Here is a 55,442-nt window from a genome sequence, read left to right on the forward strand (position 1 = left end):
CCGTGCGCAGCAAGATGTGCTCGGCATCCCAGTCCATCGGGGTCCGCCGGTGCGTCCGTGACCGGGTTTCGATGTCGTGCCACGGGCCCATCACCAGTGCTTCGCGCACGATCAGCCAGCCGGTATGCGTCTGCCAGGTGGTCTCCAGGATGAGGCTGCCTGGCAGATAGCGGCGGGCCGCGGGAACCGACACCCCGTAGGGGCCCAACCGGAAATGCCCGGCCCCGCGGTCCAAGATGGCCCCGAACACGCTGGGGGAGTCCGGTCGAGGCACGCACAACCACTCGACGGCGCCCGCCGACGAGATCAGGCAGGTGTTCTCGCAGTCGGAGAGGAAGCCGTAATCCGCGATCGGCGGGAACGGGTTGCGCAGCGCAGCCGGCGAGGCATAGGGCACCGGGGCGGTCACGGACAACGGCGCGGGCGCCTGGACGCGCACGGCGTCGGTGTTCTCACCGGCTGGCTGGGCTTGGAGGACCATCTGGACATCATCGAACGCCGACCCGGTTGCCGTCTACTTATGCCCTGATCCGTGGCTTTGCTGTTACCGCGGCAAAGACCGGTAGACGGCCACCGCCTACGCTGGAGCAATGCAGGGAGTGCTGAGCTGGTGGGACGGCGTCGAACTGTGGTTGTCCGGGCTGGGTTTCGTCGTTCAGACCATCATCGTGATGCCCGTGGTTCTGCTGCTGGCGTACGTCATAGCGGTGGTGATCGATGCACTCCTCGGCAATGGCATGCGACTGGTGCGCCGGGTGCGCCACGCTGACCGGCGGCAGGAGTGAGCGGGATGCCACGATCACGCGTCACGCTCGCCCTGGTAGTCCTGCTGGTCTTGATCATCGTGCTGTGGCTGGTCAACCGCTGATACCTCCGCTGGTCGTCCACCGGAACTCTGTTAAGCTTCGCGCCATGCATTCGGCGACCGGTTACGGCGAGGGCCACATCTTGGCCCTCATTGCCGTCGGTACCTTGGCCGTTGCTGATATTGCTTGTTGTCGCTGACACCCTTACCCGTCCGCGGTCTGGTGTCGGTGATGGTCGTTGACATTTCGTTGTCCAACATCGCCATTCCGTTGCGACGGGGCTCAATTCGCCCGTAACCCGCAATGAGAAAGGCAAGCAATGCCCAAGATTCATCTTCCCGGTCGCCGGTGGAGTACCGCTCTTGCGCTGGCGACGACCGCAACGATGCTCGCCGCCTGCGGCGGCGGGACCAGCGACGTTCCCGGTGGCGGCAACCAGCCGAAGGCCGACACCACCCTCACTCTGGTCGCGTACGCCGTGCCTGAGCCCGGCTGGAGCAAGATCATCCCGGCCTTCGCCGCCACTCCGGAGGGCAAGGGCGTCGCAGTGACGACGTCCTACGGCGCCTCAGGTGACCAGTCGCGTGGCGTGGTGGAAGGCAAGCCGGCCGACATCGTGAACTTCTCCGTCGAGCCCGATGTCACCCGCCTGGTCAAGGCCAACAAGGTGGCCGCCGACTGGAACAAGTCCACCACCCAGGGCATCCCGTTCGGTTCGGTCGTTTCTCTGGTCGTACGCAAGGGCAACCCGAAGAACATCAAGGACTGGGACGACCTGTTGCAGCCCGGCATCGAGGTGGTCACACCCAGCCCGCTGAGTTCGGGGTCGGCGAAGTGGAACCTGTTGGCGCCCTACGCCGCCAAGAGCAATGGCGGCCAGGACGAGCAGGCCGGTCTCGACTTCGTCACCAAGCTGGTGACCGAGCATGTCAAGACCCGGCCGGGTTCGGGCCGGGAGGCCACCGACGTCTTCCTGCAGGGCACCGGAGACGTGCTGATCAGCTACGAGAACGAGGCGATCAACACCGAGCGGCAGGGCAAGCCCGTCGAGCACATCATCCCGCCGCAGACGTTCAAGATCGAGAACCCGGTGGCGGTGGTGACCACCAGTGCCCACCTGGACAAGGCGACCGCGCTGAACAACTACCTGTTCACCCCGGAGGGCCAGAAGATCTGGGCGCAGGCCGGTTTCCGTCCTGTCGATCCGTCGGTGGCTGCTGATTTCGCCACCGACTTCCCGACGCCGCAGAAACTCTGGACGATCGCCGATCTCGGTGGCTGGAGCAAGGTGGATCCCGCACTGTTTGACAAAGACAATGGCACCATTACGAAGATCTACAAGCAGGCCACTGGATGACAGCAGCTATCGAGCCAAATCCTCAAGCGATCCGGCCCGAGCTCACCCCGAGTGAGCCGGGCGGGCCGTCCGGCTTCCTGGCCCGCAGGCACGGGACCACCAGCCTGCGGGTCGGTGCCGCGTCGATCTGGCTGAGCGTCGTCGTCCTACTGCCGCTGGCCGCGATCGTCTGGCAGTCGGCCAAGGGCGGCTGGCACGCATTCTGGGTGACCGTCACCTCCAACGCCGCGCTGGAGTCGTTCAAGGTGACGCTCACGATTTCGATCGGCGTCACCGTCGTCAACGCGGTGTTCGGGCTCCTGGTCGCGTGGGTGCTCACCCGCGATGACTTCCCGGGTAAGCGGCTGGTCGACGCTGTGATCGACCTGCCGTTCGCGTTGCCCACGATCGTCGCGAGCCTGGTCATGCTCGCGCTCTACGGGCCCAACAGCCCGGTCGACCTGCACCTACAACACACCAAATGGGGTGTGGGCGTTGCCCTTCTGTTCGTAACGCTGCCGTTCGTGGTGCGTTCGGTTCAGCCCGTGCTCCTCGAACTCGACCGCGAGGTCGAGGAGGCCGCCGCGTCGCTTGGCGCGACGAACTTCGTCATCTTCACCAAGGTCATACTGCCCGCGTTGCTGCCGTCGCTGCTGTCCGGCGCCGGTCTGGCGTTCTCGCGCGCGATCGGCGAGTTCGGCTCGGTGGTCCTGATCGGTGGAGCGGTACCGGGGGAGACCGAGGTCTCCTCGCAGTGGATCCGCACGCTGATCGAAAACGACGACCGGACCGGTGCGGCCGCCATTTCGATTGTGTTGCTGGTGGTCTCGTTCATCGTCTTGTTCATCCTGCGCGCCGTCGGTTCACGCGCCGCCAAGCGGGAGGAGCTGTCGGCATGATCCTGTCTCCACTGGTGCGCTTCCTGACGCGCTACATCGCGCTGGCCTACATCTTGGTGTTGGTACTGGTGCCCGTCGGCCTGATCCTGTGGCGCACCTTCGCGCCCGGCTTCGGTGCGTTCGTCGAAAACATCACCACGCCCGCAGCGATTTCGGCATTGCAGCTGTCGCTGCTGGTGGTGGCGATCGTGGTTCCACTCAACGTGATCTTTGGCGTACCGACCGCGCTGGTGCTGGCACGCAACAAGTTCCGCGGCAAGTCGGCGTTGCAAGCCGTCATCGACCTGCCGTTCGCCGTGTCGCCGGTGGTCGTCGGCGTGGCGCTGATCCTGTTATGGGGCAGTGCCGGACTGTTCGGGTTCGTCGAGAACAGCATCGGCCTGAAGATCATCTTCGGTCTCCCCGGCATCGTGCTGGCCAGCATCTTCGTCACCGTTCCGTTCGTGATCCGCGAGGTCGAGCCCGTTCTGCACGAGCTCGGCACCGATCAGGAGCAGGCCGCGGCCACCCTGGGATCCAGCTGGTGGCAGACGTTCTGGCGGATCACTCTGCCGTCGATCCGGTGGGGTCTGACCTACGGCATCGTGCTCACGGTCGCTCGCACCCTCGGTGAATACGGTGCGGTGATCATGGTGTCCTCCAACCTGCCCGGCACGTCACAAACCCTGACCCTGCTGGTCTCCGACCGCTACAGCCGTGGTGCCGAGTACGGCGCCTACGCCGTCTCGACACTCTTGATGGCCGTCGCGGTACTGGTCCTGGTCGTCCAGGTGATCCTGGATGCCCGGCGGGCCAAGGCGAGCGAGTAATCCCACTAGGAGAACGACTCTCATGACCAACGCCATCACCGTCACCGGCGCGAACAAGAGGTATGGCGATTTTGCCGCACTCGACAACGTCGATTTCGTGGTGCCTGCCGGGTCGCTGACCGCACTGCTGGGCCCCAGTGGATCGGGAAAATCGACGCTGCTGCGTGCCATCGCCGGACTGGACCAACCCGACACCGGCACCATCACGATCAACGGGCGTGATGTCACCAACGTGCCCCCGCAGCGACGCGGAATCGGATTCGTGTTCCAGCACTATGCCGCGTTCAAGCATCTGACCGTGCGCGACAACGTCGCGTTCGGACTCAAGATCCGCAAGAAGCCGAAGGCCGAGGTCAAGGCAAAGGTCGACGAGCTGCTCGAGGTGGTCGGACTCGCCGGCTTCCAAACCCGGTATCCCAACCAGCTTTCCGGTGGTCAGCGTCAGCGGATGGCGCTGGCCCGCGCGCTGGCCGTCGACCCCGAGGTGCTCCTGCTCGACGAGCCGTTCGGCGCGCTGGATGCCAAGGTCCGCGACGATCTGCGGACCTGGCTGCGGCGCCTGCACGACGAGGTGCATGTCACGACCGTGCTCGTGACCCACGACCAGGCCGAGGCGCTGGACGTCGCCGACCGGATCGCTGTGCTCAACAAGGGCCGCATCGAGCAGGTCGGCTCACCGACCGACGTCTACGACAGCCCGGCCAACGCGTTTGTCATGTCGTTCCTCGGCACGGTGTCGTCGCTCAACGGAATCCTGGTGCGCCCGCACGATATTCGGGTCGGCCGCAATCCGGAGATGGCCATCGCGGCGGGGGACGGCACAGCCGAGTCCACCGGAGTCACCCGTGCCACGATCGACCGGGTCGTGTATCTGGGCTTCGAGGTGCGCGTCGAATTGACCAGCGCCACCAACGGTGCCCCGTTCACCGCGCAGATCACCCGAGGCGACGCCGAGGCGCTGGGGCTGAAAGAGGGCGACACCGTCTACGTGCGAGCCACCCGGGTCCCGCCGATCGCCGGCGAGGTTCAGGTCGCGGCCAGTTAGGCTGCGACCCGGTTCGCCACCGCGACATCGAACCGGTCCAGGACCGTCTCGGCAACCAGTCGGTGCGCGCCCAGCGGGGCGACCATGGACAGGCCTGCGGCATCGGCGATCGCGGCCACCCGGTCGGTGATGCGGCCGGCCGCAATGAACCACGGCGCCACCACGATCCGCCGCGCACCGCGTTCGCGCAGCATTTCGATTCCGTCCTGTACCGACGGCTGGGGACCGGTGGCGTAGGCGACCTGCACTCCCGACCACCGGGTGCCGCGGCCCAACCTGTCGGCGAGCGCCGCGGTGCGGTCATTGGCGGCGGTACGGGAGGATCCCACCGCCACCACCAGCACGCCGAGTCCGCGCTCGAATTGATGAATCTGGTGCTCCGCCAAGCGTTCCCGCATGACAGCCAGCAGGCGCGGATCTTCGCCGAGCGTCTCGGCCTGGATCACGTCGGCGCCGGTTTCGGCGATCATCGCCGGGATGTCGACCCGGGCGTGGTAGGCACTCGCCAACAGCAGCGGGGCGACGACCGCCGGGCCGTCGAGTGTCCGTAGCACGTCAGTGAGGTTCGGGGCGTGTTTCTCGCAGAACGCAACCCGTACCTCAAGCTCGGGCCGCCGCGCCCGGATACGCTCGGCCACCGCGTACGTGGTCACCGCGGAGCGCGGATCGGCGCTGCCGTGCGCGGTGAGGATGAGCGTCACGAAACGTGAAGCCCGCATTCGGTTTTCGCCAGGCCCTGCCAGCGTCCGCTACGCGGGTCGGCGCCCTCGACCGGCTTGGCCGTGCACGGCGCGCAGCCGATCGACGGATAACCTTCCTCGACAAGCGGGTTCACCAGCACGCCGTTGGCCTGAATGTAGGCGTCCATGTCCTCATCGCTCCACGCGGCCAGCGGGTTGATCTTCACCAGCTTGAAGCCTTCGTCGAAGCTGATGAGCGGCGCGTTGGCGCGAGTGGGTGCCTCGACCCGCCGGATGCCGGTGACCCAGGCGGCGTATCCGCCTAGCGCCTTGCGCAACGGCACCACCTTGCGGAGCCGGCAGCATTCGCCCGGGTTGCTGGCGAACAGGTCCTTGCCCAGCAGCTGATCCTGCTCGGTCACGCTGTGCTCCGGGGTGACGTTCACGACGTGGATGTCGTACACCGCCTCGACCGCGTCGCGGGTACCGATCGTCTCGGCGAAGTGGTAGCCCGTGTCGAGGAACAGCACGTCCACGCCGGGGCGCACCTTCGAGGCCATATCGACCAGCACCGCGTCCTGCATGTTGGAGGCGACGACGTAGTCACCGCCGAAGTGCTTGTCGGTCCAGGCCAGCAGCTCCACAGCACTGGCATCGGCCAGCTCGGCAGCGCCTTGTGCCGCCAGCTCGCGAAGCTCAGCTTCGGTCACTCGATCCACCCCAATGCTCATCGCAATTCCTCTTCCTCTGCCCGGACAACCCACTGGGCGAAACGCTCGCCGTCGTTTCTTTGTTTCACGAAGTTGCGCACGACCCGCTCGATGTAGTCCCCGAGCTCAGTGGAGAGCACCTTGTGCTGACGCAGTTTGCGCCCGAATCCGCTGTCCAGCCCAAGGCTGCCGCCCAGGTGAACCTGGAACCCTTCCTCGGGGCCGTCACCGTCGTCGATCATCTGACCCTTGAAGCCGATATCGGCGATCTGGATCCGCGCGCACGAGTTGGGGCAGCCGTTGATGTTGACCGTGACCGGGACGTCGAGTTGGGAGTTGATGTCCTCGAGCCGCTTCTCCAGATCGGGCACCAGGCTCTGAGCGCGCACCCGGGTCTCGGCGAAACTCAGCTTGCAGAACTCGATTCCGGTGCAGGCCATCAGGTTTCGACGCCAGTGCGACGGGGTTGACGGCAGACCCAGGGCGTCGAGACCACTACGGAGCTCGTCGAGCTTGTCGTCTGCAACGTCGAGCACGATCAGTTTCTGGTACGGCGTGAACCGGACGCGGTTGGAGCCGACCGACTCGGCCAGGTCGGCGACCTTCGTGAGAATGGTGCCCGACACACGCCCCGCGATCGGTGCCACCCCGACCGCGTTGAGCCCGTTCTTGAGCCGCTGCACACCCACGTGGTCGATCGGGCGAACGACCGGCTCGGGTGCGGGCCCGTCCACCAGGGGCCGCTTCAGGTACTCGGTTTCGAGGACTTCACGAAATTTCTCGACGCCCCAGTCCTTGATCAGGAACTTCAGCCGCGCCTTAGCGCGCAACCGCCGGTAGCCGTAGTCGCGGAACACACTGACCACGGCCTCCCAAACGTCGGGCACCTCGTCGAGCGGCACCCACGCGCCGACGCGCTGTCCGAGCATCGGATTGGTGGACAGACCGCCGCCGACCCACAGATCGAAACCGGGACCGCGCTCGGGGTGGTTGACCCCGATGAAGGCGACGTCGTTGACCTCGTGCACCACGTCCTGCAGGCCGCTGATGGCGGTCTTGAACTTGCGGGGGAGGTTCGAGTACTCCGGCTTGCCGATGTAGCGCTTGACGATCTCGTTGATCGCGGGCGTGCCGTCGATGACCTCCTCGAGCGACTCGCCCGCCAGCGGAGAGCCAAGCACAACGCGTGGGCAGTCGCCGCACGCCTCGGTGGTCTGCAGACCCACTTCATCGAGGCGGCGCCAGATCTCCGGCATGTCCTCGACCCGGATCCAGTGGTACTGCACGTTCTCGCGGTCGCTGATATCGGCGGTATCACGGGCGAACTCCGTCGAAATGCCGCCGAGGGTACGCAGCGCGGCGGTAGTCAGAGCACCACCATCGCTGCGCACCCGCAGCATGAAGAACTCGTCTTCGAGCATGTCGGTGTTCTCGTCACCGGTCCAGGTGCCGTCATAGCCCGGCTTGCGCTGCGTGTACAGGCCCCACCAGCGCATGCGGCCGCGCAGGTCGGTCTTGTCGATGCTGGCGAAGCCCTGCTTGGCGTAGATGTTCTCGATGCGATCGCGGACGTTGAGCGCGTCGTCTTCCTTCTTGAACTGCTCGTTGGGGTTCAGCGGCTCGCGGTCGCCGAGCGCCCACTGGCCCTCACTGCGCGACTTGGGCGCCTTTGTCGGCTGACTCATGAAATGTGCTCCTCGATGTCAAGGAGCTGGCGTTCGAATCGCGCGAATCCACCGGTGAGCTGTTTTCCGGCGGCGCAGATCCGGTCGGCCAGCTGAGGTACAGGTGGGCGGGTCTACGGCGTCAAGCCAGACAACAACAGGTACAGACGCGCTTGAAATCCACATGCCGCCGAGCCACCAGTGCCACACGGCGCAGGTTCTGGGGGGCGGACATGCGAGCCATTGTGCCACGAACGGCGTCGATAGCTCTAACCGGGCCAAATTTTGGCTCGCGGTGAGCAAAAGTCGGCTCTGCGACACTGGAGCGATGTCGGTCCGTCCCGCCCCGGCCGCCCTACCGGAACTCGCCCTGACGCCCGGCACGGCGTTCGGCATCTATGTGCACGTGCCCTTCTGCGCCACGCGGTGCGGGTACTGCGACTTCAACACCTATACGGCCGCCGAGCTCGGCGGCGCATCGCCGAAGGGCTGGCTGACCGCGCTGCGCTCGGAACTGGAGCTGACCGCCGCCATGCTCGGGGAAGTGCCTGTCGACACGGTCTTCGTCGGCGGCGGCACCCCGTCGCTGCTCGGGGGCGAGGGCTTGACCGCGGTGCTCGACGCAATCCGCGCCAGCTTCACCGTGGCCGCGCAGGCGGAGGTCACCACCGAGGCCAACCCGGAGTCGACGTCGCCGGCGTTTTTCGCCGAGATCCGCGCCGCCGGCTACACGCGGGTGTCACTCGGCATGCAGTCGACCGCGCAACGGGTGCTGGCGGTGCTGGACCGGACCCACTCGCCGGGACGGCCCCTGCAGGCCGCTGCGGAGGCGATGGCGGCCGGCTTCGAGCACGTCAACATCGACCTCATCTACGGCACACCGGGGGAGTCCGACGACGATCTGGCGCGTTCGGTCGATGCCGCGCTGAGCACCGGCGTCGACCACATCTCGGCCTACGCCTTGGTGGTCGAGGATGGTACGGCGCTGGCCCGCCGGGTGCGCCGCGGCGAGATCGAGGAACCCGACGACGACGTGCTCGCGCACCGCTACGAAATGCTCGATCAGCGGTTGGCGGCGGCGGGGCTGAGTTGGTACGAGGTGTCCAATTGGAGTCGTCCGGGCGGTGAGTGCCTGCACAACATCGGCTACTGGAACGGTGGGCAGTGGTGGGGTGCGGGTCCCGGAGCCCACGGGTTCGTCGGTGACACTCGGTGGTGGAATGTCAAGCACCCCAACACTTATGCCGAGCTGCTGGCTGACGGGCGGCTGCCGGTGGCAGATTTCGAGCGTCTCGATGCCGAGGCCCGTCACATCGAGAACGTGCTGCTGGGAATCAGGTTGCGCACCGGGTTGCCGGTCGCCGCGCTGACCGAGTCCGAACAGTTGCGCGCGGGCCGGGCGGTGGACGACGGGCTGCTGACGCGGACCGGGGAGCGGTTGCTGCTCACCGACCGCGGCCGGCTGCTGGCCGACGCCGTGGTGCGCGACCTCCTCGACGACTGAGGGCCGGACGCGGCAAGGCCGCGGGGGAGCCTTGGGGGGTAGGCACATCCCGCGGCCTTGCCCGGCATACCTGCCGGTTAGCCCAGCGCCCACATCGGGATGCCGTTGTACCCGAACGCCTGCTGAGGCGACATGACCGGAGGTGTGGCGTGAATTCTTGCGTGGCCCTGCTTCTGGCACATGGTGGCGCCACCCCTGTCCATGCAGTCCATCGGGTTGGGCGATGCGCCTGCGCTCGGCGCGAGGCTGACGGCAAGCGCCGCGGCACCGGCGGCGACGAGCGGGGCGAGGTGGCGGAGTTTGATCGTCATTGATCGTCCTTTCTTCTTCCGGGAGAGAAACCTTGGGGGGATTAGGTTTTCGTTGACTCTGCCCGATAACTCAACTCTATGTGCTGCCGGCGAGCCAGTCACGGAGTTCATATCAGAGTCAAATCTATTGACGGCCAATTGAACTCAATCATCGGACAGCAATCCCGTTGGTCTGCAACGACAGGGCAGGGGTGGGCTCGACATGCAGAACTTGGGCACTGCCGATGTCGTAGAACAGGCCGATGACCTTCAGCCGGCCCTGCTGATGCAGATCGCGGATCAGCGGGTGACGCACCAGGGTGTCCACCTGGACGGCAACACTGACCATGCTCAGCTGGTCGGCAGTGTTGAAACCCTGATCGGCGGCCGATTGCGCGATCGGGTGCCGACCCTCGTCGAAGGCGTCCAGGGCCGGTTGGGCGTACTTCAGCCAGGACCGGAGGTGTTCCTCGCCGGGTGGGTGCTGCGCGGTGACGCCCTGTTCCCGCAGCGCGGCATGCATTGCGCCGCAGCCGGAATGACCGCAGACGACGATCGACGACACGCTCAGCCTGCCCACCGCGAAGGCGATCGCCGCTTCCACAGAATGGTCGTGCTGGTCGGCGGGCACCAGGTTGCCGACGTTGCGCACGGTGAACAGGTCACCCGGCCCGCTGCTGGTGATCGCATTGGGCACGATCCGTGCGTCGGTGCACGTGATGAACAGTGTCTCGGCCGTGTTCGTGTGCGCCAATTTCTCCATGTGCGGCCGTATTTGGGGAGCGGTTCTGCGGTGGTAGACCTCGAGGCCGTCGAGAACCGACTGGGGCGGGGTGTCGCGCCGTTCGTGGCCGTTGGTGGTCAGCGGGTCCTGCCACGAACTCCACGGCACGATGCCGAGCCGCTTGTCGATCATGCTGAAGGCGCGCTGCGGCGGCCCGTCCAGTGCGCTGCTCAGTTCGACAGAACCGACTTCCTGCACCAGAACGGTGCCGCCCGAGGCTTCGTGCTGGCGTTGCCAGTCCTCGATCACCTGGTGTGCAGCGTGGTCGATGAAATCCACCGAAATCTCCAGTGTGACGCGCACACCGGGTGGCACCGACGCCAGTGTCTTGTGCAGCTGGGGCAGCGACAGGAACGTGGCCGAGCCTTCGACGGCGACGCGCCAATCGTTGTTGTCGTCGTCATCATCGGCGGGCTGGGCATGGATCCTGGCGCGCGCCACCCGCCAGACGGTCAGCACAACCGCCAGCGCCAGCCCGAGCAGGACGCCTTCGAGCAGGTTGAGGAAGACCACCCCGGTGATCGTCACCAGATAGACCGCGATATCGCCGGTTCGGCGTGCGGTCTTGATGTGGCTGAGCTTGACCAGCTGAATGCCGATGACGATCAGCAGCCCGGCCAACGCTGCGGTCGGGATCTGCTGGGCCAACCCGGCGAACGGCAGCGCGAAGACCAGAACCCACACACCGTGCAGCATCGCCGACGCGCGGGTCTTGGCGCCGGCGGTCACATTGGCCGAGCTGCGGACGATCACACCCGTGATGGGGAGTCCGCCGACCGCACCCGAGACGACGTTGGCGGCGCCCTGCCCCACGAGTTCGCGGTTCAGATTCGACCGCGGGCCGTCCTGCATGCGGTCCACGGCAACCGCGGTGAGCAAGCTCTCGACGCTGGCGATGAGGGCGACGGTGATTACGCCCGTCGCGAACGCGCCCCAGTTGCCGTCCGGCAGGCCCGGCGGCTTCAACGCATCGAGCAGCGAACCGTTGAGCTGAATGCGCGGCACATTCATCGCGAACAGCACCGACACCGCGCTGGCGACGACGATCGCGACCAGAGGTCCGGGCACTTTGCGAATTTTCGCGGGCATCCAGCGCCAGCTCACCAGGATCCCGATCACCAGCAGCCCAACGGCCAACCCGGCGTGATCAGCGGCAAGCAGCTGACCGGGCAGTTCGGTGATGTTGCGCAAGGCCGAGCTCTCGGAGCTGCCGCCCAGCAGGACGTGGACCTGCTGAAGTGCGATCGTGACGCCGATACCGGCCAGCATGGCGTGCACCACCATCGGTGAGATCGCCAGCGCTGCTCGGCCGACCCGGCTGACCCCCAGAAGTACCTGGAGGATGCCTGCGCAGACGGTGATGGCACAGGTCACGGCCCAGCCGAATTCGGCCACCAGGCCCGCAACGATCACCGTCAGTCCGGCGGCGGGACCGCTGACCTGCAGCGGCGATCCGCCCAGCGCGCCGGCAACCACACCGCCGACGATCGCCGCGATCAGCCCCGCCAGTACCGGTGCATCGGAGGCGATGGCGATACCCAAGGACAGCGGTAAGGCCACCAGGAACACCACCAGCGAGGCCGGTAGGTCGTAGCGCAGGAGGGTGGACATCCTGCCCGGGTCTTGCGAACCCTCAAGTGGCGCAGTTGAACGCTGCAAGGCCAGACTCCTGTCTGCGTGTGCGAGATCTATTAATTGACAGTCGATTCACGAACCGCACCGCCGAGGCGGAACGAATTCACAAGCGCGACAGTAGGTGTGGTGACAGATCGCCTTCAAGGAATCCATACCGGATCCATATCTGCGGACACTCGGTGCGGCCGAGTTGTGACCGAAATGTGTCGCGTCTAACAGATGATTGCGGAATGCTCTGGCCGCGAACGCAATACGACAACGTCTTAAGCAGGACTGCGACCGGGCAAGATATGAAACAGATATGGGGTCCATGACAGATTCATGTGTTTTCACCAGAATCGAAGTATGGCTATCCCGGTCGCACCGTCGACGTCTCGTCCCCTCCGCCCCCGTCAGGCCATCCTCGGTCAGCTTCCGCGCATCTCCCGCGCCGATGGTTCGCCCATCCGCGTGCTGCTCGTCGACGACGAGCCGGCGCTGACGAATCTGGTCAAGATGGCCCTGCACTACGAGGGCTGGGAAGTGGAGACCGCGGGCGACGGCCGTGACGCCTTGTCGAAGTTCCGGGAGTTCGAGCCGGATCTGCTGGTGCTGGACATCATGCTGCCGGACACGGACGGACTGCAGATCCTCAAGATGACGAGGGAGACCGAGGGCTATACGCCGACGCTGTTCCTGACGGCGCGGGACTCGGTGATGGACCGCGTGACGGGGCTGACTGCGGGTGCCGACGACTACCTGACCAAGCCGTTCAGTCTGGAGGAGCTGGTCGCCCGGTTGCGGGGTCTTCTGCGGCGGTCCAAGGCCACCACCGCGCCCGAGGATGAGGTGCTGAAGGTGGGCGATCTGGTGCTGGACGGCCCGAGCCGTGAGGTCACCCGGGGTGACGAGCAGATCTCCCTGACCACCACCGAGTTCGAGCTGTTGCGTTACCTGATGCGCAACCCGCGCCGTGCCGTCACCCGCGCCGAGATCCTCGACCGAGTGTGGAATTACGGCTTCGGCGGCCGGTCCAGCATCGTCGACCTCTATATCTCCTATCTGCGCCGCAAGGTCGACGCCGGACGCGAACCGATGATCCATACGGTGCGCGGCGTCGGCTACATGCTGCGACCAGAGCGGTGAGGCCGTCCACCCACGGCGAGAGGCGGTGGCGTCCGCGATCGTTACGCCGGCGCCTGGTCATCTGGGTATCGGCGATCAGCAGCGTCGCGATGATCGCCATCGGCGCGGTCGCGGTGATGAGTCTGCGCGACGAGGCGATGAGTCTGGCCAACAGTCAGGTGTCCAATTCGCTTGCCGCGTTTAGCTATTCGTATGCCAAGGCCAAGCGGTACGGCGACATCGAGCAGCTGCCCGAAGACGGCAGCGGCGGCCACGGCGACCTGGATGAGTTCCCCGGCCAGGGGCCCGGCACCGTGATCGCACTGCTGCGCGACGACCGGGTGGTGTATGCCAGCGCGTTCACCGACGGTGAACCCGTCCCGGCTCCGCCGGATGCTCTGCGCGCGTTGGAGCGGATCGACTGGGGTGACGGCGACCCGCAGACCGTCGAGCTCGGCGACATGGGTTCGCACCGGGTCGGGCACAGTGACTATCCCGGTGGCGAGCGACTGGTGTCGGCGGTGTCGCTGGATCTGGCGAACAAGACCGTCGCGGGCAAAGGCCTGACCGTGGTGTTGCTGGTGGTACTCGCCGTCGCGGTGACCGGGCTGGGAACGATGATCGTGGTGAACTACGCGCTTCGCCCCCTGCGGCGCGTCGCCGACGTCGCCGGCCAGGTCGCCGCCCTCCCGCTGGATGCCACCGACTATCGGATCACCGCCCGGGTGAACCCGGCCGACACCGACCCGGCCAGTGAAATCGGCGTCGTCGGCCATACCCTCAACCGGCTGCTGACCAATGTCGATTCCGCGCTCGCCGAGATCGCGGCGTCCGGCCGGCGAACGCGCCAATTCCTCACCGACGCCAGTCACGAACTACGCACACCGCTGGCCTCGATCCTCGGCTACGCCGAACTGACCCGCCAGGACAGCGACTCGCTGCCGCCCACCACCGAGTACGCGCTGGCCCGCATCGAGGCGGAGTCCCGCCGGATGGCGTCGCTGGTGGCCGACCTGCTGCTGTTGTCGCGGCTCGACGAAGGCGGTGACCTGGAGCTCGAAGACCTCGACCTGTGCGACGTGGTGGCCGACGCCGTCAACGACGCTTCGGTGACCGCGCCGGAGCACCACTTCGTGATCGATCTGCCCGAGCATGCGATCTGGGTTCGCGGCGACCGCGCCCGACTTCACCAGTTGCTGGCAAATCTGCTCGGCAACGCCCGGGTGCACACCCCGGCGGGAGTCACCGTCAGCACATCGCTGTCCACCGGCAGCGACGGGTGGGTGGAACTCGTCGTCAGCGACGACGGACCCGGTATCCCCGAGGAGATCATGCCCAACCTGTTCGGCAGATTCGTCCGCGCCGACAAGTCGCGGTCCCGGGAGCTGGGCTGCAGTGGACTCGGTCTGGCAATCGTGCTGTCGATCGTGGAAGCGCACGGCGGCACGGTCACCGCGCGATCCCGTCCGGGCAGAACGCAATTCACGGTGCGCCTGCCTGCGGGGCGTCAGCTGGCCGAGAACTGGTCGGCTACGCCGCCGTCCATGTCGTAGACCCGTGCGTGCAGGACGGTGCGATTACGCAGCGCGGCCCGGACCGCCCGGTGCAGGCCGTCCTCGAGGTAGATCACGCCGCGCCAGCGGACCGCGTGCGGGAACAGGTCGCCGTAGAACGTCGAGTCTTCGGACAGTAGGCGGTCCAATGCCAGCACGGTCGTGGTGGTGACCAACTCGTCGAGGCGGATCTGTCGCGGCGGAATCTGCGACCAGTCGCGGTAGGAGAGGTTGTGCTCGGGGTAGGGCTTGCCGTCCCGAACGCCCTTGAAGATCATCGGGCCGTCGTCCCTGCAGACCGACCCCGCGTCACCATTCGAGCAAGGCTAGTCGCTGGTGGCCGGAACGTCAGCGGTGGGCGAACATCCGTACGCCCACGAGCCGAGCCGGTGGCACTCCGAGTGCGTGGGTGCTAAATGTGCTGTTGGTGTCCGTAAAATGGAGACGACTTGGAGGTGTACCAGATGGGAAGTGCTGACGACCGCCGATTCGAGGTGCTCCGGGCCATCGTCGCCGACTTCGTGGCGACCAAGGAACCGATCGGTTCCAAAGCCCTCGTCGACCGCCACAACCTGGGTGTATCCAGCGCAACGGTGCGCAATGACATGGCGGTACTCGAAGCGGAGGGCTACATCGCACAGCCCCATACGAGCTCGGGCCGAGTGCCCACCGAGAAGGGCTACCGCGAGTTCGTCAACCGGATCGACGACGTCAAGCCGCTGTCGGCCTCCGAGCGCCGGGCGATCCTCCAATTCCTGGAATCGGGGGTCGACCTCGACGACGTGCTGCGCCGTGCGGTGAAGCTGCTCGCCCAGCTGACCCGGCAGGTCGCGATCGTCCAATATCCGACGTTGTCCACCTCGACGGTGCGGCATCTGGAGATCGTGGCGTTGACGCCGGCCCGGCTGCTGATGGTGGTGATCACCGACTCCGGCCGGGTTGATCAGCGCATCGTTGAGCTGGGCGACACCATCGACGACCACCAGCTGTCCCAGTTGCGCGAATTGCTCGGACAAGCGCTGGAGGGCAAACGCCTGGCGGCGGCCTCGGTCGCGGTCGCCGACCTGGCTGCTCGGCTGGACGGTTCGGGCGGGCTCGGCGATGCCGTCGGCCGGTCGGCCACCGTGCTCCTCGAGTCGTTGGTGGAGCACAATGAAGAACGTCTGCTGATGGGTGGCACCGCCAACCTGACCCGCAACACCGCCGACTTCGGCGGATCGCTGCGCTCGATCCTCGAAGCCCTCGAGGAACAGGTTGTGGTGCTTCGCCTGCTGGCCGCGTCACAGGAAGCGGGTAAGGTCACGGTGCGCATCGGCCAGGAAACCGAGGCCGAGCAGATGGCCGGAACATCGGTGATCAGCACGACCTACGGCAGCTCGGGCACCGTGTACGGCGGCATGGGTGTTTTGGGACCCACCAGAATGGACTATCCGGGAACTATCGCCAACGTCGCAGCAGTTGCGATGTACATCGGCGATGTCCTAGGACACCGAGCCGGCTAGCCGGCGGGGAATTCGAAAGGTCAACAGTGGCACGGGATTACTACGGCCTGCTCGGGGTGAGCAAAGGCGCCAGCGATCAGGAGCTCAAGCGCGCCTATCGAAAGCTGGCCCGCGAATACCATCCCGACGTCAACCCCGACGAAGAGGCCCAGCACAAGTTCAAGGAGATCAGCGCCGCCTACGAGGTGCTCTCCGATCCGGAGAAGCGGCGCATCGTCGACCTGGGTGGCGACCCGCTGGAAGGCGCCGCAGCGGGAGCCAACGGCTTCAGCGGCTTCGGCGGATTGGGTGACGTCTTCGAGGCGTTCTTCGGTGGCGGTGGCGCGGCGCGCGGCCCGATCGGCCGGGTGCGGCCCGGATCGGACTCCCTGCTGCGGATGCGCCTGGATCTCTCGGAGTGCGCGACCGGGGTGACCAAGCAGGTGACCGTCGACACCGCCGTGCTGTGTGATGTGTGCCAGGGCAAGGGAACTCACGGCGACTCCACGCCTGTTGCCTGTGACACCTGCGGCGGGCGCGGCGAGGTGCAGACAGTGCAGCGTTCGCTGCTGGGTCAGGTCATGACCTCGCGGCCCTGCCCGACCTGCCGCGGCGTCGGCGAGGTCATTCCCGATCCCTGCCACCGCTGCGCCGGCGACGGGCGGGTGCGTGCGCGCCGCGACATCAGCGTGAAGATTCCGGCCGGTGTCGGCGACGGCATGCGGGTTCGGCTGGCCGCGCAGGGTGAGGTCGGCCCTGGCGGCGGCCCGGCAGGCGACCTCTACGTCGAGGTTCACGAGCAACAGCACGACATCTTCGTCCGCGACGGCGACGACCTGCATTGCACCGTGTCGGTACCGATGGTCGATGCCGCGCTCGGCACCTCGGTCACCGTCGACGGCATCCTCGACGGGCTCACCGAGATCGCCATCGCACCGGGCACCCAACCCGGTTCGGTGACCACGCTGCGCGGGCACGGGATGCCGCATCTGCGGTCCGGTGTGCGGGGTGATCTGCATGCGCACATCGAGGTGACGGTGCCCGGCAAGCTCGACGCCCGGGCCAGGGAACTGCTCGCCGAGTTCAAGACCCGCAGCCATGCCGAACCGGAGGTCAAGTCCACGCACGCCGTGGCAGGCAACAACGGCGGACTGTTCAGTCGGCTACGCGAAACATTCAGCGGCCGTTAGGCTCCGGCTTCCGTGGCCGACACACTGTTTTACGCCGACGCCATTCCGATGGTGGGGCAGCGGGCTGCCGTCGACGGCGACGAGGGCTTTCACGCCGCCACGGTCCGGCGCATCCGGCCTGGCGAGAAACTCGTCCTGTCCGACGGTGACGGCACGCTGGCCCGCTGCGAGGTGGTCGAGACCGGCAAGCGCGGATTCTCGGCGCAGGTGCTGGAGCGCTGGGCCCTTCCGCGCCCGCGTCCGGCGGTGAGCGTCGCGCAGGGCATTCCGAAGTCGGAGCGCTCAGAACTGGCGATCGAGCTGGCCACCGAGGCGGGCGCCGACGACTTCGTCGCCTGGCAGGCCGACCGGTGTGTGGCGCGCTGGGACGGTGAGCGCGCCGAGAAGGGCCTGCGCCGCTGGCGCGCGGTGGCCCGCTCGGCGGCCAGGCAGTCGCGGCGCGCCTACATCCCGTCGATCGACGGCCCGATGTCGACGAGCGCGCTGACGGGTGTGGTTGCCGAACGCGCCGCAGCCGGTGGGTTGGTGCTTGCACTGCACGAATCTGCCGACCGCCCGCTGGCCGAACTGCCGGTGGCCCAAGCGGATTCGATCATGCTGATCGTGGGCCCCGAAGGTGGGATCAGCGATGCCGAACTCGCCCGGCTGGGCGATGCGGGTGCCACGGCGGTCCGGCTCGGCCCCACGGTGCTGCGCACCACGACCGCCGCCGCGGTGGCGCTGGGCGCGCTCGGCGTGCTCACCGACCGCTGGTCGACCGGCTGAGTCAGGCCGGATCGGGCCGGGCTGCCAGGCGCGCATAGATCGACGCCGCCTCGGCGCGGTTGCTGGCGTGCAGCTTCCGAAGTACCCGCTTCACATGGGATTTCACCGTGCCGGGGGTGATCACCAGTTCATCGGCGATCTGCTGGTTGGTGCGCCCGTCGGCCATCAACCGCAGCACCTCGGCTTCGCGGCGGGTCAGCATCTCGTGCACCCGCGATTCCACTTCCGCCAGCCGCCGGCTGGCCGTGCTGCGCTCGGCGGGCTCGACTTTGCGCAGTTCCAGGTCGGCGTCCTGGAGGGCCTGGGCGGCCTGCTCGGCGGTGGCGAGCGCGTTGCGCACGTCGGCGTGCTGGCGCCGCATCCGCTCCATCAGCACGGTCCGCTCGAATGCGTAGCCGAATCCCTCGGCGAACGCCCACACGGTGTCGCGGTCGATCTCGTCGACGGTGCGCCCGGAGTACAACCGGTCGGCGTGCAGGAAGCCGATCACCCGTCCGGTCGGCATCACGGGTGCCGCGACATAGGAGTGGGTCAGCGAGAAGTCGATGATCGGGCGGTTGACCCGCGGATCGTTGCGGGCGTCGCGCACGATTTCCGGTGCGTGCCTGCGGATCATCTGCGTCTCGAGGAGCATGTGGTCCAGCGGCGGGGCGACGGACTGGGCGAACGCGACCATCTTCTCGGCGCCCTCGACGTCGTCACCGAAGTAGGCCGACTCCATCACCATCTTGCCCTCGTGCACCCGGAACAGAACCGCGCGGTCGAAGCCGCACGACTCGACGAGCTCACGCGGCGCGCGGTCGACGATCTTGGCGACCTCGTCGATGCCACGTAGTTTCGACAAGCCTTCCTGCACCCGCAACAGCGCCAGCGTCCGGCGCCGGGCGCTGTCCTCGATCAGCTGGCGCTCCAGCAGGGACAGGTCGAGCACGGCTTCCAGCGCGGCGAGCGCGTGTTCGTCGCCGAGCGCTTCGAGCGCCTCGCGGACCAAGGCGGCCTGCGCGTCGACGGTGTCGGCGACCGCCCGGACCGGGTCGTCGGTAGGTTCGACGATCCCGAGCCGGCAGGCCTCGTCGTAGCGGCGGGACACCGCACTGACCGGCGGGGCTTTGGATGCCCAGCCGGGGTGGTTGCCGTCGATCAGCGCGGTCACGGGCAGACAGTCGGTGGGAGTGGTCACAGTGAGGCGATGCTCTCACCGCGATCGAGGCGCTGGTGGCAAAACCGCTCGGTCGGGAGCGCAACTGACCTCCATCGGGAGATCGACCAGGCTCAGACGAGCAATGAGGCTGTTCGCATGACCTCGACGACGGCCTCTGCCCTGCATCTGCTCACCACCGCGGAGGGGATCGCGAACCCGTATCCGCTCTACGAGCAACTGCGCGATTCCTCGCCGGTGGCGGGCTACCGGGACTGGCCGCCGGGCACGGTGCCCGGCGCCGACGAACCGGTCACCGCGTGGGCGTTGTTCCGCTACGACCAGGTGCTCGCGGCGGCGCGGGACAGCGAGACGTTCTCGTCGCGCGACCCGATCCAGGAGGCGTCGTCTGCGCCGAGCCTGATGCTGGTCAACACCGACGCGCCCGCGCACACCGCCGAACGCAAACTGGTCAGCCAGGCATTCTCGCCGCGGCGTATCCGGCGGCTCGAGAGCTGGCTGGACGAACTGGTGCCGATCCTGCTCGTCGAGTTCGACGACCGCACCGGCGACGGCGATCGCGATGTGATGGAGTTCGCCGATGAGGTGCCCACCCGGGCGATGGTGCGCCTGCTGGGTCTTCCCGAAGGCGACCACGTGCGATTCAAGAACTGGGCTAACGCGTTCATGCTGTCGTCGACGATGACTCCCGAAGAGCGGATGGCCAGCAACTTCGAGATGGTCACGGCGTTCACCGAGCGTGTCACTGAAAAGCTTGCGCGCGTTGACGATTCACAGGACATCGAGGATGCCGAAGACCTGATATCGGCGCTGCTGCGGGCCGAACTCGACGGCCAGCGGCTCACCCCGGAGCAGGTGGTGCGGTTCTGCGTCACGCTCGTGGTCGCCGGCAGCGAGACGACGACCTATCTCATCGGAAGCGTTCTCGATGCGATGGCGCGCGAACCCGCGGTGACCGCCCGGCTACGGGCCGACCGTTCGTTGCTGAGCACGTTCATCGAGGAGGTCGCGCGGCTCACCGGGCCGAACCGGCTGTTCCGCATCGCGACCCGCGACGTCGAGATCGACGGCGCCACGATCCGCAAAGGGGAGTGGGTGGCATTGTTCTTCGGCTCGGCCAACCATGACCCGGCAGTGTTCGAAGATCCCGCGCGCCTGGACCTGGACCGGCCCAACATCCGCCAGCATCTGGCGTTCGGCCATGGCCTGCACTTCTGCCTCGGAGCGCCACTGGCCCGGCTGGAGGTGCTGTCGATCGTCAATGCGGTGCTGGACCGCTACTCGGTGATCGGCCTGTCCGAGGAACCCGCCGAGCGGCAGACCGCCAGCCTGCTCACCCATGGCTTCGTCCGTCTGCCGATGCAGCTGAGCCGATGAGCGAGACCACCAATATCGCCGTCACCCGGGCCGTTTACGCCGCGGTCCCGGCCGGTGACCTGGCGACGGCGCTGAGCCATATGGATCCGGAAGTCCGCATCACCTACTACGGCAGCGACGCCATCCCGTACGCCGGGGACTACCACGGCATCGACGCGGCAGGAGAGTTCTTCAGCACCGTGGGCGCCCACATCGAGATCGTGGCGATGGAACCGTGGCTGTTCATCGGCGACGGCGACAACCTGGCGGTCTGGGGTCACCAGAAGTTCCTGCGGACGGCGACCGGGCACACCTGGGAGTCGGAGTTCGCCCACATCATCACGCTGCGCGACGGCAAGTGGCTGCACTTCCGGGACTTCATGAACTCGGCGCTGACCCATCAGGCGTTCACCCCGACTGTGGGTTAACCAGTGGGAGGTGCGGCGCTCGGACGGTAAACTGGTGTTTCCACCTAACCGGGACCCAGGAAGCAGGCTTCGAAGACCACGTGACGCCCCGCGAGACGACCGCTGCCTCGCAAGTGCGCAGCAGCATGACTGTTCCGCCCGACCTCGTCGTGGGCCTGCTGGGTTCCGCTGACGAGAATCTGCGCGCACTCGAACGCAGCCTCTCGGCCGATGTCCATGTTCGAGGCAACACCATCTCCCTGTCCGGCGAGGCGGCCGACGTCGCGATGGCCGAACGGGTGATCTCCGAACTCATCGCGATCGTGGCCGGTGGTCAGACGCTGTCCCCGGACGCGGTGCGCCGCAGCGTCGGGATGCTGACCGGAGCCGACAACGAGTCACCGGCCGAGGTGCTGACGCTCGACATCCTGTCCCGGCGCGGAAAGACGATTCGGCCCAAAACGCTCAACCAGAAGCGCTACGTCGACGCCATCGACGCCCACACGATCGTGTTCGGTATCGGTCCCGCGGGCACCGGCAAGACCTACCTGGCCATGGCCAAGGCGGTCAATGCGCTGCAGACCAAACAGGTCACCCGGATCATCCTGACCCGGCCTGCGGTGGAAGCCGGTGAGCGCCTTGGGTTTCTGCCCGGCACGCTGACCGAGAAGATCGACCCGTACCTGCGGCCGCTCTACGACGCGCTGCACGACATGATGGATCCCGCCGCCATCCCGAACCTGCTGAGCACCGGGGTTATCGAGGTCGCGCCGCTGGCCTTCATGCGTGGCCGCTCGCTCAACGACGCGTTCATCATCCTCGACGAGGCGCAGAACACCACCGCCGAGCAGATGAAGATGTTTCTCACCCGGCTGGGGTTCGGCTCCAAGATCGTGGTCACCGGTGACATCACCCAGGTCGACCTGCCGGGCGGCGCCAAGTCCGGTCTGCGGGCGGCGATGGACGTCCTCGACGGTATCGACGACATCCATTTCGCCGAACTCACCAGCGCCGACGTGGTGCGCCACCGCCTGGTGTCGGAGATCGTCGACGCCTACGCCAAGGCCGAGCAGCCGGCGCTGATGAACCGCTCGCAACGTCGCTCGACGCGGCGCTAGGGGCATCTCACATGACCATCGAGGTATCCAACGAATCCGGCCTCGACGTTTCCGAAGAGGAACTGATCAGCGTCGCGCGCTTCGTGATTCGTCGCATGGACGTCAATCCGGCCGCTGAGCTGTCGATGGTGTTGCTGGACAGCAACGCGATGGCCGACCTGCACATGCGCTGGATGGACCTGCCCGGTCCCACCGACGTGATGAGCTTCCCGATGGACGAGCTCGAGCCCGGCGGTCGCCCGGATGCGCCCGAGCCGGGCCCGTCGATGCTCGGCGACATCGTGTTGTGCCCGCAGTTCGCCGCCGACCAGGCCAGCGCCGCCGGCCACAGCCTCGGTCAGGAACTGGCTCTGCTGACCGTGCACGGCGTGCTGCACCTGTTGGGCTACGACCACGCCGAGCCGGACGAGGAGAAGGAGATGTTCGACCTGCAACGCACCCTGCTCGAAGAGTGGGTGGCCGAGCAGGTCGAGGCATACCACCAGGATCGGCAGATCGAGAAGGACCGTCGGCTGCTCGACAAGTCACAGTTCTTCGACGAACCGTGACGGGGTGGAGTGCGCTGCTCGGTGCGATCGCGCTGATAGCGCTGGGCGGTCTGTTCGCCGCGATCGACGCCGCCATCAGTACCGTGTCGATTGCGCGGGTCGAGGAGTTGGTGCGCGACGAGCGGCCCGGCGCCCTGCGGCTGGCCAGGATCATGGCCGAGCGGCCGCGCTACATCAATCTCGTTGTGCTGCTGCGCATTGCGTGCGAGGCGGCCGCGACGGTCTTGCTGGTCGCGTTCCTGTGGGATGACCTCGGCCTGACCTGGGGTCTGGTGGCGGCGGCGGGCATCATGACGGTCGCGAGCTTCGTCGCGATGGGGGTCGGCCCGCGCACCATCGGCAGGCAGAACGCCTACACCATCGCCTTGACGTCGGCGGTCCCGCTGCAGGCGATCTCGGTTCTGCTCACTCCGATCAGCCGGCTGCTCATCGTGCTCGGCAATGCGCTGACCCCGGGACGCGGCTTCCGCAACGGGCCGTTCGCCTCCGAGATCGAGTTGCGTGAGGTGGTCGACCTGGCGCAGCAGCGCGGTGTGGTGGCCGACGACGAACGCCGAATGATCCAGTCGGTGTTCGAACTCGGCGACACCGCCGCGCGTGAGGTGATGGTGCCGCGCACCGAGATGGTGTGGATCGAGAACGACAAGTCCGCCAGCCAGGCGACGTCGTTGGCGGTGCGCAGTGGCTATTCGCGAATCCCGGTGATCGGGGAGAACGTCGACGATGTGGTCGGCGTCGTCTATCTCAAAGACCTTGTGCAGCGCACCTATTACTCGTCGGACAGCGGCCGCGGCACCAAGGTGGCTGACATCATGCGCCCGGCTGTGTTCGTCCCTGACTCCAAACCACTCGACGAGCTGTTGCGCGAGATGCAGCGCGACCGCAACCACATGGCCTTGCTGGTCGACGAGTACGGCGCCATCGCCGGCCTGGTCACCATCGAGGATGTCCTGGAGGAGATCGTCGGCGAGATCGCCGACGAGTACGACACCCGCGAGGTGGCGCCCGTCGAAGAATTGGGCGACAACAGGTTCCGGGTGTCGGCTCGGCTGCCGATCGAGGACCTCGGCGAGCTGTACGACGTCGAGTTCGAGGAGGACCTCGACGTCGACACCGTCGGCGGTCTGCTGGCCCTCGAACTCGGCCGGGTGCCGCTGCCCGGCGCCGAGGTCGTCTCACATGGGCTGCGGCTGCAGGCCGAAGGCGGCCGGGACCACAGAGGGCGGCTTCGCATCGGCACCGTGCTGGTCAGCCGGATCGAGCCGGAAGGACACGACGAGGATGACTGACGCCGCTGAGAATGAATTTCGGTCCGGTTTCGTCTGCTTCGTCGGCAGGCCCAATACCGGCAAGTCGACGCTGACCAACGCACTCGTCGGCACCAAGGTGGCGATCACCTCCAATCGACCGCAGACCACCCGGCACACCATTCGCGGCATCGTGCACCGCGCCGACTTCCAGATCGTCCTCGTCGATACCCCTGGGCTGCACCGCCCGCGCACGCTGTTGGGCAAGCGGCTCAACGACCTGGTCCGCGACACCTATTCCGAAGTGGACGTTATCGGCCTGTGCATTCCTGCCGACGAGAACATCGGACCGGGTGATCGATGGATCTACGAACAGATCCGCGACGTGGCCCCCCGCACGACCCTCGTCGTCATCGTCACCAAGATCGACAAGGTGTCCAAGGAACGGGTCGCCGAGCAGCTGATCGCCGTGCACGAATTGGTCGGCGACACTGCAGCCGAGATCGTGCCGGTGTCGGCGACGCGCGGCGACCAGGTCGACATCCTCATCGATGTGCTGGCCGGCCAGCTGCAGCCGGGCCCGGCGTTCTACCCCGACGGGGAGCTCACTGACGAGCCCGAAGAAGTGCTGATGGCCGAGCTCATTCGCGAGGCGGCGCTGGAGGGCGTGCGCGACGAGTTGCCGCACTCCCTGGCGGTGGTGATCGAGGAGATCGAGGAACGGCCCGACCGCGACGACCTCATCGATGTGCACGCCGTGCTGTACGTCGAGCGGGACAGTCAGAAGGGCATTGTGATCGGCAAGGGTGGCGCTCGGCTCAAAGAAGTCGGGACAGTGGCCCGTACGCAGATCGAGAAGCTGCTCGGCACCAAGGTGTATCTCGATCTGCGGGTCAAGATCGCCAAGAATTGGCAGCGTGACCCCAAACAGCTTGGCCGGCTTGGCTTTTAGATCTCGGTGGGTACCGGGGTGTTCCACCAGATCTCGGGTTGCTTGTTGGCCCACCCGTTGATGGCCTCCAATTCGGCCGCCAGGGAGATCAGCAGGGGCTCACTGTTGGCCGGGCCCATCAGCTGCACGCCGATCGGCAGTCCGTCAGAGGTGAATCCAGCCGGGACACTGATCGAGGGCCAGCCCAGCAGATTCCACGGGAACGTCACCGGGCAGGCCGCGATCATCGCGCGGTCGGTGCCCATCGGCCCCAGGCGGTCGAACCTGCGGGCCGGGGGAGGCGGCTGCGCGGTCGTCGGCGCGAGCACGACGTCCACGGACCGGAAGATAGCCCCGACGCGGCGGTGCAGCCTCGGTTCGCTGGCGCGGGCGCGTCGCAGCATCGACCCCGACAGCAGCCGGCCCACCCGCATGTTGGACTCGGTCCGGGGGTCGAAGGTGACGTCGCCACCGAGCCGGTCGGCCCACTCCAGCAGCCCGGCGGTGGAGCGGGGCAGGAACGTCAGCGGCAGCCGCAGGCCGTAGTTGGGGTTGCCCGCCATGACAGTGTGGCCCAGCAGGCCGAGTTGCTCGGCGATGGCGCTGAGCGCGACCCTGATCTCGGGATGCAGCCTGGCGGGAAAGAACGTGAACGGAAAGCGCGTCGACAGCGCGATCTTCAACGGTCCGGGGGCGGCCCCGACGGAGTCGGACATCCGTACCGGCGGTGGCTTGAAGGGGTCGTCGTCATGGTTGCCGGAGGCGGCGTCGAGGACGAGCGCGGCGTCGGCCACGGTGCGCGCCAGCACACCGTTGACGGTGATCCCGTTGAACGGGTCATGAACCGGCCAGGTCGAGATGCGGCCGCGCTGCGGCTTGATACCCACCAGGTGGGTCCAGGCGGCCGGCACCCGGACACTGCCTGCGCCGTCGGAACCGATGGCGGCGGCGACCAGGCCCGCAGCGACGGCGGCGGCGCTGCCACCCGACGAGCCGCCGGGAGTGTGCTTGCGCGACCAGGGGTTACGGGTGTGGCCGAAGGCGGGGCCGCTGGTGAACGGCCATTGACCCAGTTCACAGCAGTTCGTCTTGCCGACGATGACCGCGCCCGCCTCGCGCAGCCTGCGGACCACTTCGGAGTCGTGCGCCGCGGGGCGCACGGGTCCCGCGGTTCCGAAGGAGGTGGGAACGCCGGCGATGTCGACGTCGTCCTTGACCGCGATGGGGATGCCCAGCAGCGGCGCCTGCTCCCCGGCGGCCCGGCGGCGGTCGGCGTCAGCCGCCTCGGCCAGTGCGCTCTCGGTGAGCACCACCCGGAACGCGTTGAGCGTGGACTGGCTGGCGGTGATCGCGCGCAGCGACCGGCGGACCAGTTCGGCGGACGTGACCGTGCCGCTGGCCAACTGATAGAGCTGCTCACCGATGGTCGGAAACCGCGGTGGCCTGCCCAGACTCCGGTGAGCTGTCATGGCGACGTAGAGACTAACGGCGCGCGTCCGCCGTTATGTCGCAATGCGGTGGGAAACTGGTCGGATGCGGCTGTATCGGGATCGGGCGGTCGTGCTGCGCCAGCACAAGCTCGGTGAAGCCGACCGCATCGTCACCTTGCTGACCCGCGACCACGGTCTGGTCCGCGCGGTTGCCAAGGGCGTGCGCCGTACCCGCAGCAAATTCGGTTCCCGGTTGGAGCCGTTCGCTCACATCGACGTCCAGCTGCACCCCGGTCGCAACCTGGACATCGTCACCCAGGTGGTGTCGATCGACGCCTTCGCCACCGACATCGTCAGTGACTACGGTCGCTACACCAGCGCCTGTGCGGTCCTGGAGACCGCCGAGCGGCTCGCCGGGGAGGAACGCGCCCCGGCGCCGGCGCTGCACCGGCTCACGGTCGGCGCGTTGCGCGCGGTGGCCGACGGTGCACGCAGCCGCGAGCTGGTCCTGGACGCCTACCTGCTGCGGGCCATGGGCATCGCCGGCTGGGCGCCGTCACTGACCGAATGCGCCCGCTGCGCGGCACCGGGACCGCACCGCGCGTTCCACATCGCCGCTGGTGGCAGCGTCTGCATGCATTGCCGTCCGTCCGGCTCGACGACACCGCCGCAGGCGGTGCTGGATCTGATGTCCGCGCTGCACGACGGGGATTGGGAGCTTGCGGAGGCCTCGACGCCGTCGCACCGCAGCCACGCCAGCGGCTTGGTGGCTGCGCATCTGCAGTGGCATCTGGAACGCCAGCTGCGCACTTTGCCGCTGGTGGAGCGTGTCTACCGGCGGGCCGCTGACCACGGGATGGAGATGTTCAGGCAGGATGAGCCATATGGCGATGAACCGGGTGACCAGCTCGTGGCGGGGGGCTGAGCGCAGGCGGAAAGAGACCTTTCCGCAGCTGCCCCCGGCGCCCGACGACTACCCGATGTTCCCGGACACCTCTGTGTGGCCGGTCGTGTTTCCGGAGCTGCCGCCCGCGCCGGACGGCGGCCCGCGCCGGCCGCCCCAGCACACCTCCAAGGCCGTGCCGCCGGCGATTCCGGCCGCCCAGATGCCCAAGCATGTGGCCGTGGTGATGGACGGCAACGGACGCTGGGCGACGCAGCGCGGGTTGAGCCGCACCGAGGGCCACAAGATGGGCGAGGCGGTGCTCATCGACATCACCTGCGGAGCCATCGAGATCGGCATCCAGCACCTGTCGGTGTACGCGTTCTCCACCGAGAACTGGCGGCGCAGTACCGAAGAGGTGCGGTTCCTGATGGGCTTCAACCGCGAGGTGGTGCGCCGGCGCCGCGAGAATCTGGACGCGATGGGCGTCAACATGCGCTGGGTGGGGTCGCGGGCGCGGATGTGGCGCAGCGTGATCAAGGAGTTCGACATCGCCGAGAACATGACCGTCGGCAATGACGTCATCACGGTGAACTATTGCGTGAACTACGGCGGGCGGGCCGAGATCGCCGAAGCGGCAAAACAGATCGCGCGTGATGCGGTGGCCGGCCGGATCGACCCGGAACGGGTGAACGAGGCAACGATCACCGAGCATCTGCACCGGCCCGACATTCCCGACGTCGACCTGTTCATCAGGACGTCGGGGGAGCAGCGGGCGAGCAACTTCATGCTGTGGCAGGCCGCGTACGCCGAGTATGTGTTCCAGGACAAGCTGTGGCCCGATTACGACCGGCGCGATTTGTGGGCGGCATGCGAGGAGTACGCCGAGCGCAACCGGCGTTTCGGCCGGGCCTGACCATGCTGTTGGACGCACGGCTGGCCGAGGTTCTGAGCGCTGTCGTGCCGGTCGAGGTGGAACCGGACGGCGCGCTGACGGTGCGCTATGAGGGGACGTTCGCGTCGCTGCGGACGGTCACCATTGCCGAGGACATCAAGATGGTGTCGGTGACGCAGGTCCTCGGCTGGGATCTGTCGTCGACTGCCGACCTTCGCAAACGTGTTGCCGCGCAAGCGCAGTCGACGATGCTGGGGACGGTGACGTTCGTCGAGTCGGGCAAGAAGGGCGACATCATGCTGCGCTACAACTTTCCCGGCGATGGTCTGGCCGATCATGCGCTGCAGACGCTGGTGCTGATGGTGCTCGCCGGCGGGGCCGATGCCCGCCGCGCGCTCGTCGACTAGCTCAGCCGCCTCGCCGAGATCGACACCAGCGCGGGAAAGTTCGAGTAGGTCCCACGCTGACGTCGATCTCGGCGCGCGAGCTCGGCTCTGCGGGGCCCGAAGGCTCTGGGTAACACGGTTGGTGTCCGCCTCCGAGCGACAACGGTTGTCGCTCAAAGGCGGACGCAATGCATGTAGTCCACACTCGTCGACTAGCTGTTGGGTGGCTCGCCGAGATCGACACCAGCGCGGGAAAGTTCGACTAGCTCAGCTCCGGCACTGCCCGCAGGTGCCGAACAACTCGATCGTGTGGCTGACGTCCGAAAAGCCATGCTCGGCAGCCACTTCCGCGGCCCAGGCCTCGACTTCGCGACCGCTGACCTCCACCGCCGCGCCGCAACTTCGGCACACCAGGTGATGGTGATGGTCCGCGCCGGCGCAGCGCCGGTAGACCGACTCCCCGGTGTCGGTGCGCACCATGTCCACCAGATCGGCCGCCGACAGCGACTGCAGCGTCCGGTACACGGTGGTCAGTCCGATGTTCTCGCCGCGGCGGCGCAGCTCGTCGTGTAACTCCTGCGCCGAGCGGAACTCGTCGACGGTGTCGAGCAGCGCGATGATGGACGCCCGCTGACGGGTAGCACGCACCCCGCCCGCCCCCGCGCGCGGACGGGTTTCCGCTCCGGTCACGAGTGCTCCTCGCCGGCGTGGCTGATGGCGGCGACGATGATCTCGGCGAGGTGCTCGTCGACCAGTCGGTAGATCACTTCCCGTCCGGATCGCTCGCCGGCGACCACGCCGGCCGCCTTCAGGATTCGCAGGTGCTGGCTGACGAGGGGTTGCGGGACGTCGAGCGCGTCGACGAGTTCGTGCACGCACCGCCGGGACTCCCGCAATTGCAGAACGATCGCGATCCGCACCGGGGCGGCCAGCGCGCGCAACAGCTCACCGGCGCGTTCCAGAAGGGCGGCATGGTCGGTGGCGGTGGTCATGGCACACCTCCCCGTTATTGGAAACGATTTCCAGTTGGCGTCCACTTTTCCATGCACGATCACGCATGTCAAAGGCTCCGGTGAGAGGTCGCTAGGCTATGGGGCTGTTGTCCGTTCACAGAACAGGAGTGGCACCCACCGTGGCGTCCGTCATCGATTCCGTCGTCAACCTGGCCAAGCGTCGTGGCTTGGTCTATCCAGCCGGCGAGATCTACGGCGGGACCAAGTCGGCCTGGGACTACGGCCCACTGGGCGTGGAGCTCAAGGAGAACATCAAGCGCCAGTGGTGGCGGTCGGTGGTGACCGGCCGCGACGACGTCGTCGGCCTGGACAGCTCGATCATCCTGCCGCGCGAGGTGTGGGTGGCCTCCGGCCACGTCGAGGTGTTCAACGATCCGCTCATCGAGTGCCTCAACTGCCACAAACGTCATCGCCAGGATCACCTTCAAGAGGCGTACGCCGAGAAGAAGGGAATCGCGGACCCCGAGTCGGTCGCCATGACCGAGATCGTCTGCCCGGACTGCGGCACCAAGGGCCAGTGGACCGAGCCCCGCGAATTCAACATGATGCTCAAGACCTACCTCGGGCCGATCGAGTCCGAGGAGGGCATGCACTACCTGCGCCCGGAAACCGCCCAGGGCATCTTCGTCAACTTCGCCAACGTGGTGACCACCTCGCGCAAGAAGCCGCCGTTCGGTATCGGCCAGATCGGCAAGAGCTTCCGCAACGAGATCACCCCCGGCAACTTCATCTTCCGCACCCGTGAGTTCGAGCAGATGGAGATGGAGTTCTTCGTCGAGCCGGCCACCGCGCCCGAGTGGCACCAATACTGGATCGACACCCGGCTGCAGTGGTACATCGATCTGGGCATCAACCGCGACAACCTGAGGCTGTTCGAGCATCCCAAGGAGAAGCTGTCGCACTACTCGGCGGGCACCACCGACATCGAGTACAAGTTCGGCTTCCAGGGCAACCCCTGGGGTGAGCTCGAAGGCATCGCCAACCGCACCGATTTCGACCTCAAGACGCACTCGGAGCATTCCGGCACCGACCTGTCGTTCTATGACCAGGCCGCCGACACCCGCTACATCCCGTATGTCATCGAACCCGCAGCGGGACTTACCCGTTCGTTCATGGCGTTCCTGGTCGACGCCTACGCCGAGGACGAGGCGCCCAACGCCAAGGGCGGGGTGGACAAGCGCACGGTGCTGCGGTTGGACCCGCGGCTGGCGCCGGTGAAGGCGGCGGTGCTGCCGCTGTCACGGCACGCCGATCTGAGCCCGAAGGCCAAGGATCTGGCCGCGGAGTTGCGCAAGAACTGGAACATCGAGTTCGACGACGCCGGCGCGATCGGCCGCCGCTACCGCCGCCAGGACGAGATCGGCACGCCGTACTGCGTGACCGTCGACTTCGATTCCCTCGAGGATCACGCGGTGACGGTGCGCGAGCGCGACCAGATGACCCAGGAGCGGATCGGCATCGACTCGGTGGTCGACTACCTGGCCACCCGGCTTAAGGGCTAAAAGCGGCCACCGCCGCCCAGCATTCCGCCGCCGTCGGATCCGCCTGACGATCCGCCGAAGGTGGTCGACGACCATCCGCCGCCACCGCCGAAGCCGCCGCCGAATCCACCGCGCATGCCGCCGGACAGGATGTTGCCGAGGATGATGCCGCCGATGACGGCGCCCATGTTCGACGAACCGCCAACGCCGCCATAGTGATTCATGTAAGTGCGCTGCGCGGCCTGGACGTCGTTGTTGGCCAGCTGCTGGGCTTGGGCGGCCAGCATCGACGCACCGTTGGCATGTGCGATCGCCTCGGCGACGTTGGTCTTGCGTTTGGCCTGCGCGGCCTCGAGTTGACGCACCGCCTCATTGAGCCGGGTGCGAGCCTCGGGCCCGACGCTGCCGCGGCGGGTGTCGACGTAGTCCGCCACCGAACGCACCCGCGACTGGGCGGTGAACAGCGCCTGGTCGTAGGACCGGCCCAGCCGTTCGGCGTTCTCCCGTTCCTCGGCGACGCTGGCCAGCAGCCGGTCGAGATCGGCGTCGGCCTGGGTCAGCTGCGTGAACGCCCCCAACGGGTCGGCCGATCCGTTGGTCTGGGCCGCGGCCACCGCCGCGACCGCGGCGTCGCGGGCGGCGGTCAACTCGGCGGTGTTGGACAGTCCGCCCTGGGTCAGCTGGGCCACGGCCTGGTTGATGCCCTGCTGAGTGTCGGCGATCGCCGCAGGCAGGGTGGCGACCGCGCGCCGGATGTCGCCGGCCGCGCTGTCAACCGCGTCGAGCATCGAATCGGCCTGTTGCAGGGCGGCTTCCGCGCCGCGCACACAATCGACCAGTTCACTCTGCTCGCCGGCGACCGGCTTGGCCACCAGCTCGCGGGCCCGGCTGATCGAGTTGTCGGCGAAGTCGAGCCGCTCCTTGGCGGCAGCGGCGTTGCGCGCCACCGAGACCAGCGCCGACTCGGCGAATTCGGTGTGCAGCTGAGTCAACGTGCCCTCGGCGGGATCGATGCGGGCACTGACGTCGACCAGCTTCTGGGTCAGCGTGTCCAGCCGGTCGGGTGCGTTGATGACGAGGTCGCGCAGCTGATGGAACGCCTGGTTCTGGGCGTCCAACTCACGGTTGGCCCGCGCGGCGGCAACCACCACCCGGGTCAACAGATCGCGGCGTTGTGCGGGCGTCTCAGGCACCGCGTCGTCGAGCTGCTGGCGCACGTTGAACGCCTGCTGCAGGGTGGCCTTGGCGTTCTCGACGGCGCGCACGAATGGTTGCGTCTGCTGCTCGCCGAATTCCTCAGTAGCCAAGGTCAATTCGTTGGAGCTGGTACGCACCGCATTGTCGACGTCGACGACGATCGACCGGGACAGCTCGTCAAGTGCGTCGAGCGGAACCGATGCCAGGGCATTGGGATCGGTGGGGTCGACCCGCTTGGCGGCGGCCACTTCGGCCTCGTGCCGCTTGCGCCGTCGCTGCCGGCTCCACACCAGCAACACCACCACCGCCAGGACGATGACGCCGAGAATGATCACCAGCGGTAGTAGCGAGAATCCGCCGCCGCTGCTGGTCTTGGCCGCCAGACCGTCAGCCGCCGCGATCGCGGCACCGGCCCAGTCGCCGTTGTGCAGGGCGGGTTCGATCTTGTCGTGGCGCAGGTCGTCGATCTTCGCGCCGCCGGCCGCCGCGGTGGGCACCAGGAAGGCGTAGGAGCGCTGCCCGGTCGCGACCGCCAGGATCGCGTCCTGATTGCTCAGATCGCTGGCCAGGCGGGTTTCCTCGGTCCAGCCCACTGCAGTCTTGGGGGCGAAGGAGTCGACGAACACCACCCACAGCCGCACGTTCCGCTCGCGGTAGAGGCTGTCGACGGCGTTCTGCACGCTGGCCAGCTGGCCGCCGGCCAGCACTCCGGCGTTGTCGGTGACGTAGTCCGGCAGCCGGAACGGTGGCTCGGCTGTCGCGGCGGGTGCCACCAAGGTGGCGGTGGTCAGGATGGCCGCGAGCAGGCTGAACAGACGTGCGAGGCGCATGACCGTCAAATGTAGTAGGGCCGGTGCTGGCAGACTGTGCGTCGGTGACGACGAATGAGAACGGCCACTACGACGAGGCCGACCGTGAGCGGGTGGTGCACGAGCCGCCGAAGACTGCCGGTCTGCCCGGTACGTCGACGGAGCACCGCACTGACTTCGCTCGCGACCGGGCGCGCGTGCTGCACTGTGCCGCTCTTCGCAGGCTGGCCGACAAGACTCAGGTGGTCGGTCCGCGGGAGAGTGAAAACCCGCGCACCAGGCTGACGCATTCGCTGGAGGTCGCCCAGATCGGGCGGGGGATGGCGCTGCCGCTGGGCTGCGATGCCGACCTGGTGGACATGGCGGGCCTCGCGCACGACATCGGCCATCCGCCATACGGCCACAACGGGGAACGCGCGCTCGACGAGTTCGCGGCCGCCTGCGGCGGTTTCGAGGGCAATGCCCAGAATTTCCGCATCCTGACCCGTATCGAGCCGAAAGTGCTTGACGGACAAGGTCGCAGCGTCGGACTGAACCTGACCCGGGCGGGACTCGACGCCGTCACCAAGTACCCGTGGTTCCGCGAACCGGGCGTGCGCAAGTTCGGCTTCTACGAAGACGACCGGGCGCTGGCCGAGTGGGTGCGAGGTGCCGCGCCGTCGCGACGGCCGTGCCTGGAGTCCCAGGTGATGGACTGGGCGGACGACGTGGCCTACTCCGTGCACGACGTCGAAGACGGCGTGGTGTCCGGCCGCATCGACCTGCGGGTGCTGGCCGACGCCCACGCCGCAGCGGCGTTGGGCGCGCTGGGGGAGTCCAGCACGATCGCCGCCGCCGACCTGGAGGCCGCCGCCGAGCGGTTGTCTCAGCTGCCGGTGGTCGCCGGCGTCGGCAAGTACGACGGCACGCTCGGGGCATCGGTCGCACTCAAGCGGCTCACCAGTGAACTGGTCGGCCGGTTCGCCTCGGCGGCAGTGCGGCTGACCCACGAGGTCGCCGGGCCGCAGCCGCTGGTGCGCTACCAGGCCGATCTGCAGGTACCCGCGACCGTCCGGGCCGAGGTGGCGCTGCTCAAGACGCTGGCGCTGCAGTTCATCATGTCCGACCCGCGGCACCTGGAACTGCAGGCGCAGCAACGGGAACGGATCCACCGGGTGGCGAACTGGCTGCTCGACGGCGCGCCCGCGACACTGGATCCGATATTCGCCCCGGAGTTCACCGCCGCCGCTGACGACGCGGCGCGGATGCGGGTCGTCGTCGACCAGCTCGCCTCCTACACCGAAGGCCGGGTGGAGCGCATCGACGCGCACATCGCCGACGGATGCGCGTCCTAGACTGTGCCGATGACGACAGCGGTGAGCGGAGGTGGAGACCGCAAGGGCCGGATCTCCGAACGCGACATCGCCGCGATCCGTGATCAGGTCCGCATCGAGGACGTCGTCGGCGACTACGTGCAGCTGCGCCGGGCCGGTGCCGATTCGATGAAGGGCCTGTGCCCGTTCCACGACGAGAAGTCGCCGTCGTTCCACGTGCGGCCCAATCACGGGCATTTCCACTGCTTCGGCTGCGGCGAAGGCGGCGACGCCTACGCCTTCATCCAGAAGATCGAGCACGTCAGCTTCGTCGAAGCCGTCGAAATGCTGGCCGACCGCGTCGGCTACACCGTGACCTACAGCGGCGGCGGTACCAGCGTGCAGCGCGACCGCGGCAGCCGGAGCAGGCTGATCGCCGCCAACGCCGCTGCGCAGGAATTCTATGCTGCCGCACTGGAATCCGAGGAGGCCGCGCCCGCGCGGCAATACCTGACCGAGCGCAATTTCGACGCTGCGTCGGCCCGCCAGTTCGGCTGCGGGTTCGCGCCGTCGGGCTGGGATTCGCTGACCAAGCATCTGATCCGCAAGGGCTTCGAGTTCAAGGAACTCGAAGCCGCCGGGCTGTCGCGTGAGGGCAGACGCGGACCGATGGATCGCTTCCACCGCAGGCTGCTGTGGCCGATCCGCACCGCCAGCGGCGAAACTGTCGGCTTCGGCGCTCGCCGCATCTTCGCCGACGACCAGATGGAAGCCAAGTACGTCAACACCCCAGAAACGGTGCTGTACAAGAAGTCGAACGTGCTCTTCGGCATCGACCTGGCCAAGCGCGATATCGCCAAGGGACATCAGGCCGTCGTCGTCGAGGGCTACACCGACGTGATGGCGATGCATCTGGCGGGTGTGACCACCGCGGTCGCGTCCTGTGGCACCGCGTTCGGCGACGAGCACCTGTCGATGCTGCGGCGGCTGATGATGGACGACAAGTTCTTCCGCGGCGAGCTGATTTACGTCTTCGACGGCGACGCGGCAGGGCGCGCGGCCGCGCTCAAGGCGTTCGCCGGCGAGCAGAACCTGGCGGGGCAGAGCTTCGTGGCGGTGGCTGCCGACGGGATGGACCCGTGCGATCTGCGGCTGGCGCAGGGGGACGGTGCGCTGCGCGACCTGGTGGCCCGGCGGACGCCGCTGTTCGAGTTCGCGATCCGCACCGCACTGGCCGAGCACGATCTGGAATCCGCCGAGGGCCGGGTGGCGGCGTTGCGCCGCTGCGTGCCGATGGTCGCTCAGATCAAAGACCCCACGCTGCGCGACGAGTACGCCCGTCAGCTCGCCGGCTGGGTGGGCTGGGACGACGTCGCCCAGGTGATCGCCCGGGTTCGGGAGGAAGCCGGTCACAAGCCGGCCGGCCGCGATAACAAGCGCGCCGCGCCTGCCCGCACCAAGGTCACCGACGCCGGGGCCCGGCGACCCGACCCGCGCGACCCGACCCTGTGGCCGCAGCGTGAGGCGCTCAAAGCCGCTCTGCAGTATCCGGCGCTGGCCGGACCGGTGTTCGACTCGCTGACCGTGGAGAGTTTCACGCATCCCGGGTACGCCGCGGTGCGGATCGCGATCGAGGCCGCGGGCGGGACCTCGTCGGGCATCGTCGGCGCACAGTGGATCGACACCGTGCGCGAACGGGCCGGCGCTCCGCTGACCGAGGGTCTGATCACCGAGCTCGGAGTCGAGGCGATCCGGGTCGAGGAGGAAGAGGAGAAGCTGCCGCGGTACGTCGGCGGTGTGCTGGCCCGGTTGCAAGAGGTGTGGGTAGGCCGTCAGGTTGCCGAGGTCAAGTCCAAACTGCAGCGGATGTCGCCGGTGGAGCAGGGCGACGAGTACCACGCCCTGTTCGGTGACCTGGTCGCGTTGGAGGCGTATCGGCGCAGCCTGCTGGAACAAGCCAGCGGCGACGACCTCACTGCGTGAAAACTTCCATCGGGTTATGGTTAACGTGCTGCCTGTCTCCGGCGAAAGGTCAGATATGACTACCGCGAATTCTCGTGCCCGGCGTATCGCCACCTTCGGTGCGCTTGCCGTGGCTGCGGCTGCGGTGCCGGCCCTGGCGGCGCTGGAGGCCCCGGTCGCATCGGCAAATCCCGGCGGCACCTGCCTGGCCTGGTTCGGGTCGCGTGGCGACGGGCAGTGCCTGTCGTATTCGAACAACAACGTCAGCATCGGCACACCCCAGTTCGGTGTCTACGGTCCTGACGCGGGGTCGATGCCCGGTGGTGGTATCGGTGTGAGCACCGGCCCGCTGCTGCCGGGTCAGACCATCAGCATCCCGCTGGGCTAGTTTTCCGGGTCGCGAGATCGACCTGAGGGCTGTGAATTTGTGCGCTTGACGACCGTGAGGTCGATTTCGTCGTACCTACTTCTCCGACCGCTGTGGTTCCACCACGGTGGTGTTGGCGTCGATCTCGGTGAGCGTGACCATCTTGGGGTCTGGATCCGGTGACACCCGGTCGGCGAGCTTGCGGCGTCCTGCGTCGATCACGGTCTTCGTGGCGGGATTGTCGGTGATGGCGCGGTAGGTGCCGACGATTTGCTCGTAGCGCTTACGGCCCGCCTTGGTGCCCAACACATAACCCACGCCGAGCACGGCCAGATACTGGATCACTGCATTCCCTTCCTGAATCCTCGCGCCTCCATCCTGCCTGACGTACCTGTGTTGGCGCTCGCCCGCCGGTTTGGCATCCGGGGTCCCCGGTAAGCTAGAGTCACTCTCCGGTCCGCATCAGCGCGAAAGCACTCACGCGGGCTGCAGATAGTCCCCTGTAGCTCAATTGGCAGAGCTTCCGACTGTTAATCGGACGGTTCTTGGTTCGAGTCCAAGCGGGGGAGCAAGGTCATTCAATTCGTCGTTCGTCACCAGTCAAAGGCTTGGAAGACGAGCATTCCTAAACACAGCACCACGCCCAGGTAGGGGATCACCGTCGGGACGTTGAGGTAGCCGCGGTGCGAGCGCTGGCGCCGCTTGATGACGATCAATGACGCGTTCACGAGCGTGAAGATGATGAGCACCAACAGGCTGGTGAGCCGTGCCAGCGATACCAGCGGGAGCAGTGCGGTGCCGGCGATCATGACCGACACCACGACGACGGTCGCCGTCACCGGCGTCTGGTAGGAACCGTGCACGCGGGCGAACCTGCTGTGAATCCACCCTTCCTTGGCCAGTCCGTAGAGAATGCGCGAGCCCATGATGATCTGCACGATGACGCCGTTGATCGCGGCAACCATGCCGATCAGGCTGAGGAAGACCCCGTGGCCGGCGCCGCTTCGTTCGAACACCAACGTCAGCGGTGCCTCGCTGCGCGCGAGTTCACCCGGGGGCACCAAGGTCGTCGAGACGACGACAACCAACAGATACAGAACAGTCGAGAACAAGAGCGCGAAAAGGATGGCCAGAGGCATGGTTCGGCTCGGCTTTTTGGCTTCCTCAGCGACATTGACCATGTCTTCGAAGCCGATGAAGGCGTAGAAGGCCAGAAAGGCCCCGGCGAACGCCGCCGAGTCCGACCGCCGGGTCGATCGAGACCAAGCGGCCGACATCGATGTGTGTGAAGGCGTTCCGCCCGAACCAGATGACCACCACCAGACCCAAGACTTCGAGCCCGGTAAGGATTGCGGCCGTCGTGGCCGATTCGCCAATCCCTTTGATGGCGATGGCGCCGAGCACTACGAGCAGACCGATACTGCCCACGAGCGTGGGCACGGCTAGGAACGAGTTCAGATATCCGGCGAAGCCCTGGGCGAGCGCGGCCGCGGAGGCGATTCCGCCTCCAACCATTGTGAGACCGACAATGGTTGAGAGCCAGCGCTTTTCGAAAGCACGGTGGAGGTAGATGGATACGCTGGCGCTCACCGGATAGCGGCCCGCGAGCTCGGTATAAGACAGCGCGGTGACTGCGGCGACGGCCATCGCGATGAGGAAGGCAAGGGTAGTGCTGGAGCCCGCGAAACCCGCCACCTTCCCGACGAGTACGTATATTCCGGCACCGAGGATGTTGCCGAGTCCGTACAGCGTGACCAGAGGCAAGCCCAGCGTCCGCTTCAGTGTGGCGCCGTCGCCGACGGGTTCCGTCATGGCCGCATCGACGGTCGGCGCAGGATTCTGGCCGGCCGGCGGTTGCGCATCGCACCCAGTTCGACACAGCCTGGGTCATCCATCCGCGGAAGTGTATTCGGACGATCCTTCGTGGGCTGGTCGTCGGCCGCGTCTCGGGTCGCCGCCTCTCTGCACTGTTGGCCGCCGACCTGATGACTTTCTGCCCTATTCGACCTCAGTCGCGGGGGAGTCCAGGGGCCCAATCTCATTGGCGTACAGGGATCGTCGTGCGCAGGATCCGACGGGACTGGTCAGGACGGACGAACGCGTCACAGCCACAGATACAAGCCGGACAGCAGCGCCCACAGCCCCACGCAATACACCTCGAACGCCATTCGCAGAGGGATCGGGGCGTGCCGCAACTCCATGAAGTCCAGGCCCACCAGCCGCACCTTGATCGCCGCGATCGCCAGAACCGCGACCGCGACCAGTGAGCCGGTGCCGTGGTCCGCGCCAAGGATGAACGACGCCAGCGTCGCGGCCACCAGGATCAGCCAGCTCACGCCGGCCCGATTACGCATCAAATCCAGCATCAGCTCACCAGGTACAGCAGAGGGAACAGGACGATCCACAGCAGGTCGACCAGATGCCAGAAGCAGCCGCCGCCCTCGATCACCGCCAGTCGGGTCGCCGACAGTTCGGTGCGGCGCGTCTGCGTCATCATCAACGCCAGCACGAGGATGCCGATGCAGACGTGCAGCAGGTGCAGCCCGGTGAGGATGAAGTAATACAGGTAGAAGTGGTTGACGCCCGCGGTGTGCCCGTCTCGAACCAGCAAGACGTACTCGGTCACCTTCAGCGCCACGAACACCACACCGCAGCCGGCAGCGATGACCAGTGCCCGGGCGGCGATCGCACGCGCACCGGTGCCCAGTCCGCCGATCGCCGCCACCACGAACAGCGAACTGGTGAGCAGCACCAGTGTGTTGACCAAGCCGATGTTGACGTGCAGCGTCTTGCGGGCGGCGTCGAAAATCTCTGGCGCCTTTGATCTTTCGACCATGAAGGTGGCGAAGAAGGCCGCGAACACCAGCATGTCGCCGAGCAGGAAGACCCAGGTGCCCTGTTCGCCGGGGATTCGGCGGCTGGCGGTGGCGGATGCGCCCGCCGTCATGCTTGTTCGGCCAGCTGCTGCGCCTTGATTCCGCGATTGAGCACGTAGGTGGTGGTGAACATCCACACCGTCAGCGCGAGTCCGGGAATGTAGAACGCAAACACCCCGTGCCACGCCAGCGGACCGTCGTTGAATACGACGACTACGCAGCCCGGTAGCGACAGCAGCGCCACCCACAGGTTGAGGTAGCCGTACCAGCGGGGGAACGTCTGCGGTTCGGTGCTGTCGATGAACGACGCGATCGCCAGCGTGATGTTCTGCACGATGATCGTGCCGACGATGCCGATGAACATCAGCCAGAACACGTCGTTGAGCGCCTGGGTGATCTCCGGCGACCTGCTCTCCGGCCGGAACGCCGCAGCGGCCAGTACGAGGAACGGGAACAGCAGCGCGGGAACGAATATCGTCGCCGCGAACAATTGCGTCATCGACAACATGCCCCAGCGCCCCTCGACGCGGCGGATCCGCAGCACGATGGTGGCCAGGAACGGCAGGGCGATCACCGAGGTCAGCAGGCAGCCGGCGATACCGATCCGGATCCAGATCTTGTGGTCGATGAAAAAGTCGGCGACCTCCGTCGGCGACCACACCGGCGAGATCGGCGGGAACAACCGCGCCAACCCCGACATGCAGGTTCCGTACAGCAGGATCATGATCGTTCCGCACCATGCGCCGATGCGCTGCAGCGTGAGCTCCACGGCCGCGACCTTACTGGGTCACTCCCACAGTTTTGTCAAAATTGTCAAAACCGCTAGTCGAGGATGTTCTCCGGGTGCAGCATCTCTGCATACCGCAACTGTTCGGGGATCCCGAAGCCGTCGACCAGCAGTTCGGCGTGCGGCCGAAGGTCGCGGCAGCGCTGGTTGATGCCGCGCGTGACGGCCTTGGCGCGCTCGGTGGACAAGAACCGGTGCTCGATGAACCAGGCCTTGTCGTCCTCAATCACCGACAGCGCGTACAGGTCGCACACCATTCCGAGGATGTTGCGGGCTTCCTCGTCCTCACAGGCGTCGATACCGGCGACGAATGCCTCGAGCACGATCCGGTCGATGTGCGCTTTGGCCGTGTGCAGCACGTGATCCTGCACGGCATTGAAGGCGTCGAATGCCGACATCTCCTTGGACTTGCGTTGCAGCCGGCGCGCCACCGACGCCAGCAGGTACTCCTCGCGGTCCTCGAACATCTGGACCTGGGTGCCGCGGTTGAACAGGCTGCCCTCCTCCTCGTTGTCCTGACGGGAATCGAGGATGGTTTGCATGATCGTCTCGGCCGCAGTCCTTTTCAATACGCGGTCGCCGGCGAAGTTGGCGGCGAAGCGTACCCACTCCACCGGGCTCATGCCCTTGATGTCGTCGGCGTAGGCGGTCAGCAATTCCTTGGCGACCAGTTGGGTGAGCACATGATTGTCACCCTCGAAGGTAGTGAACACGTCGGTGTCCGCGCGCAGCGCGATCAGCCGGTTCTCTGCGAGATAGCCTGCGCCGCCGCATGCTTCGCGGGCTTCCTGAATAGCAGTGCTGGTGTGCCAGGTGTTGGCCGCCTTCAGCCCGGCGGCCCGGGATTCGAGCTCACGCTGCTCCTCGGCGTCGGGGTTGTCCGAGGTCTGCAGGTCGTGCAGGCGGGCGACCAACTCGTTCTGGGCGAACTGCAACGCATAGGAGCGGGCGATCAAGGGGAACAACCTGCGCTGGTGCACCAGGTAGTCCATGATCAGCACTTCGCCCTCATCGTCGGGTGCACTGAACTGCTTGCGCTGCAAGGCATATCGCACCGCGATGTCCAGCGCCACCCGGCCGGCGGCCGCTGCGCTGCCCCCGACGGTGACCCGGCCTCGGATCAGTGTGCCCAGCATCGTGAAGAAACGCCGGTTCACGTTCTCGATGGGGGAGGAATACGTGCCGTCCGCCGCGACGTCACCGTATTTGTTCAGCAGGTTGTCGCGCGGAATGCGGACGTTGTCGAACATGATCCGGCCGTTGTCGACGCCGGGCAGGCCGCCCTTGTAATGACAATCCGAGGTCGTGATGCCGGGCAGGTCGTTGCCGTCCTCGTCACGCAGGGGAACGACGAAACAGTGCACGCCGTGCGATTCGCCATTCGTGATCAACTGCGCGAAAACGGCTGACACCTTGGCGGTTTCGGCCGCACCGCCGATGTAGTCCTTGCGCGATGTCGGCGTGGGGGAGTTGATCACGAACTCCTGCGTCGCCGGATCGTAGGTGGCGGTGGTCTCCAAAGCCTGGACATCACTGCCGTGCCCGGTCTCGGTCATGCCGAAGCAGCCCATCAGGTCCAGGTCGATGATGCGCTGGACGTAGGCCTTGTGGTGACGCTCGGTGCCCAGGTTCTCTACGGCGCCGCCGAACAAGCCCCACTGCACGCCTGCCTTGACCATCAGTGACAGGTCGGACATTGCGAGCATCTCGATGCGGGTGACGGCGGCGCCCACATCGCCGTTGCCGCCGTGCTCCTTGCGGAAGCCGTCTTCAGCGGCGCCCTTGGCCGCCATGATCTTCATCTGCTCAGCCACCTTCGCGCGAGCGATGACGGTGTTGGGCGTGTAGTGCGGCCGGAAGACTTCCGTGGAAAGTTCGTCTCGCACGGCGTTCTTGACGTCTCGCCAACGGCCGTCGAGCGCGTTCCGGAGGTGCTCCGCAGTGGTGGTCATGGCATGAAGGTATCCCCGCAGCGCATTTGGCAAACGCGGATGTGGCAAACACAGGCCAACCTCAGTGAAAGTGACTCGACGGGCTGGCGTTCAATGGCGCACATGGCCGCGTCCGAGGGGACCCCCGCTCCGGGACACCTGCCTCACGACATCGATCACTCCCATCCCGACGTCACCGGAGGCTGGCTGCGTGCGGCGACCTTCGGGGCGATGGACGGATTGGTCTCCAACAGCGCGCTGATCGCCGGTGTCGCAGCCGGCGCCGGGGCGCACACCGTGGTGCTCAGCGGCGTCGCCGGATTGCTCGCGGGTGCATTCTCGATGGCGCTGGGCGAATATACGTCCGTCACGACCGCCAACGAGCAGATCGATTCCCAGGTACGCATCGAACGGCGCTCGTTCGAGCGGCATCCGCACGCCGAACGGGACGAACTCGTCTCGATGTTGATGGACATGGGGATGTCCGAGGCCACCGCCCGTCAGGCCACCGAGGAAATCCATCGCGACGAGGACCAAGCTGTGCACTTCCACCTGTCGCAGGAGCTCGGCGTCGACCCGCGGGAGAAGCCGTCCCCGGTGATCGCCGCGGTCTCGTCCTTCGTGATGTTCGCACTCGGCGCCATCGTCCCGCTGCTGCCGTACCTGTTCGGTTCCGAGAAGCTGTGGCTCGGTCTGGTGTGCAGCGGAGTTGGGTTATTGGTGGCCGGCGCAGTGGCCGCGAAGTTCACCAAGGGCTCGATGTGGCTCGGCGCCGGTCGGCAGTTGGCGTTCGGTGCCATCGCGATCGCGGCCACCTACGCGGTCGGAAATCTCGTCGACGCGGCCTTGTGAGCAATACGCTGACGCGGTGATTCGTAGCGTCGGGAAGCTCGGCCCGCTGAAGGTGTCGGGTCTCGTGTGGTGGCAGATGCGCTGGGATCTGCTTGCGATCATCGTGGTGGCCGGGATCCTGATCCCCATTCCCGACCCCACCCAGATCGACTACGCCTCGGCGGTGTTGTCGGTGTTGGGTATCGGCGCTTCGGTGTTCATCGGCTTCCGTAACACCACCGCCTACAACCGGTGGTGGGAGGCCCGAACGCTGTGGGGCAACGTCATCATCAACTCCCGTGCCACCGACAACACGCTGTGTTCGGTGGACTCCGGATCCCCGGAAATGGCGGATGTCCTGAGCCGGATGCGTCGCCGCCAGGTGCGCTATGCCTGGCAGCTCGCCGCCGACCTCCGCAAGATTCCCGCCCTGCCGGGCGTCGCCGATCTCACGCCGGAAGATCCCACCGACATCGGTGCCACCGAGTTGCTGACGCGCCAGGCGGTCGACATCCAAACCCTTTCAGCGAGCGGACATATCGACAACCAGGCTCGCGTCATGCTGATGAGTGTCAACACCGCACTGGTGACCGCCCAAAGCGGGCTGGAACGTATCCGAAACGAACCGATTCCGCTGCAGTACGAGGTCTTCGTCCGCGGGCTGGCCTGGTTCTTCGCGATCATGGCGTTCAGCAGGCTCGACGGATCCTCACATCCCTATGCCGGGGTGATCATCGGGCTGTTGTTGATGGCGGTTTTCATCGGCGCCGAGCGCCTCGGGCACTTCATCGAGCAGCCCATGCAGAACGGAGTCTTCGACATCGCGATGTACCGGTTCTGTGGCGTCATCACCGGCGACCTGTTGGGCAGGAACCATCCGCTGGCTCAGCCACGGGAAAGCGCGAAGGCCACCATCTGGATGTGAGCACGCACGGCGTTGAGCGCCAACAGTTCAGCTGTCGCTGCCGATGGTCACCGCGGTTGCCTGCTCGGTCATCTCCTCGACGCCGTCCTCTTCTGTGTCAATCCCACTCAGGTGGCGGGCGGTCAGCGCCAGCACTCCGGCGCCGAGCAGCACCGCACCGGCGCCGACCCAGAACGGCAGGTGCACGCTGATCCGCTCGCCGAGGACACCGGCCAGCCATGGTGCGACGGCGGCGCCGCCGAAGCGCATGAAGCTGTAGGCCGCCGAGGCGACGCCGCGTTCGACCGGTGCGGCCTTCATGACGGTTTCGGTGATCAGCGTGTTGTTGATGCCGATGAACAGGCCGGCGATGACCACACAGGTGGCCAGGATGGTCTTGTTGTCGGTACCGACGGCCATCACCACCAGAAGCGCCGAGAAACACAACAGATTCAGCAGCAGCCCCCGGACGGTACCGAAGCGGTGCTGCAACCGGGGCGCCACCACCACCGAGGTGAAAGCCAGGCACAGACCCCAGCCGAAGAAGATCAGCCCGATCTCGTGGGCGTTCATGTCGAGGGGGAACGGCGTGAACGCCAGCAGCGTGAAGAAGCCGAAGTTGTAGAGCAGCGCGGTCACCGCGACACCGAGCAGGCCCCGGTGACGCAGCGCGCGGAACGGGTCGGCCAGCGTCGTCATCCGCTGAGGGCGCGGTGTCTCGGGCAGCAGCACCGCCGTCACCACCAGGGCGATGGCCATCAGCGCTGACACGCCGAAAAATGGTCCACGCCAAGAAATTCCACCCAGCACTCCACCGACCAGCGGGCCGACCGCGATGCCGAGCCCCAGCGCGGCTTCGTAGAGGATGATCGCCTGGGCCACCGAGCCGCGTGCGGAGTTGACAATGGTGGCCAGTGCGGTCGCGATGAACAGCGCATTGCCCAGCCCCCAGAGCGCGCGCCAGCCGACGATGCCCATGACGGTGTCGCTCATCCCGGCGAGCCCGGCGCCGGCGATGATGACCACCAGGCCGAGCAGCAGCGTGCGCTTCGGGCCGATGCGGCTCGACACCACACCGGTGACCAGCATGGCCACACCCATGACGGCCATGTAGCTGGTGAACAGCAGCGACACCTGCGACGGTGTGGCGTTGAGATTGTCGGCGATCGGTTTCAGGATCGGATCGACGAGCCCGATGCCCATGAACGCGACGACGGATGCGAACGCAACGGCCCAGACGGCCTTGGGTTGACGCCACATGAGTGGCTCACTCCTAACTACTTCGGTGACGTGTCGAGGTCGCCGAGCAGGCGATGCAATGCTCCGACGGCGGTCGACAGAATTTCGCGGTCCTCGTTCGAGAGTCGCTCGATGCGCGGATCGATCACCGCGGCGCGGTCGGCGCGGACCTGGGCCAGCATCGTCTTGCCCTCGGGGGTGATGCGGATGCGGACTGCACGCGCATCGTCGGGGTCGGGGGTGCGGGCCACCAGGCCGGCGTCTTCGAGACGCCGTACCTGCGTGGTCATCGTCGGCTGCGAGCAGTGGTCGAGTTCGGCCAGATCGGAGATGCGGGCCTCGCCCTGGTCGTCGATTGTGCTGAGCAGCCGGGCTTGCGCCCACGGCAGCGGCAGCCGGATCCGCTGGGTGGCCAGCCGGTTGAGCCGCGCGACGACGGTGAGCAGCTCAGAACCCAAGCCCGGGTGCGACGTGGAAGCCGCGCCGGGGCGCTCTTGGGTAGGCGTCGGACTCATACCGACCATATTTACATAGAAATACTATGTTGTCGCCCAGCTGCCTGGTGTCATTTCTCACAGCTTTCCCACAGGTGGCCCTGGCCGCGGCAGGCCGAACCCCCGAGCAGCCCGCCGCGGCTGGCAGAATCAGGTGATGACCGCGACGAGACCGGAGGCGCCTGCGCAGCCCTCCCGACCGTCGCTCGATCGCCGTCGAACCGGCTCGCTGTCTCCCGTCGAGATGGCCCAAGCCTCGGTGATGGCCGCGCTGGCCGCCGCGATGGCGATCATTTCCGTCGTCGTGCCCTTTGCCGGTGGACTCTCGCTTCTCACCACCGTGCCGATGGGACTGCTCGGTTACCGCTACCGCCTGCGGGTGTTGCTCGCGTCGACGGTTGCGGCGAGCGTCGTGGCCTTCCTCATCGCCGGTATCAGCGGGCTCATGGTGGTGGTCAACTGCGCCTACGTCGGTGGGCTGGCCGGCATCATGAAGCGCCGCGGACGCGGCACCCCGACCGTCATCGCGGTGGGCCTGGTGGCCGGTGTGGTGTTCGGTCTCTTCATCATCGCCGCGTTGACCGTGCTGGTTCGGCTGCGCACGCTGACGTTCTCGGCGATGACCGCCAACTTCGACGGTGTGGTCTCGGTGATGTCGCGCTTCGAGCCGTTCCGGCCTGCCGCCGAGGATGCGCGGCACATGTTCGGCGTCGCCCTGGAGTACTGGCCGGCGCTGTTGATGGTCTACGCGATGTTCTCGATCATGGTCGTCACACTGGTCGGGTGGTGGGCGCTGTCGCGGGTGTTGGACCGCTTGCGCGGCATTCCCGATGTGCACAAGCTCGAGCCGCCCGACGAGTCCGGTCCGGTCGCACCGGTTCCGGTCCGTCTGATCGACGCCGGGTTCCGGTATCCCAACGCTGCGCGGGACGCGCTGCGCCCCGTGAGCTTGTCGGTCGACGTCGGCGAGCACGTGGCGATCACCGGCGCCAACGGCTCCGGCAAGACCACGCTGATGCTGCTGCTGGCCGGGCGGAACCCCACCTCCGGCACGATCGAGCGGCCGGGCGCGATCGGGCTGGGTAAGCCGGGGGGCACCGCCGTGATCTTGCAGCACCCCGAAAGTCAGGTCCTGGGAACGCGAGTCGCCGACGACGTGGTGTTCGGCCTGCCGCCGGGGACGCACACGGATATCGCGGCGCTGCTCGACGAAGTCGGCCTGGCGGGCATGGAAGAGCGGGACACCGGCGGATTGTCCGGCGGTGAGCTGCAGCGGCTTGCGGTCGCCGCCGCGCTGGCCCGCACGCCGTCGATGCTGATCGCCGACGAGGTCACCAGCATGGTGGATCAGCGCGGTCGCGAAGCATTGCTGAGCGTGCTGTCCGGCCTGACCGAACGCCACCGGATGGCGCTGGTGGCGATCACCCACTACAACAACGAAGCCGACACTGCCGACCGGATCGTCAATCTCACCGAGTCGCTGGACAACACCGACATGGTCGAAACCACCGCCGCGCCAACGGCGACGGTCAGTGCTGCGCCGCGCGCCGCCGAACCGGTGTTGCAACTCGAACATGTCAGCCACGAATACGCCGCGGGCACACCGTGGGCCAAGCCCGCGCTGACCGATGTCAACTTCACCGTCCACGAGGGCGACGGCCTTCTCATCCACGGTGGCAACGGTTCCGGCAAGTCGACCCTCGCCTGGATCATGGCGGGCCTGACCACGCCGACGTCCGGCGCGTGCCTGGTGCGCGGGCGCCCCGCCCCGGAGTGCGTCGGCGAGGTGGCCATCGCTTTCCAGGCCGCCCGGCTGCAGCTGATGCGCAGTCGAGTGGATCTGGAAGTTGCGTCCGCGGCCGGCTTTTCAGTCCACGACACTGCCAGGGTGCGCGCCGCGCTGGCCAAGGTCGGCCTGGACGCCTCGCTGGCCGGGCGTCGCATCGACCAGCTCTCCGGCGGACAGATGCGCCGGGTGGTGATCGCCGGCCTGCTGGCCCGCTCGCCGCAGGCTCTGATTCTCGATGAGCCGTTGGCCGGTCTCGACGCGGCCAGCCAGCGTGGATTGCTGCGGCTGCTGAGCGATCTGCGCCGCAACAGCGGACTGACCGTCGTGGTGATCTCGCACGATTTCGTCGGGCTCGAGGAGCTGTGCCCGCGCACCCTGCATCTGCGCGACGGTGTGCTCACCACCGCGCCGACCGCGGAGGAAGTATCGTGACGACCGCCCGTCAGCCCCGCCCGGTGGTGCTGCTGCGTCCGGTGCCGGGCACGTCACCGATCCACGAGCTGTGGGCCGGCACCAAACTGGTTGTGGTCCTCGGCTTCTCGGCACTATTGGCGTTCTATCCGGATTGGGTGCCGATCGCTCTGGTCGCGATCCTCATCGGCACCGCGATCCGGATGGCCCGCATCCCGCGCGGTGTGCTCCCGTCGGTACCCAAATGGCTGTGGTTCTTACTGCTGCTCGGCGCCGTGACCGCGACGCTGGGTGGTGGAACGCCGGTACTGCACCTGGCGTCCCACGCCTTCGAACTCGGCGGGCTGCTGAAGTTCGTGCGCATCACCGTGGTGGCGATCGTGCTGCTGGCCCTGGGGATGATGGTGTCGTGGACGACGAACGTCGCCGATATCGCGCCCGCGGTGGCGCGGCTGGGTAGGCCGCTGAAATTCTTTCGCATCCCGGTTGACGACTGGGCGGTGGCGCTTGCCTTGTCCCTGCGGGCTTTTCCCATGTTGCTCGACGAGTTCCGGTTGCTGTACGCCGCGCGACGGCTGCGGCCGCGTCCGGTGCTGACCAGTCGCCGCGCTCGGCGCCGGCGGTGGGCCATCGAGATGGTCGACCTGATGTCGGCGGGTGTCACGGTGGCTCTTCGGCGTGCTGACGAGATGGGTGATGCGATCACCGCGCGCGGCGGGACCGGCACGATCTCGGCGGCGCCGTCGGGGCCCAAGCGCGCCGACTGGGTGGTCTTGGCGATCTGCGCGCTGGTGTGTGTGGTGTCCGTCGGCCTGCAGGTGACGGTGCTCGCCGGGATCTAACGCGCGGCCGCGGCGTTGGCGGCCCGCTCCGCCGCAGGCAACGCCTCATCGACCGGCGTTCGGCCCAGGAACATTTCGTCGAAGTGCGGCTTGATCGCCTGATATCCCGCCGCGAAGCCAGGGCCGCCGGGTGCGGGGATCCGCGGCCCGTCGAGCACCCGGAAGAACGGCGTCACATCGACGCCTTTCGCCGACCAGTAGTCGAAGTACACCTGCCGGGCAGGCAGCACTGCCGGGATGGCGGCGCCGTGGCGGCCGAGGTAGGAATTGCCGCGATCGCTGCCCAGCCAGGCCAGCACCTCGCGCACCGCGTCGGGGTGGCGGCTGGCCGGATTGCCAGCGGCGACAATGCCGTTGGTCACGCTGACCCGGCCCGCCGGGCCGGCCGGCAGCAGCGCAACGCCCCAGCGGAACCTCGCCTGCTCGGCGACCTGTGCCAGGTTGTAGGTGCCTGACTGGAACAGCGCCATCCGTCCGGATAGAAACTGGTTGCGGGAGAAGTCGCCGTTGTCGTTGGTGTCGGATGCGGGCGGGGCGACCCGGTCGGTGTTGATCAGCCCGACGACGTAGCGGAACGCGGTCGCGGCCTGCGGGTTGTCGAAGGCGAATCGGTCCCCATCGGAGAAGACCCCGCCCGCCGAGCCGATGTAATTCAAGTAGATGGCCTGTAAGTCGTTGGCGGCGTTGTACGCCCACTGCTTGCCGTGGGTCAGGCGCTGCAGCATGGGCCGCAGGGTGTCGATGCTCGGGTCGGGATCCCAGCGCAGCGTGTCCAACGCGGCGGGGTCGATGCCGTCGGCGGCCAGCAGGTCGGCGTTGTAGTACAGGGCGATTCCGGCGTCGGTCAGTTGCGGCACGCCCCACAACGAACCCTCCCGGGTGAACTGCGCGATCACCGACGGGTCCCAGTGCGGGCTCGGCGCGACCGACATCAACCGGTGGTTGTAGGCGTATTCGGCGAAGTTCGCGTTGTTGAGCCAGAAGATGTCATCGGCGCCGCCGCCTGCGACGTCGGTGCGCAAGGTGGTGAAGTAACTGGCGTAGGGGACGACGTTTGTGCGCACCTCGATGCCCGGATGGGTTCGGCTGAACTCGGTGAACGACTCGGCATAGGCGGCCGCCACCTGCGGATCCCACACCCGCACGGTGACCACGGTCGTGCCCGACGGTTCGCTTGTGCGGCCCAGCGCCAGGGCCGCAGAAACCAGTACCACCGCGACCGCGATCAGCCCGGCCAGCATCCGGGTGGAGAACCGTGGCGGCCAGCTCATTTCAGTCCCGTCACGACGATCGAGCGGACGATCTGGCGCTCGAACACCAGGAACAATGCGATCAGCGGGACGATCGCCACCGTCGTCGCTGCCATCACCAGCGTCCACTGTGCGTTGTACTGGGTCTGCAGACCCGCGGTCGCGACGGTCAGCACCCGCCAGGTGCCACCGCTGGTGATGACCAGCGGCCACATGAACGAATTCCATTGACTGACAACGGTGATCAGGGTCAATGTCACCAGGATCGGCTTGCTGGCCGGCAACACCACGTGCACCAGCACATCAAGGGTGTTGGCGCCGTCCAGCCGGGCGGCGTTGACCAGGTCGGTGGGGATGCCGCGAAAGTACTCGCGCAGCAGGAATATCGCGTAGGGGGAGCCGAAGACGAACGGCAACACCAACGCCCAGAACGTGTTCCGCAAGCCCAGCTCAGCCATCATCAGATACAGCGGCACCACGGTCACCGTGCCGGGGACCATCAGCGTCGCGATGTAGATCCAGAACATGGCGTCGCGGCCGGTGAACTCCAGGCGGGCGAACGCATACCCCGCCAGGACCGAGAACGTGAGTTGCGCCAGTGTGATGATCGCCGTCATCAGCGCTGTCACCGCCAGCGCCCGGCCGAATCCGGCGTCACCGAGCGCGGCGTAGTTGGCCAGCGTCGGCGGACTCGGCAGCGACAGCGGAGTGCCGGTGGCGAACTGCTGCGCCGAGGTGAACGACGTCAACAAACCCAGCCCGAACGGGGCCAGGGTGATCAGCGCACCGGCCAGCAGACCCAGGTAGATCAGCGCGTTACGTGAGGTCATAGCTGATCCGCCGGCGGAAGTAGAGGTGCTGGACGATCGTCGCACCGACCAGGATGACGAACAGCACCAGCGCCATCACCGCTGCCCGCCCGATCGCGGCGGCGCCGAACGCTTCGGCATAGATTCGGTGCGCCACCAGATCGGTGCGCCCGGCGGGCCCACCGCCGGTCAGCGCGTACACGGTGTCGAACACCTGCGCCGCGCTGACGATGCCGGTCACCGAGACGAAGAACAGCGTGGGGCGCAGCATCGGCAGCGTGATGTGCCAGAACCGCTGCCAGCTCGTCGCGCCGTCGAGACGGGCCGCGGCGTGGATCTGCGGCGGAATCGCCAGGATCCCGGCCAGGAAGAACAGTGTCACGTAGCCGACGTTCATCCACACCGTCACCGCGGAGACCACCGGCAACGCCAGCCCGGGATCGGTCAGCCACTCCACGCGGCGCGCCAACAGCGTGCTCACCGCGCCGTCGGTCGGCGCCAGGATCCAATGCCACAGCACCGCGACCGCCAGCGGCGAGCACACCCACGGCACCACGTACACGGTGCGGAACACGCCGCTACCCGGCAGCTCGCGGGACAACAGCGCCGCGGCGAACAGACCCAGAAGGATCTGCGCCGGAACCACGATCGCGATGAACGCCAGCGTCACCAGCAGGGAGTTACCGAAGCCGGGGTCGGAGAGCACCGAACGCCAATTGTCCAGTCCTACATAGCGGATGGGGCCCAGCAGATCCCACCGATGCAGGCTCAGCCAGACCACCACCAGCATGGGCAGTAGCAAGAAGCAGACGACCCCGAACAGGCTCGGCCCGAGCAGCGCGTACCCCAACAGGGCGGAACGTGCGCGCCGAGCCATCACGTTACGGTAGAGCACGTGAGTCCCCGTGACGTTGACGCCGACTTTCTGGCCCTGCCGCGCCATGCGCTCGCCGACGCTGCCCTGTCGGCGGCACGTGCCGCCGGCGCCAGCTACGCGGATCTGCGGATCCATGCGATCACCAGCGAGGTGGTGCAGCTGCGCGACGGCGAGCTGCAGAGCGCGGTCACCGATCGCGAGATCGGCCTGGCAGTCCGGGTGATCGTGGACGGCACCTGGGGGTTCGCCTCGCACGCCGAGCTGGCTCCCGAGGTCGCCGCCGACACGGCGCGCCGCGCGGTGCAGGTCGCCACCGCGCTGGCGCTGCTGAACGCCGAGCGCATCGAGTTGGCGGCCGAACCGGTCTACAGCGACGTGACGTGGGTGTCGACCTACGGGATCGACCCGTTCACCGTGCCGACCGCCGACAAGATCGGCCTGCTGGGGGAGTACTCCGGTCGCTTGATGGCCTCCGACGGGGTCGATCACGTCTCGGCGATGGTGATGACCGTCAAGGAGCAGACGTTCTACGCCGATACCTTCGGCTCGTCGATCACCCAGCAGCGGGTGCGGCTGCAGCCGGCGCTGGACGCGGTGGCCGTCGACGCGGCGGCCGGCAGTTTCGAGTCGATGCGCACTCTGGCCCCGCCGACCGCCCGCGGCTGGGAGGCGGTGGCCGGCGACGAGGTATGGGACTGGAGTACCGAACTGGCTGAGCTGCCCAGCATGCTCGCCGAGAAGACCAAGGCGCCGACGGTGGTCGCTGGGCCGACCGATCTGGTGATCGACCCCACCAATCTGTGGCTGACCATTCACGAATCCATCGGCCACGCCACCGAATACGATCGGGCGATCGGTTACGAAGCCGCATACGCAGGCACTTCCTTCGCCACCCCTGACAAGCTGAACACCATGCGATACGGGTCCCCAGTGATGAATGTCACCGCAGACCGCACCGTCGAATACGGTTTGGCCACAATCGGATACGACGACGAGGGGGTGGCCGCTCAAAGCTGGGATCTGGTGCGTGACGGCATCTTTGTGGGCTACCAGCTGGACCGGGTGTTCGCGCCGCGGCTGGGCCACGCGCGGTCGAACGGCTGCAGCTATGCCGACTCCCCGCATCACGTCCCGATCCAGCGGATGGCCAACGTCTCGCTGCAGCCGGGCACCGAGGACCTCAGCACCGACGACCTGATCTCCCGCGTCGAGAACGGCATCTACATCGTCGGCGACAAATCCTGGTCGATTGACATGCAGCGCTACAACTTCCAGTTCACCGGACAGCGGTTCTACCGGATTCGCGACGGTCGGCTGGACGGGCAGCTGCGCGACGTCGCGTATCAGGCCACCACCACCGATTTCTGGAATTCGATGGAAGCCGTTGGCGGGCCGCAGACCTGGCGACTGGGCGGGGCGTTCAATTGCGGCAAGGCCCAGCCCGGCCAGGTGGCCGCTGTCAGCCACGGCTGCCCGTCGGCGTTGTTCCGCGGGGTGAACGTGCTCAACACACGCGAGGAAGCGGGCCACGCTTGATCCCCGCCCAGCAGGTCGTCGAACTGGCATTGCAGGCCGCCACCGTCGACGAGACGATCGTGATCGTCACCGATCGCGCCGAGGCGTCGCTGCGGTGGGCCGGGAATTCGATGACCACCAACGGTGTCTCGACCACCCGGTCGACGACCGTGATTTCGATTGTGCGCAAAGGCGATACGTCGCACACCGGTGCGGTCCGCAGCAGTGACGTGAACCCCGCCGCGATCGGGGTGTTGGTGGCGGCCGCCGAGCACGCCGCCCACGCCGCTCCAGAGGCCCGCGACAGTGCGCCGCTGCTGACCGGCAGCGGGACTCCCGGCGACTGGAACGAGTCGATTCCGGAGACCGGCGCGGAGGTGTTCGCCGACGTCGCCGAATCGCTGTCGGGCGGATTCGGCCGCACCGACAGGTTGTACGGCTACGCCCATCACGTCGTCGAGACGACGTTCCTGGCCACCTCGACCGGGATCCGGCGGCGCTTCACCCAGCCGACCGGGACCGTGGAGATCAACGCCAAACGCGACGGTGCCAGCGCGTGGGCGGGTATCAGCACGCCGTGGTTCACCGAGGTGCCCACCGACACGCTGCTCGACGATCTGGCGATGCGCCTCGGCTGGGCCGATCGGACCGTCGAGCTGCCGGCCGGCCGCTACGAGACCTTGATGCCGCCGTCCGCGGTGGCCGACATGATGATCTACCTCGGCTGGTCGATGGACGGTCGCGGCGCCGAGGAGGGCCGGTCGGCGTTGTCGGCCCCCGGCGGCGGAACCCGGGTCGGGGAGAAGCTCACCCAACTGCCGCTGACGATGTACTGCGATCCGTTCGCCCCTGGACTGGAGTGTGCGCCGTTCGTGGCGGCCACCAGCGGTTCGGAGACGATCTCGGTGTTCGACAACGGGCTCGACATCGGGCGGGTCGACTGGATCCGCGATGGTGCCATCAACGCGCTGGCCTACCCTCGGGCCGCGGCCGCCGAGTTCGGCACCTCGGTCGCGGTACCGGCAGACAACCTGCTGATGACCGGTGGCAGCGCCGACTTGGCCGACATGGTGGCGGCCACTGAGCGCGGGCTGCTGCTGACCACGCTGTGGTACATCCGCACCGTCGATCCGACCACCCTGCTGCTGACCGGGTTGACCCGCGACGGGGTGTACCTGATCGAAGACGGTGAAGTCACGGGCGCGGTCAACAATTTCCGCTTCAACGAGAGCCCGCTGGATCTGCTGCGGCGCGCCACCGAAGCGGGCGTGCCCGAGCAGACGTTGCCCCGCGAATGGGGGGACTGGGCGACCCGGGCGGTAATGCCGACGCTGCGAATCCCCGACTTCCACATGTCGTCGGTGAGTCAAGCGCAATAATCGGCAGATGGCCGATGATCTCGATGCTGTCCTGACCCAGTTGGTGGTGCAATCGCCGGCCGACTTGCAGCGTCTGGTGGGGCTGATTCGCACCACCTGTGGCGACACCCTTTCGTTGACTCCGCTGCCCGCGCAGACGCCGGTGAGCGCTCCTGAGTTGGACGACGAGAAGGTGGTGGCCGAGTTCGCCGAGCAGTTCAGCGTCGACGTCTCGGCGATCTCCGACCGTCAGCGGGAGGCGCTGACGGGTGCGCTCGGTGCGGCGAGCTTCGCCGCGGTCATCCAGATGTTCTTCGCCGACTTCCTGCCGCGGGTGCGCAACGGGTTGGAGGTGCTCGGGCTACCGGTCGGCTGGGTGCCCGAGGCACCGGTGTGGGATCCGGGCATCGACGCCGGTGACGTGTTGTTCAACCAGCTGCTGCCCGGGGTGGCGCGGTTGCGGTCGCTGGATCCGGTCACCACCGAGGTGGTACGGCTGCGCGGAGCTGTCGCGCACAACTGTCGGCTGTGCAAATCACTGCGGGAGAGCAAGGCTTTGGACGCCGGCGGCAGCGAGTCGATGTACGACGACATCGAGCACTTCGAGGCGTCCGAACTGCTGACCGATGCGCACAAGGCGGCGCTGCGGTATGCCGACGCGCTGATCTGGTCACCGGCACGGATCAGTCCGGCGGTGGCTTCCGGTGTGCGGGAGCACTTCTCGCAGGAGCAGGCCCGTGAGCTGACGCTGGACGTGATGCGCAATGCCAGCAACAAGATCGCGGTGTCGTTG

General features: G+C 66.9%; 57 protein-coding genes and 1 tRNA gene (2 of these 58 only partly in view). 33 read left to right on the forward strand and 25 right to left on the reverse strand.

The genetic code is table 11. From position 1 onward, the window contains the following. Positions 1-481, reverse strand: partial view of a glycoside hydrolase family 15 protein gene (locus BST42_RS21565; protein ID WP_083121365.1) — the beginning only. 1,532 nt of this gene lie to the left of the window's left edge; the window shows 481 of its 2,013 coding nt (coding positions 1-481); it begins with the start codon at positions 479-481; the stop codon falls past the left edge of the window. A 109-nt stretch (positions 482-590) separates the two neighbouring features. On the opposite strand from BST42_RS21565, the gene BST42_RS21570 reads away from it, so the two are divergent. From BST42_RS21570 to BST42_RS21590, 6 genes are all read left to right on the forward strand, one after another. Further along, the gene (locus BST42_RS21570) at positions 591-785 is read left to right on the forward strand and encodes a hypothetical protein (protein WP_036344442.1); all 195 of its coding nucleotides are present in this window, start codon (positions 591-593) and stop codon (positions 783-785) included. 127 nt (positions 786-912) lie between these two features. After that, positions 913-1,005 (forward strand): Ms4533A family Cys-rich leader peptide, encoded by a 93-nt coding sequence (locus BST42_RS30455; RefSeq protein ID WP_353961514.1) that lies wholly within the window; start codon positions 913-915, stop codon positions 1,003-1,005. A gap of 120 nt (positions 1,006-1,125) precedes the next feature. After that, a complete protein-coding gene (locus BST42_RS21575; protein WP_083121366.1) occupies positions 1,126-2,163 on the forward strand; it encodes a sulfate ABC transporter substrate-binding protein in 1,038 nt (345 codons plus the stop codon). Continuing rightward, on the forward strand, positions 2,160-3,041 hold the full coding sequence (gene cysT / locus BST42_RS21580; RefSeq protein WP_083121367.1) for a sulfate ABC transporter permease subunit CysT: 882 nt from the start codon (positions 2,160-2,162) through the stop codon (positions 3,039-3,041). The genes BST42_RS21575 and cysT overlap by 4 nt, the downstream gene beginning before the upstream one ends. Beyond that, on the forward strand, positions 3,038-3,850 hold the full coding sequence (gene cysW, locus BST42_RS21585; protein WP_083121368.1) for a sulfate ABC transporter permease subunit CysW: 813 nt from the start codon (positions 3,038-3,040) through the stop codon (positions 3,848-3,850). Before cysT ends, cysW begins: the two co-directional genes overlap by 4 nt. A gap of 22 nt (positions 3,851-3,872) precedes the next feature. Beyond that, entirely contained in the window at positions 3,873-4,895 is a 1,023-nt protein-coding gene (locus tag BST42_RS21590) for a sulfate/molybdate ABC transporter ATP-binding protein (protein ID WP_207569550.1), read from the forward strand. On the opposite strand, the gene BST42_RS21595 is transcribed toward BST42_RS21590, so the two are convergent. The 4 genes from BST42_RS21595 to BST42_RS30460 form a co-directional block, all read right to left on the reverse strand. Then, a complete protein-coding gene (locus tag BST42_RS21595) occupies positions 4,892-5,596 on the reverse strand; it encodes a sirohydrochlorin chelatase (protein WP_110918712.1) in 705 nt (234 codons plus the stop codon). The two genes, BST42_RS21590 and BST42_RS21595, sit on opposite strands and share 4 nt — an antisense overlap. Then, on the reverse strand, positions 5,593-6,306 hold the full coding sequence (locus BST42_RS21600; RefSeq protein WP_083121371.1) for a phosphoadenylyl-sulfate reductase: 714 nt from the start codon (positions 6,304-6,306) through the stop codon (positions 5,593-5,595). Before BST42_RS21600 ends, BST42_RS21595 begins: the two co-directional genes overlap by 4 nt. Then, positions 6,303-7,970, reverse strand: a complete 1,668-nt coding sequence (locus tag BST42_RS21605; RefSeq protein WP_083121372.1) for a nitrite/sulfite reductase — start codon at positions 7,968-7,970, stop codon at positions 6,303-6,305. Before BST42_RS21605 ends, BST42_RS21600 begins: the two co-directional genes overlap by 4 nt. 121 nt (positions 7,971-8,091) lie before the next feature. Beyond that, entirely contained in the window at positions 8,092-8,193 is a 102-nt protein-coding gene (locus BST42_RS30460; protein ID WP_353620050.1) for an Ms4527A family Cys-rich leader peptide, read from the reverse strand. 84 nt (positions 8,194-8,277) lie between these two features. Between BST42_RS30460 and hemW the strand changes: the two genes are divergently transcribed. Continuing rightward, a complete protein-coding gene (gene hemW, locus BST42_RS21610; protein WP_083121373.1) occupies positions 8,278-9,453 on the forward strand; it encodes a radical SAM family heme chaperone HemW in 1,176 nt (391 codons plus the stop codon). A 77-nt stretch (positions 9,454-9,530) separates the two neighbouring features. Here the strand turns inward: hemW and BST42_RS21615 are convergent, their stop codons facing one another. Next, positions 9,531-9,764: a hypothetical protein gene (locus tag BST42_RS21615; protein WP_083121374.1), complete on the reverse strand. Its 234-nt coding sequence runs from the start codon at positions 9,762-9,764 to the stop codon at positions 9,531-9,533. 148 nt (positions 9,765-9,912) lie between these two features. Next, positions 9,913-12,138, reverse strand: coding sequence for a SulP family inorganic anion transporter (locus tag BST42_RS21620; protein WP_083121375.1), 2,226 nt, complete (start codon positions 12,136-12,138; stop codon positions 9,913-9,915). Between the two features lie 369 nt (positions 12,139-12,507). On the opposite strand from BST42_RS21620, the gene BST42_RS21625 reads away from it, so the two are divergent. Both BST42_RS21625 and BST42_RS21630 read left to right on the forward strand, forming a co-directional pair. Next, entirely contained in the window at positions 12,508-13,287 is a 780-nt protein-coding gene (locus BST42_RS21625; RefSeq protein WP_083121376.1) for a response regulator transcription factor, read from the forward strand. Between the two features lie 89 nt (positions 13,288-13,376). After that, positions 13,377-14,819, forward strand: coding sequence for a sensor histidine kinase (locus BST42_RS21630; RefSeq protein WP_083121377.1), 1,443 nt, complete (start codon positions 13,377-13,379; stop codon positions 14,817-14,819). On the opposite strand, the gene BST42_RS21635 is transcribed toward BST42_RS21630, so the two are convergent. Next, positions 14,774-15,097, reverse strand: coding sequence for a type II toxin-antitoxin system VapB family antitoxin (locus tag BST42_RS21635; RefSeq protein WP_083121378.1), 324 nt, complete (start codon positions 15,095-15,097; stop codon positions 14,774-14,776). The two genes, BST42_RS21630 and BST42_RS21635, sit on opposite strands and share 46 nt — an antisense overlap. Before the next feature lie 186 nt (positions 15,098-15,283). On the opposite strand from BST42_RS21635, the gene hrcA reads away from it, so the two are divergent. The 3 genes from hrcA to BST42_RS21650 are packed head-to-tail and all read left to right on the forward strand — an operon-like array spanning position 15,284 to position 18,255. Continuing rightward, complete coding sequence (gene hrcA / locus BST42_RS21640; RefSeq protein ID WP_083121461.1) at positions 15,284-16,321, forward strand: heat-inducible transcriptional repressor HrcA; 1,038 nt, start codon at positions 15,284-15,286, stop codon at positions 16,319-16,321. Positions 16,322-16,347: 26 nt separating this feature from the next. Next, on the forward strand, positions 16,348-17,490 hold the full coding sequence (gene dnaJ, locus BST42_RS21645; protein WP_083121379.1) for a molecular chaperone DnaJ: 1,143 nt from the start codon (positions 16,348-16,350) through the stop codon (positions 17,488-17,490). A gap of 12 nt (positions 17,491-17,502) precedes the next feature. Then, a complete protein-coding gene (locus tag BST42_RS21650) occupies positions 17,503-18,255 on the forward strand; it encodes a 16S rRNA (uracil(1498)-N(3))-methyltransferase (protein ID WP_083121380.1) in 753 nt (250 codons plus the stop codon). A 1-nt stretch (position 18,256) separates the two neighbouring features. On the opposite strand, the gene BST42_RS21655 is transcribed toward BST42_RS21650, so the two are convergent. Then, a complete protein-coding gene (locus tag BST42_RS21655; RefSeq protein WP_083121381.1) occupies positions 18,257-19,435 on the reverse strand; it encodes a LuxR C-terminal-related transcriptional regulator in 1,179 nt (392 codons plus the stop codon). Positions 19,436-19,552: 117 nt separating this feature from the next. On the opposite strand from BST42_RS21655, the gene BST42_RS21660 reads away from it, so the two are divergent. The 6 genes from BST42_RS21660 (at position 19,553) to era (ending at position 25,042) form a co-directional block, all read left to right on the forward strand. Then, complete coding sequence (locus tag BST42_RS21660; protein WP_083121382.1) at positions 19,553-20,791, forward strand: cytochrome P450; 1,239 nt, start codon at positions 19,553-19,555, stop codon at positions 20,789-20,791. Next, positions 20,788-21,198 (forward strand): nuclear transport factor 2 family protein, encoded by a 411-nt coding sequence (locus tag BST42_RS21665; protein ID WP_083121383.1) that lies wholly within the window; start codon positions 20,788-20,790, stop codon positions 21,196-21,198. Before BST42_RS21660 ends, BST42_RS21665 begins: the two co-directional genes overlap by 4 nt. A gap of 80 nt (positions 21,199-21,278) precedes the next feature. After that, positions 21,279-22,295 (forward strand): PhoH family protein, encoded by a 1,017-nt coding sequence (locus BST42_RS21670; protein ID WP_083121384.1) that lies wholly within the window; start codon positions 21,279-21,281, stop codon positions 22,293-22,295. An 11-nt stretch (positions 22,296-22,306) separates the two neighbouring features. Beyond that, on the forward strand, positions 22,307-22,843 hold the full coding sequence (ybeY, locus tag BST42_RS21675; protein ID WP_083121385.1) for an rRNA maturation RNase YbeY: 537 nt from the start codon (positions 22,307-22,309) through the stop codon (positions 22,841-22,843). Then, positions 22,840-24,132 carry a hemolysin family protein gene (locus tag BST42_RS21680; RefSeq protein WP_083121386.1) on the forward strand — a complete coding sequence of 431 codons (1,293 nt, stop codon included), beginning with the start codon at positions 22,840-22,842 and terminating at the stop codon, positions 24,130-24,132. The genes ybeY and BST42_RS21680 overlap by 4 nt, the downstream gene beginning before the upstream one ends. Continuing rightward, the gene (gene era, locus BST42_RS21685) at positions 24,125-25,042 is read left to right on the forward strand and encodes a GTPase Era (protein ID WP_083121387.1); all 918 of its coding nucleotides are present in this window, start codon (positions 24,125-24,127) and stop codon (positions 25,040-25,042) included. The genes BST42_RS21680 and era overlap by 8 nt, the downstream gene beginning before the upstream one ends. Here era and BST42_RS21690 read toward each other — a convergent pair. Next, the gene (locus BST42_RS21690; protein WP_083121388.1) at positions 25,039-26,490 is read right to left on the reverse strand and encodes an amidase; all 1,452 of its coding nucleotides are present in this window, start codon (positions 26,488-26,490) and stop codon (positions 25,039-25,041) included. The two genes, era and BST42_RS21690, sit on opposite strands and share 4 nt — an antisense overlap. A gap of 64 nt (positions 26,491-26,554) precedes the next feature. On the opposite strand from BST42_RS21690, the gene recO reads away from it, so the two are divergent. Genes recO through BST42_RS21705 form a run of 3 tightly spaced genes read left to right on the forward strand, consistent with a single transcriptional unit; the run spans position 26,555 to position 28,636 of the window. Further along, complete coding sequence (gene recO, locus BST42_RS21695; protein ID WP_036344473.1) at positions 26,555-27,376, forward strand: DNA repair protein RecO; 822 nt, start codon at positions 26,555-26,557, stop codon at positions 27,374-27,376. Continuing rightward, positions 27,336-28,250: a decaprenyl diphosphate synthase gene (locus BST42_RS21700; protein ID WP_207569551.1), complete on the forward strand. Its 915-nt coding sequence runs from the start codon at positions 27,336-27,338 to the stop codon at positions 28,248-28,250. Before recO ends, BST42_RS21700 begins: the two co-directional genes overlap by 41 nt. 2 nt (positions 28,251-28,252) lie before the next feature. Further along, entirely contained in the window at positions 28,253-28,636 is a 384-nt protein-coding gene (locus BST42_RS21705; protein WP_083121389.1) for a hypothetical protein, read from the forward strand. A gap of 246 nt (positions 28,637-28,882) precedes the next feature. Here the strand turns inward: BST42_RS21705 and BST42_RS21710 are convergent, their stop codons facing one another. Then, complete coding sequence (locus tag BST42_RS21710; protein ID WP_083121390.1) at positions 28,883-29,305, reverse strand: Fur family transcriptional regulator; 423 nt, start codon at positions 29,303-29,305, stop codon at positions 28,883-28,885. Further along, positions 29,302-29,607 (reverse strand): ArsR/SmtB family transcription factor, encoded by a 306-nt coding sequence (locus BST42_RS21715; RefSeq protein WP_083121391.1) that lies wholly within the window; start codon positions 29,605-29,607, stop codon positions 29,302-29,304. The genes BST42_RS21710 and BST42_RS21715 overlap by 4 nt, the downstream gene beginning before the upstream one ends. Positions 29,608-29,747: 140 nt before the next feature. Between BST42_RS21715 and BST42_RS21720 the strand changes: the two genes are divergently transcribed. After that, the gene (locus tag BST42_RS21720) at positions 29,748-31,130 is read left to right on the forward strand and encodes a glycine--tRNA ligase (protein ID WP_083121463.1); all 1,383 of its coding nucleotides are present in this window, start codon (positions 29,748-29,750) and stop codon (positions 31,128-31,130) included. Here the strand turns inward: BST42_RS21720 and BST42_RS21725 are convergent. After that, the gene (locus tag BST42_RS21725) at positions 31,127-33,136 is read right to left on the reverse strand and encodes a TPM domain-containing protein (protein ID WP_083121392.1); all 2,010 of its coding nucleotides are present in this window, start codon (positions 33,134-33,136) and stop codon (positions 31,127-31,129) included. The two genes, BST42_RS21720 and BST42_RS21725, sit on opposite strands and share 4 nt — an antisense overlap. A 44-nt stretch (positions 33,137-33,180) precedes the next feature. Here BST42_RS21725 and BST42_RS21730 point away from each other — a divergent pair, with 44 nt between their 5' ends. Genes BST42_RS21730 through BST42_RS21740 form a run of 3 tightly spaced genes read left to right on the forward strand, consistent with a single transcriptional unit; the run spans position 33,181 to position 36,757 of the window. After that, entirely contained in the window at positions 33,181-34,449 is a 1,269-nt protein-coding gene (locus tag BST42_RS21730) for a deoxyguanosinetriphosphate triphosphohydrolase (RefSeq protein ID WP_083121464.1), read from the forward strand. Between the two features lie 9 nt (positions 34,450-34,458). After that, a complete protein-coding gene (dnaG, locus tag BST42_RS21735) occupies positions 34,459-36,390 on the forward strand; it encodes a DNA primase (protein ID WP_083121465.1) in 1,932 nt (643 codons plus the stop codon). 55 nt (positions 36,391-36,445) lie between these two features. Continuing rightward, positions 36,446-36,757, forward strand: a complete 312-nt coding sequence (locus BST42_RS21740) for a DUF7155 family protein (protein WP_083121393.1) — start codon at positions 36,446-36,448, stop codon at positions 36,755-36,757. 75 nt (positions 36,758-36,832) lie between these two features. Here the strand turns inward: BST42_RS21740 and BST42_RS21745 are convergent, their stop codons facing one another. Next, positions 36,833-37,081, reverse strand: a complete 249-nt coding sequence (locus tag BST42_RS21745; protein WP_036344477.1) for a hypothetical protein — start codon at positions 37,079-37,081, stop codon at positions 36,833-36,835. Between the two features lie 151 nt (positions 37,082-37,232). On the opposite strand from BST42_RS21745, the gene BST42_RS21750 reads away from it, so the two are divergent. Beyond that, a tRNA-Asn gene (locus BST42_RS21750) sits at positions 37,233-37,305 on the forward strand. 24 nt (positions 37,306-37,329) lie between these two features. Here the strand turns inward: BST42_RS21750 and BST42_RS30345 are convergent. The 6 genes from BST42_RS30345 to BST42_RS21780 all read right to left on the reverse strand — a co-directional run bounded on the left by BST42_RS30345 (position 37,330) and on the right by BST42_RS21780 (position 42,351). Further along, positions 37,330-38,013, reverse strand: coding sequence for an APC family permease (locus BST42_RS30345; protein ID WP_083121394.1), 684 nt, complete (start codon positions 38,011-38,013; stop codon positions 37,330-37,332). Further along, a complete protein-coding gene (locus BST42_RS30350) occupies positions 37,901-38,548 on the reverse strand; it encodes an APC family permease (RefSeq protein WP_083121395.1) in 648 nt (215 codons plus the stop codon). The genes BST42_RS30345 and BST42_RS30350 overlap by 113 nt, the downstream gene beginning before the upstream one ends. 290 nt (positions 38,549-38,838) lie before the next feature. Then, positions 38,839-39,102 carry a cytochrome C oxidase subunit IV family protein gene (locus BST42_RS21765; RefSeq protein ID WP_083121396.1) on the reverse strand — a complete coding sequence of 88 codons (264 nt, stop codon included), beginning with the start codon at positions 39,100-39,102 and terminating at the stop codon, positions 38,839-38,841. Continuing rightward, positions 39,102-39,683 carry a cytochrome c oxidase subunit 3 gene (locus BST42_RS21770; protein WP_083121397.1) on the reverse strand — a complete coding sequence of 194 codons (582 nt, stop codon included), beginning with the start codon at positions 39,681-39,683 and terminating at the stop codon, positions 39,102-39,104. Before BST42_RS21770 ends, BST42_RS21765 begins: the two co-directional genes overlap by 1 nt. Beyond that, a complete protein-coding gene (locus BST42_RS21775; RefSeq protein ID WP_083121466.1) occupies positions 39,680-40,336 on the reverse strand; it encodes a hypothetical protein in 657 nt (218 codons plus the stop codon). Before BST42_RS21775 ends, BST42_RS21770 begins: the two co-directional genes overlap by 4 nt. 98 nt (positions 40,337-40,434) lie before the next feature. Beyond that, positions 40,435-42,351, reverse strand: a complete 1,917-nt coding sequence (locus tag BST42_RS21780) for an acyl-CoA dehydrogenase family protein (protein WP_083121398.1) — start codon at positions 42,349-42,351, stop codon at positions 40,435-40,437. A gap of 102 nt (positions 42,352-42,453) precedes the next feature. Here BST42_RS21780 and BST42_RS21785 point away from each other — a divergent pair, with 102 nt between their 5' ends. Together BST42_RS21785 and BST42_RS21790 are read left to right on the forward strand one after the other, a co-directional pair. Beyond that, positions 42,454-43,182: a VIT1/CCC1 transporter family protein gene (locus BST42_RS21785; RefSeq protein WP_083121399.1), complete on the forward strand. Its 729-nt coding sequence runs from the start codon at positions 42,454-42,456 to the stop codon at positions 43,180-43,182. A 16-nt stretch (positions 43,183-43,198) separates the two neighbouring features. Then, entirely contained in the window at positions 43,199-44,086 is an 888-nt protein-coding gene (locus BST42_RS21790) for a bestrophin family protein (RefSeq protein ID WP_083121400.1), read from the forward strand. A 27-nt stretch (positions 44,087-44,113) separates the two neighbouring features. Here the strand turns inward: BST42_RS21790 and BST42_RS21795 are convergent, their stop codons facing one another. Together BST42_RS21795 and BST42_RS21800 are read right to left on the reverse strand one after the other, a co-directional pair. Then, the gene (locus tag BST42_RS21795; RefSeq protein ID WP_083121401.1) at positions 44,114-45,325 is read right to left on the reverse strand and encodes an MFS transporter; all 1,212 of its coding nucleotides are present in this window, start codon (positions 45,323-45,325) and stop codon (positions 44,114-44,116) included. 17 nt (positions 45,326-45,342) lie between these two features. After that, positions 45,343-45,819, reverse strand: a complete 477-nt coding sequence (locus tag BST42_RS21800) for a MarR family winged helix-turn-helix transcriptional regulator (protein ID WP_083121467.1) — start codon at positions 45,817-45,819, stop codon at positions 45,343-45,345. A 136-nt stretch (positions 45,820-45,955) separates the two neighbouring features. Here BST42_RS21800 and BST42_RS21805 point away from each other — a divergent pair, with 136 nt between their 5' ends. Beyond that, the gene (locus tag BST42_RS21805) at positions 45,956-48,019 is read left to right on the forward strand and encodes a DUF2232 domain-containing protein (RefSeq protein WP_083121468.1); all 2,064 of its coding nucleotides are present in this window, start codon (positions 45,956-45,958) and stop codon (positions 48,017-48,019) included. Beyond that, on the forward strand, positions 48,013-48,840 hold the full coding sequence (locus BST42_RS21810; RefSeq protein WP_110918721.1) for a CbiQ family ECF transporter T component: 828 nt from the start codon (positions 48,013-48,015) through the stop codon (positions 48,838-48,840). Before BST42_RS21805 ends, BST42_RS21810 begins: the two co-directional genes overlap by 7 nt. On the opposite strand, the gene BST42_RS21815 is transcribed toward BST42_RS21810, so the two are convergent. The 3 genes from BST42_RS21815 to BST42_RS21825 are packed head-to-tail and all read right to left on the reverse strand — an operon-like array spanning position 48,837 to position 51,776. Continuing rightward, the gene (locus tag BST42_RS21815; RefSeq protein ID WP_083121403.1) at positions 48,837-50,111 is read right to left on the reverse strand and encodes an ABC transporter substrate-binding protein; all 1,275 of its coding nucleotides are present in this window, start codon (positions 50,109-50,111) and stop codon (positions 48,837-48,839) included. The genes BST42_RS21810 and BST42_RS21815 overlap by 4 nt on opposite strands. Beyond that, a complete protein-coding gene (locus tag BST42_RS21820; RefSeq protein WP_083121404.1) occupies positions 50,108-50,920 on the reverse strand; it encodes a carbohydrate ABC transporter permease in 813 nt (270 codons plus the stop codon). Before BST42_RS21820 ends, BST42_RS21815 begins: the two co-directional genes overlap by 4 nt. Next, entirely contained in the window at positions 50,907-51,776 is an 870-nt protein-coding gene (locus BST42_RS21825; RefSeq protein ID WP_083121469.1) for a carbohydrate ABC transporter permease, read from the reverse strand. Before BST42_RS21825 ends, BST42_RS21820 begins: the two co-directional genes overlap by 14 nt. 18 nt (positions 51,777-51,794) lie before the next feature. Here BST42_RS21825 and BST42_RS21830 point away from each other — a divergent pair, with 18 nt between their 5' ends. The 3 genes in view from BST42_RS21830 to BST42_RS21840 are tightly spaced (at most 7 nt apart) and all read left to right on the forward strand, a layout consistent with a single transcriptional unit that may run on beyond the window. After that, positions 51,795-53,312 (forward strand): TldD/PmbA family protein, encoded by a 1,518-nt coding sequence (locus BST42_RS21830; RefSeq protein ID WP_083121405.1) that lies wholly within the window; start codon positions 51,795-51,797, stop codon positions 53,310-53,312. Then, a complete protein-coding gene (locus tag BST42_RS21835) occupies positions 53,309-54,670 on the forward strand; it encodes a metallopeptidase TldD-related protein (RefSeq protein ID WP_083121406.1) in 1,362 nt (453 codons plus the stop codon). Before BST42_RS21830 ends, BST42_RS21835 begins: the two co-directional genes overlap by 4 nt. A gap of 7 nt (positions 54,671-54,677) precedes the next feature. Further along, positions 54,678-55,442, forward strand: the 5' portion of a protein-coding gene (locus tag BST42_RS21840; RefSeq protein WP_083121407.1) for a carboxymuconolactone decarboxylase family protein. Its footprint extends 78 nt past the window's final position; only the first 765 of its 843 coding nucleotides appear in the window; its start codon is at positions 54,678-54,680; the stop codon falls past the right edge of the window.

Source organism: Mycolicibacterium rhodesiae, from assembly GCF_002086695.1.
GTDB classification, from domain to species: Bacteria; Actinomycetota; Actinomycetes; order Mycobacteriales; family Mycobacteriaceae; genus Mycobacterium; species Mycobacterium rhodesiae.

Bases quoted from the DNA above. Each gene is read 5' to 3' on its own strand.
- hrcA (WP_083121461.1), top strand. From the start codon at position 15,284: ATGGGAAGTGCTGACGACCGCCGATTCGAGGTGCTCCGGGCCATCGTC.
- recO (WP_036344473.1), top strand. From the start codon at position 26,555: ATGCGGCTGTATCGGGATCGGGCGGTCGTGCTGCGCCAGCACAAGCTC.
- BST42_RS30345 (WP_083121394.1), bottom strand. From the start codon at position 38,013: ATGTCGGCCGCTTGGTCTCGATCGACCCGGCGGTCGGACTCGGCGGCG.
- BST42_RS21575 (WP_083121366.1), top strand. From the start codon at position 1,126: ATGCCCAAGATTCATCTTCCCGGTCGCCGGTGGAGTACCGCTCTTGCG.
- BST42_RS21630 (WP_083121377.1), top strand. From the start codon at position 13,377: ATGATCGCCATCGGCGCGGTCGCGGTGATGAGTCTGCGCGACGAGGCG.
- BST42_RS21805 (WP_083121468.1), top strand. From the start codon at position 45,956: ATGACCGCGACGAGACCGGAGGCGCCTGCGCAGCCCTCCCGACCGTCG.
- cysT (WP_083121367.1), top strand. From the start codon at position 2,160: ATGACAGCAGCTATCGAGCCAAATCCTCAAGCGATCCGGCCCGAGCTC.
- hemW (WP_083121373.1), top strand. From the start codon at position 8,278: ATGTCGGTCCGTCCCGCCCCGGCCGCCCTACCGGAACTCGCCCTGACG.
- BST42_RS21635 (WP_083121378.1), bottom strand. From the start codon at position 15,097: ATGATCTTCAAGGGCGTTCGGGACGGCAAGCCCTACCCCGAGCACAAC.
- BST42_RS21740 (WP_083121393.1), top strand. From the start codon at position 36,446: ATGACTACCGCGAATTCTCGTGCCCGGCGTATCGCCACCTTCGGTGCG.
- ybeY (WP_083121385.1), top strand. From the start codon at position 22,307: ATGACCATCGAGGTATCCAACGAATCCGGCCTCGACGTTTCCGAAGAG.
- BST42_RS21715 (WP_083121391.1), bottom strand. From the start codon at position 29,607: ATGACCACCGCCACCGACCATGCCGCCCTTCTGGAACGCGCCGGTGAG.
- BST42_RS21770 (WP_083121397.1), bottom strand. From the start codon at position 39,683: ATGACGGCGGGCGCATCCGCCACCGCCAGCCGCCGAATCCCCGGCGAA.
- BST42_RS21620 (WP_083121375.1), bottom strand. From the start codon at position 12,138: ATGTCCACCCTCCTGCGCTACGACCTACCGGCCTCGCTGGTGGTGTTC.
- BST42_RS21700 (WP_207569551.1), top strand. From the start codon at position 27,336: ATGGCGATGAACCGGGTGACCAGCTCGTGGCGGGGGGCTGAGCGCAGG.
- BST42_RS30460 (WP_353620050.1), bottom strand. From the start codon at position 8,193: ATGGCTCGCATGTCCGCCCCCCAGAACCTGCGCCGTGTGGCACTGGTG.
- BST42_RS21780 (WP_083121398.1), bottom strand. From the start codon at position 42,351: ATGACCACCACTGCGGAGCACCTCCGGAACGCGCTCGACGGCCGTTGG.
- BST42_RS21625 (WP_083121376.1), top strand. From the start codon at position 12,508: ATGGCTATCCCGGTCGCACCGTCGACGTCTCGTCCCCTCCGCCCCCGT.
- BST42_RS21825 (WP_083121469.1), bottom strand. From the start codon at position 51,776: ATGGCTCGGCGCGCACGTTCCGCCCTGTTGGGGTACGCGCTGCTCGGG.
- BST42_RS21600 (WP_083121371.1), bottom strand. From the start codon at position 6,306: ATGAGCATTGGGGTGGATCGAGTGACCGAAGCTGAGCTTCGCGAGCTG.
- BST42_RS21705 (WP_083121389.1), top strand. From the start codon at position 28,253: ATGCTGTTGGACGCACGGCTGGCCGAGGTTCTGAGCGCTGTCGTGCCG.
- BST42_RS21820 (WP_083121404.1), bottom strand. From the start codon at position 50,920: ATGACCTCACGTAACGCGCTGATCTACCTGGGTCTGCTGGCCGGTGCG.
- dnaG (WP_083121465.1), top strand. From the start codon at position 34,459: ATGACGACAGCGGTGAGCGGAGGTGGAGACCGCAAGGGCCGGATCTCC.
- era (WP_083121387.1), top strand. From the start codon at position 24,125: ATGACTGACGCCGCTGAGAATGAATTTCGGTCCGGTTTCGTCTGCTTC.
- BST42_RS21765 (WP_083121396.1), bottom strand. From the start codon at position 39,102: ATGCTGGATTTGATGCGTAATCGGGCCGGCGTGAGCTGGCTGATCCTG.
- BST42_RS21725 (WP_083121392.1), bottom strand. From the start codon at position 33,136: ATGCGCCTCGCACGTCTGTTCAGCCTGCTCGCGGCCATCCTGACCACC.
- BST42_RS21815 (WP_083121403.1), bottom strand. From the start codon at position 50,111: ATGAGCTGGCCGCCACGGTTCTCCACCCGGATGCTGGCCGGGCTGATC.
- cysW (WP_083121368.1), top strand. From the start codon at position 3,038: ATGATCCTGTCTCCACTGGTGCGCTTCCTGACGCGCTACATCGCGCTG.
- BST42_RS21690 (WP_083121388.1), bottom strand. From the start codon at position 26,490: ATGACAGCTCACCGGAGTCTGGGCAGGCCACCGCGGTTTCCGACCATC.
- BST42_RS30455 (WP_353961514.1), top strand. From the start codon at position 913: ATGCATTCGGCGACCGGTTACGGCGAGGGCCACATCTTGGCCCTCATT.
- BST42_RS21785 (WP_083121399.1), top strand. From the start codon at position 42,454: ATGGCCGCGTCCGAGGGGACCCCCGCTCCGGGACACCTGCCTCACGAC.
- BST42_RS21590 (WP_207569550.1), top strand. From the start codon at position 3,873: ATGACCAACGCCATCACCGTCACCGGCGCGAACAAGAGGTATGGCGAT.
- BST42_RS30350 (WP_083121395.1), bottom strand. From the start codon at position 38,548: ATGACGGAACCCGTCGGCGACGGCGCCACACTGAAGCGGACGCTGGGC.
- BST42_RS21795 (WP_083121401.1), bottom strand. From the start codon at position 45,325: ATGTGGCGTCAACCCAAGGCCGTCTGGGCCGTTGCGTTCGCATCCGTC.
- BST42_RS21800 (WP_083121467.1), bottom strand. From the start codon at position 45,819: ATGAGTCCGACGCCTACCCAAGAGCGCCCCGGCGCGGCTTCCACGTCG.
- BST42_RS21660 (WP_083121382.1), top strand. From the start codon at position 19,553: ATGACCTCGACGACGGCCTCTGCCCTGCATCTGCTCACCACCGCGGAG.
- BST42_RS21775 (WP_083121466.1), bottom strand. From the start codon at position 40,336: ATGATCCTGCTGTACGGAACCTGCATGTCGGGGTTGGCGCGGTTGTTC.
- BST42_RS21665 (WP_083121383.1), top strand. From the start codon at position 20,788: ATGAGCGAGACCACCAATATCGCCGTCACCCGGGCCGTTTACGCCGCG.
- BST42_RS21605 (WP_083121372.1), bottom strand. From the start codon at position 7,970: ATGAGTCAGCCGACAAAGGCGCCCAAGTCGCGCAGTGAGGGCCAGTGG.
- BST42_RS21570 (WP_036344442.1), top strand. From the start codon at position 591: ATGCAGGGAGTGCTGAGCTGGTGGGACGGCGTCGAACTGTGGTTGTCC.
- BST42_RS21615 (WP_083121374.1), bottom strand. From the start codon at position 9,764: ATGACGATCAAACTCCGCCACCTCGCCCCGCTCGTCGCCGCCGGTGCC.